This window comes from Rhodococcus sp. USK10, assembly GCF_019378875.1.
Taxonomy (GTDB): Bacteria; Actinomycetota; Actinomycetes; order Mycobacteriales; family Mycobacteriaceae; genus Rhodococcus_F; species Rhodococcus_F pseudokoreensis.
Genome location: NZ_CP076048.1, coordinates 57,672 through 115,342, shown reverse-complemented (window position 1 = coordinate 115,342; position 57,671 = coordinate 57,672). Strand labels below are relative to the sequence as shown.

The window sequence follows — 57,671 nt, the reverse complement described above, 5'->3', positions numbered from 1 at the left end:
CCCCGGCCTACAACATCGCGCTCGCGGTGCGGCTGACCGGCGATCTCGACGAGGATGCGATGCAGGACGCCGTCGCCGACGTGATGGACCGGCACGAGTCGCTGCGCACTCGGTTCCCGATGGTGGAGGGCGAGCCCCTCCAGGTGATCCTGCCGACCGAGGACGTGGTGCCGGATCTGTCGCCGATCGACTCGACGGAAGAGCAGCTGCCCGAGCATATTTCGCGGCTGGCGGGTGCCGGCTTCGACGTCACGGTGTCGGTGCCGGTGCGCGCCGCCCTGTTCCGCACGGATCCCGGCGAGCACGTTCTCGTCATCGTCGTCCACCACATCAGCGCCGACGGCTTTTCCATGGCCCCGCTCGCCCGGGACGTGATGACCGCCTACGCGGCCCGCACCGGGGGGCAGGCACCGGACTGGACGCCGCTGCCGGTGCAGTACGCCGACTTCGCGCTGTGGCAGCACCGGGTGCTCGGCAACGCCGACGACCCGGACAGCCTGCTCGCCGCCCAGCTCGATTACTGGACGCACACGCTCGCCGGGCTTCCGGAACTGCTCGCGCTGCCGACGGACCACCCGCGCCCGACGCAGCAGTCGATGCGCGGCGGCATCCACTCGTTCAGCATCGACGCGCAGATCCACAGCCGGCTGATCACGACCGCCCGCGAACACAATTCGAGTGTGTTCATGGCCGTGCACGCCGCGCTGGCCGTGCTGCTGGCCCGGTTGGGCGACACGGACGACGTGACGGTGGGCACCCCGATCGCCGGCCGCGGCGACGCCGCCCTGGACGACATGGTCGGCATGTTCGTCAACACCCTGGTACTGCGCACCCCGGTCGAACCGTCCGGCACGTTCACCGACCTGCTGTCCACGGTCCGCGACACCGACCTGAACGCGTTCCACCACGCGGATCTGCCGTTCGAGCGGCTCGTCGACGCGATCTCGCCGGAACGCGCGACGTCTCATTCGCCGCTGTTCCAGGTGGTGCTCGAGTTCCGCAACAACGAGCGCCCGCGGCTGGAGCTGCCCGGCTTGACCGTCACCGGCCTCGACCTGGCCACCGACATCTCCAACTTCGACCTGCAGCTCACGCTGACGGAGGAGTTCGGGGTGTCGGGGGAGCCCGCCGGGATCTCCGCGGCGTTCACGTACGCGGCGAGCCTGTTCGACGCGTCCACGATCGCCGGTTTCGCCGACTACCTGCAGCGGATCTTCGACGCGGTGACATCCGAGCCCGGCATGGCCGTCGGTGACGTCGAGCTGATGGTGGCGTCCGAACGTGCGGCGCTCACCCCGGTCATGGACGGGCCCGACGCCGAGCCGCGGACCCTGCCCGAACTGCTCGCGTCGGCGGCGTCCGTGGACCCGAAGGCCGCCGCGCTGTCCTACGAGGGCAGCGAGGTGACGTACCGGGAGCTCGACGAGCGGTCGAACCGGCTCGCCCGCCTGCTGATCGGGCGGGGCATCGGCCCGGAATCGGTGGTCGCGCTGGCGATGGCGCGGTCGCCCGAATCGGTGCTGTCGCTGTGGGCGGTCGCCAAGACCGGTGCCGCGTTCGTGCCGGTCGACCCGAACTACCCGACCGACCGGATCGTCCACATGCTCAGCGACTCCGGTGCGGCGCTCGCGCTCACCGTCGCCGAGTTCCGTCCCACCCTGCCGGACTGCACCTCCTACGTGGTGGTCGACGCACCCGGCTTCGACGACCAGGTGAGCGCGCACTCCGACGCCGTCGTGACCGACGCGGACCGGACACATTCGCTCGCGCTGGAGAACCCGGCCTACCTGATCTACACGTCCGGGTCCACCGGCACCCCGAAGGGCGTCGTCGTCACCCATCGCGGCCTGGCGAACTTCGCCACCGACGAACGCGTCCGCTTCGGGGTCACCCCGCGGTCGCGGACCCTGCACTTCTCGTCGCCGAGCTTCGACGCCTCGATCCTGGAACTGCTGCTGGCGGTCGGGTCCGGCGCGGCCATGGTGATCGCGCCGGCCTCGGTCATCGGCGGCACCGAACTCGCCGACGTGCTCCGCGAGGGCAGGGTCACGCACGCATTCATCACCCCGGCGGCCATGGCGTCGGTGGACCCCGCGGGTCTCGACCAGCTCGAGTGCGTCGCCACCGGCGGCGACGTGTGCCCGCCGGAGCTGGTGGCGCAGTGGGTGACCGGCGGCAGGCGGATGTTCAACGCCTACGGACCCACCGAGGCGACGGTCGTGTCCAGCGTGACCGGACCCATGCTGCCCGGCGAGGGCGTCACCATCGGCCGTCCGCCGATGGGTACCGGCGAGATGGTGCTCGATTCCCGCCTGCACCCCGTGCCCAACGGGGTGACCGGCGAACTGTACGTCACCGGTTCCGGTCTGGCCCGCGGCTACAAGGACCGGGCGGGCACCACGGCGGAGCGGTTCGTCGCCAACCCGTACGGCGGCCTCGGTGCCCGCATGTACCGGACCGGTGACCTGGCCCGCTGGAACACCGACGGCCAGCTCGAGTACCTGGGCCGCAGCGACTTCCAGGTGAAGATCCGCGGGTTCCGCATCGAACTCGGCGAAATCGAGAACGCCCTCACCCGCTACCCGGGGGTCGCCCGCTCGGTGGTGTCCGCGCACAAGGGCAGCACCGGCGCCAACCGGCTCGTCGGCTACCTCGTCCCCACGGCGGGCGCGGAACTCGACCCGGAGGCCGTCCTCGACTTCGTCGGCGGATTCCTCGCCCCGTACATGGTGCCGTCCGCGCTGATCGTTCTCGACGAGCTGCCGCTCACCCCGGCGGGCAAGCTGGATCGCCGCGCGCTGCCCGAACCCGACTTCGGGGCCCGGGTGTCCACCGGCCGGGCGCCGGTGTCGGAGATGGAACAGGTGCTCTCCGGACTGTTCGCCGAGGTGCTCGGTCTGGAATCCGCCGGTGTCGAGGACTCGTTCTTCGCGCTCGGCGGCGACAGCATCATGTCGATCCAGCTGGTCGCCCGCGCGAAGGCCGCGGGCGTGGTGCTCACCCCGCGGGACGTGTTCGAGGCCAAGACCGTCGCCGGTCTCGCCGCGGTGGCGTCGTGGGTGGGCGCCGCCGACGTCGTCGTTCTCGACGAACTGCCCGGCGGCGGTGTCGGCGACATGCCGACCACCCCGATCACGAAGTGGCTGCTCGAACGGGGCGGCGAATTCAACCGGATGTCGCAGTCCGCGCTGCTGACCGCGCCACCGAACCTGCGCGAACTCGAACCGCTGATCGGTACGTTCCAGGCCGTCCTCGACCGGCACGACATGCTGCGCGCACAGCTGATGGTCTCCGCCGACGACTCGCATCTCGCCGTCCGCCCGGTCGGTGCGGTGGACGCGCAGGACCTGATCCGCCGCGTCGCGGTGTCCGCGGCCCCGGGAACACCGGCATTCGCGGCCACCGTCATCGCGGAACTCGACGCCGCGCTGGACCGGCTCGATCCGGCGGCCGGCGTCATGATGCAGGTGGTGTGGTTCGACGCCGGGGAATCCGGCGGCCGCCTGCTCGTGGTCGCGCACCACCTCGTCGTCGACGGTGTGTCGTGGCGCATCCTCGTCCCCGACCTCGCGACCGCGTGGGCGCAGATCTCGGCGGGCCAGGAAGCGGCCCTCGAACAGGTCGGCACGTCCATGCGCCGGTGGGCGCACGGACTGGTCGACGAGGCGGCGAACCGGGCGGGCGAACTGGATCTGTGGCAGCGCATCCTCGACTGCGAGGACCCGCTCGTCGGCAGCCGTCCGCTCGACCCCGATGTCGACGTCAACGCGACCGTCGGCCGGGTCACGGTGCAGTTGCCCGCCGAGGTCAGCGAGGCCGTCCTCACGGCCCTTCCGGAGGCGATCCACGGCAGTGTCAACGACGGACTGCTCACCGCGCTGGCGATGGCGGTCACGCAGTGGCGGCGCACCCGCGGCCACACCCTGCACGGACGGTCCGTCGACGGAACCTTGGTGAGCCTCGAGGGTCACGGCCGCGAGGACCAGGTCGTTCCGGGCGCCGATCTGGGCCGCACCGTCGGCTGGTTCACGGCCATGTTCCCGGTGCGTCTCGACCTGTCGGGCATCGACCTCGACGACGCGTTCGACGGCGGCCGGGCCGCCGGGTCGGCGATCAAGGCGATCAAGGAACAGTTGCTGGCCATCCCGGACCACGGCATGGGTTACGGCATGCTGCGGTACCTCAACGCCGACACCGCACCGCTGCTCGCGGCTCGGTCGCTGCCGCAGATCAGCTTCAACTACCTGGGACGCTTCGCCGCCGACCTGTCCGAGGCGGCCACCCGCGCCGGCTGGACGCCGACCGGTGAAGTCGACATGGACCGGGCGCAGGACCTCGACACCCCGGTCACCTCGGCCATCGACGTCAACGCCGTCACCACCGAGGTGGACGACCGGCCCCAGCTGCGCGCCACCTGGGCGTACGCCGCCGGCGTCCTCACCGTCGCCGAGGTGCGGGAACTCGCCGAACTGTGGGTCCGGGCGCTGACCGCGCTCACGACGTACGCGGCCCGCCCCGACGCCGGCGGTGTGACCCCGTCCGACCTCGAACTGGTCAGCCTCGACCAGGACGCCATCGACCGCATCGAGTCGCGTTTCCCGGCGCTGTCCGACATCTGGTCGCTGTCGCCGCTGCAGTCCGGACTGCTGTTCCACGCGTTGCTGGCCGACGAGTCGATCGACTCCTACACGGTGCAGGTGACGCTCGAACTGAGCGGCGCCGTGGCGTCCCGCCTGCGGGTGGCAGGGCAGGCCCTGCTCGACCGGCACGCGAACCTGCGGGCGTCGTTCGTCTACGACGAGGGCGGCACCCCCGTCCAGGCGGTCCACGGATACGCGGAACTGCCGTGGACGGAGATCGATCTGTCCGCGCTCGACGAGGAGAGCCGCGAAGCCGAGGTGACGGAACTCCTCGACGCCGACCGGCGCCGCGGATTCGACATGGCCACGCCGCCGTTGCTGCGGTTCATGTTGATCCAGGTCGGTGCGGACGAGCAGCGCCTGATCATCACGAATCACCACATCCTGCTCGACGGCTGGTCGATGCCGCTGCTGATCCGCGACCTCCTCACCCTGTACGCCACGGAGGGGGACACCAGCGTGCTGCCGCGGGTGCACCCGTACCGCGACTACCTCGCGTGGATGTCGCACCGCAGCACCGAGGACTCCCTCGGGGTGTGGCAGCGCGCCCTCGCCGGGGTGGAGGACCCGACGCTCCTCGCGCCGGCCGACGCGTCGGCCCAGAGCGACACGCAGTCCAGTGAACTGGTCGTCGAACTCGACGTCGACCGCACCGATCAGCTCAGTGTGCTCGCACGCGAACACGGGCTGACCCTCAGCACCCTGATCCGCACCGCGTGGGGAATCGTGCTGGGCGGCCTGGTCGGCCGCTCCGACGTCGTCTTCGGCGGGACGGTGTCGGGTCGGCCCCCGCAGATCGCGGGCATCGAGTCGATGATCGGCCTGTTCATCAACACCCTGCCGGTGCGGGTCACCCTCGACCCGCGGGAAACGCTGGGGGAGTTGCTCGAACGCATCCAGGGCGAGCAGGCCGCGCTGCTCGACCACCACTACGTCGGCCTGACCGACATCCAGTCGGTGGCCGGTCCCGGCGCCGGATTCGACACGCTGACCGTGTTCGAGTCCTACCCCGTCGACCGGGAAGGGCTGACCGAGCAGACCGACATCGCCGGCATGCACGTCCTCGACGTGCACGACAGCGCGAACGCCGCGCACTACCCGCTCGCCCTGATCGCCTCGGCGCACGAGAACCTGCAACTGAAGCTCGAATACGTCGAGGATCTGTTCGACCGGGCCGCGGTCGAGCGGATCGGCGACCGGGTCGTCCGGGCACTGATCGCGCTCGCCGAGCACCCCGGGATGAAGCTCGCGCAGCTGCGCCTGCTCACCGACGTCGAGGAAGCGGAACTGGTTCCGGCCCGCGGCAGGCCCGGCCGGTCCGTGCGCACACTGCCGCAGATGTTCGCCGACACGGCCGCCGCGTCGGGCGACGCGACCGCACTCGTGTTCGGGGACCGCCGGATGTCCTACCGGGAACTCGACGAACGGTCCAACCAGCTCGCGCGCCTGCTCATCGGCCGTGGCGTCGGACCGGAAGACATCGTGGCCCTGGGTATCTCACGGTCCATCGAATCGGTGCTCGCCGTGTGGTCGATCACCAAGACCGGTGCCGCGTTCGTTCCGATCGACCCGACCTACCCGCGGGAACGGGTCGAACACATGGTCACCGACTCCGGGTGCACGTTCGGCCTGCGGGTGGCGGCCGGTCGCGACCGGCTGCCCGCCGGGGTCACCTGGCTGACCCTCGACGATGCCGAGACCGACGCCGCCGTCGCGGCGATGTCCGCCGACACCGTGACCGACGCCGAACGCGTGGTGCCGCTGCGCTTCGCGCACCCGGCGTACGTCATCTACACGTCCGGGTCCACCGGCAAGCCGAAGGGTGTGGTGGTCAGCCACCGCGGTCTCGACAACTTCGCCGAGGAGCAGCGCACCCGCTACGCGACGGATGCGGAGTCGCGGGCCCTGCACTTCTCCTCGCCGAGCTTCGACGCCTCGGTCCTCGAATACCTGCTGTCGTTCGCCGTCGGCGCGACCATGGTGATCGTGCCGCCATCCGTGTACGGCGGTGAGGAACTCGCGGAGCTGATCCGCGCCGAGGGTGTCACCCACGGGTTCGTCACCCCGGCGGCGCTGGCCTCCGTGGACCCCGAGGGTCTCGACGTGTTCCAGAACGTGGTGGCCGGCGGCGAGGCCGTCCCACCGGAACTGGTGAGCCGCTGGGCGCCGGGCCGCACCCTGTACAACGGCTACGGTCCCACCGAGACCACCATCATGAGCAACCTCAGCGACCACCTGCAGGTGGGGGAGACGGTCACCATCGGCGCTCCTGTCCGCGGCGTGTCCGAGGTGATCCTCGACTCGCGGCTGCAACCGGTCTCCGTCGGCGTCGCCGGCGAACTCTACATCTCCGGTGAGGGCCTGGCCCGCGGCTATCACGCCCGCGCGGGGCTGACCAGCGAGCGGTTCGTCGCCAACCCCTACGGCGAGCCGGGCGACCGGATGTACCGCACCGGCGACCTCGCACGGTGGCGGCCCGATCACACGGTCGAATACCTGGGCCGCACCGACTTCCAGGTCAAGATCCGCGGCTTCCGCATCGAACTCGGCGACATCGACAGCGCACTCGCCGGGCACCCGTCCGTCGCGTTCGCCGTCACCCTCGGGCGCCCCGGCCCCGCCGGCGACACCGTGCTCGTGTCCTATGTGCTGCCGGAGGCCGAGTCGGTGCTCGAACCGCCGGAGCTGAAGGAGTGGACGGCGAACCTGCTGCCCGCGCACATGGTCCCGTCGAGCATCATGATCCTCGACGAGATCCCGCTCACCCCCGTCGGCAAGCTGGATCGGGCGGGGCTGCCCGAACCGCAGTTCCTGCCCACCTCCGACGCCTTCCGGCCGCCGTCGACAGTCCTCGAACACACGATCGCCGACGTCATCACCACGGTCCTGGGCATCGAACGGGTCGGCATCGACGACAACTTCTTCGACATCGGCGGCAACTCGCTGATCGCGACCCGGGTCGCCGCACGCCTGACCGCGGAACTCGACACCGACATCGGGGTCCGCACCCTGTTCGAGGCGCCGACGATCCATCAGCTGGCCCGCCTGATCGAGTCGACGGCCTTCGCCCCGGCGCACGACGGCGACCACGTGCGGCTGCCGCTCGGACCGATGGCGCAGCCCGCGCACGTGCCGGTGTCGCTGGCGCAGAAGCGGATGTGGTTCCTCAACCAGTTCGACACGTCGTCGGCGGCCTACAACATCCCCCTGGCCGTGCGACTGACCGGTCACCTCGACGTCGAGTCGCTGCGCGCGGCGGTGACGGACGTCTTCGTCCGGCACGAGTCGTTGCGGACCGTCTTCCCGTCCCACGACGGTGAACCGACCCAGGTGGTGCTCTCGCCCGGCCAATGGACGCCGAACCTCGAGATCACCGAGGTGTCCGAGGCCGAACTCCGGGAGCACATCGCCGGTCTCGCGACCGCCGGTTTCGACGTCACGGCCGACGTGCCGATGCGGTCGGCGCTGTTCGCGCTCGCCCCCGACGATCACGTGCTCGTCATCGTGGTGCACCACATCTGCGCCGACGGGTTCTCGCTCACCCCACTCGCCCGGGACGTCATGACCGCGTACGCCGCCCGCATCGCGGGAAGCGCACCGCAGTGGAACCCGCTGTCGGTGCAGTACGCCGACTACACGCTGTGGCAGCTGCAACTGCTGGGCGACGAGAGCGACTCCGAGTCGCTCATCTCCCAGCAGCTCCGGTACTGGACGGATCAGCTGGCCGACCTGCCCGAACTCCTGCAGTTGCCGACCGACCGGGCGCGCCCGGTCCAGCAGTCGTTCCGGGGTGCGCAGGTCGACTTCACGATTCCGGCGGACGTGCACCGGGCGCTGTCCGCGCTGGCGCGCAAACACAACTCCACCATGTTCATGGCCGTGCACGCGGCCCTGTCGGTGCTGCTGTCCGCGCTGTCGTCCACTGAGGACATCGCCGTCGGCACCCCCATCGCGGGTCGCGGTGACGCCGCGCTCGACGACATGGTCGGCATGTTCGTCAACACCCTGGTGCTGCGCAGCGCCGTCGACCCGGCCACGGGTTTCGGCGCCCTGATCGATCAGGTGCGGGCCACCGACCTCGCCGCGTTCCACCACTCGGACCTGCCGTTCGAGCGGCTCGTCGACGTCCTCGCGCCGGAGCGTTCCACCGCGCACTCGCCGCTGTTCCAGGCGTTGCTCGAGTTCCGGAACAATGAGACACCGCGCCTCGAGCTGCCCGAACTCACCGCGGCCGCCGTCGATTTCGACCTCGAGGTCGCCAAGTTCGACCTGCAGCTCAGCGTCGAGGAGGGGTTCGACGCGGACGGGGTGGCGTCGGGGATCACCGCGTCGTTCATCTACGCCACCGATCTGTTCGACGCCGGCACGGTCCGCACGTTCGCGGACCGGTTCCTGCGAATCCTCGCCGCCGTCACCGCCGATCCGCAGGCCCCGGTCGGTGACATCGTGATCACCGACGCCGCCGAGCGGTTCGCGATGGCGACCGTGTGGAACACCGCCGGAGTCGAGGCGGGCACCGACACCCTCGCGGACCGGTTCGCGCAGAGCGTGGCCCGGTTCCCCGACGCCACCGCCGTGACGTCGGAGGACGTGGCGCTGACGTACGCGGAACTCGACGCCCGGTCGAATCGGCTGGCCCGGCTGCTCATCGCCCAGGGCGTAGGCCCGGAAACGCTGGTGGCCGTGGCACTGCCACGCACCTGCGATCTGATCATCGCCCTGCTGGCCGTGATCAAGTCCGGCGGCGGCTACCTGCCCGTCGACATCACCTATCCGGCCGACCGGCTGGCGTTCGTGTTCGAGGACGCCGCACCGAACTGCGTGATCACCACCACCGGCGACGTCTCGGCCCTGCCCGACTCGGAGACCCCAGCGATCCTGCTGGACGACCCCGAAACGACCGCGGACCTCGCACAGCAGTCACCGGCGACGATCACCGACGCCGACCGGGTGACCCCGCTCGACGCCGCGTCGGTGGCGTACGTCATCTACACTTCCGGGTCCACGGGCCGCCCCAAGGGCGTCGTCGTCTCGCACCGCAACGTGCTGACCCTGTTCGCGAACACCCAGCCGCTGTACGGGTTCGACGAGAACGACGTGTGGACGATGTTCCACTCGTACGCTTTCGACTTCTCGGTGTGGGAGCTGTGGGGTCCGCTGCTGCACGGCGGCCGGCTCGTCGTCGTCGACTACTACACGGCACGGTCGCCGGAGATGTTCCACGAACTGCTGCGCAACGAGCAGGTCACCGTCCTCAACCAGACCCCGACGGCGTTCTACCAGCTCGCCGAGACCGACCGCATCGTCTCGGAGATCGACGTGCACGCGGCGGCACTGGCGTTGCGGTACGTGATCTTCGGCGGTGAGGCTCTCGACCTCGGTCAGCTCGGCCGGTGGTACTCCCGGCACGACGATTCCGCCCCGACCCTGGTGAACATGTACGGCATCACCGAGACGACGGTCCACGTCAGCTACCTCGCACTGGACCGTGCGTTCGCGGAGTCGGCGTCGGCCAGCGTGATCGGCCGCGGCATCGCCGGGCTGCACGTGCACGTCCTGGACCGGCGCCTGCACCCGGTGCCCCCGGGCACCATCGGCGAGATGTACGTCTCGGGTGACCAGGTCACTCGCGGCTACCTGGGCCGGGCCGGGCTCAGCTCCACCCGGTTCGTGGCCGACCCGCTCCGTCCCGGGGCACGGATGTACCGCACCGGCGACCTGGCGCGGTGGAACACCGACGGCCAGCTCGAATACTTGGGCCGCAGCGACTTCCAGGTGAAGATCCGCGGATTCCGCATCGAGCTCGGCGAGATCGAATCCGCGCTGCTCCGGTACCGCGGGATCGCACAGGCCGTCGTCCTCACCCGCGACGACGGGCACGGTGGCCACCGGCTGATCGGCTACGTGGTGCCCGAATCCGGCGCCACCGTCGAGGTGTCCTCGGCGCTCGAGTTCGTGGGCACCCAGCTCACCTCGTACATGGTGCCCGCCACCCTCGTGGTGCTCGACACGCTGCCGTTGACGAGCAACGGCAAACTCGACCGCCGCGCGCTGCCGGAACCCGACTTCGGGGCCCGGGTGTCGGCGGGCCGCGCCCCGGCGACGGAGATGGAGACCGTCCTCGCGGGGCTGTTCGCCGAGGTGCTTGGTCTGGAATCGGTGGGCGTGGACGATTCGTTCTTCGCCCTCGGCGGCGACAGCATCATGTCGATCCAGCTGGTGGCGCGCGCGAAGGCCGCCGGTGTGGTCCTCACCCCGCGGGACGTGTTCGAGGCCAAGACCGTGGCCGCCCTCGCCGAGGCCGCGTCCTGGGCGGGCGCCGCCGACGTGGTGGTCCTCGACGAACTGCCCGGCGGTGGGATCGGCGAGATGCCGGTCACCCCGATCACCGCATGGCTGCTCGAACGCGGCGGCGACTTCCGCCGCTACACCCAGACCGCGCTGCTGTCCCTGCCCGCCGCCGCCGACGAGACGCTGCTGAAGCGCACGATCGCGGCCGTCGTCGATCACCACGACATGCTGCGGGCGCGTCTGCTCGGCGCCGCACCGCAGTGGCGGATCGAGGTGCAGGCGGTAGGCGCCGTCGACGTGGACGACGTGCTGCACCGGGTCGAGGTCCCGTCGGTGGTCGGGTCCGCGTTCGCGGAGATCGCGACCCACGAACTCGACACCGCCGCAGGGCGATTGGACCCCGAGGCCGGGGTCATGCTGCAGATGGTGTGGTTCGATGCCGGCGCCGAGGGGGGACGGCTGCTGGTCGTGGCCCACCACCTGGTGGTCGACGGCGTGTCGTGGCGGATCCTGGTGCCCGACCTGGCGACGGCGTGGGCGCAGGTCTCCGCGGGGCAGGAACCGGTACTCGAGCCGGTCGGAACGTCGATGCGGCGCTGGTCGCACGGGCTCGTCGACGCGACCCGCGAACGCGGCGCCGAGATCGAACAGTGGCGCCGGGTGCTCGAGGCCGACGACCCGCTGATCGGATCGCGTCCGCTCGACGCAGCGATCGACGTGGCGGGGACCGTCGAGAAGGTCACCGTGGAGGTGCCCGCCGACGTCACGGACGCTCTGCTGACCCGTGTTCCCGAGGCGTTCCACGGCGGCGTCAACGACGGGCTGCTGACCGCGCTGGCGCTGGCCCTGGCGCAGTGGCGGCGCACCCACGGCGACTTCACGCGTGAGTCGCTGGTGAGCCTCGAGGGTCACGGCCGCGAGGACCAGGTGCTGCCGGGCGCCGATCTGGGCCGGACCGTCGGCTGGTTCACGGCCATGTTCCCGGTGCGCCTGGACCTGTCGGGCATCGACCTGGACGACGCGTTCGCCGGTGGCAAGGCTGCCGGGTCGGCGATCAAGGCGATCAAGGAACAGCTGCTGGCCATCCCGGACCACGGCATCGGGTACGGCATGCTGCGCTACCTGGATCCGGACAGCGCCGACCAACTGCGGGCGCTCGCGAAGCCGCAGGTCACGTTCAACTACCTCGGCCGGCTGGGCGGCGCGACGTCCACCGACATCCACGGGCACGCCTGGGTTCCGGTGACGGACACCAAACTCGACGACATCCCCGCCTCCGACATCCCGGTGGCGTCGGCGCTCGACATCAACGCCGTCACCGGCACCGGGGCCGACGGCAACCGGCTGCGGGCCACGTGGGCGTTCCCGACCGGGGTCCTCACCCCGTCCGAGGTCCGCGCGCTCGCCGACCTGTGGGTGCAGGCGCTGACCGCGCTGACCGAGCACGTCGCGCGGCCCGACGCCGGCGGTGTCACTCCGTCCGATCTGGACCTGGTGACGCTCGACCAGGACGCCATCGACCGGCTCGAGTCCCGGTTCCCGGCGCTGTCGGACATCTGGTCGCTGTCACCGCTGCAGTCGGGACTGCTGTTCCACGCCCAGTTCTCGGACGCCTCGGTCGACCCGTACCTGGTGCAGTTGGCGTTGAAGCTGCGCGGCGAGGTGAACGCGGACCGGTTCCGCCGGGCCGGGCAGGCCCTGCTGGACCGGCACCCCAACCTGCGGGCCGCGTTCGTCCACGACAGTGCCGGCGCCTCCGCGCAGATCATCCAGCAGCACGTGGAACTGCCGTGGTCGGAGTTCGACCTGTCGGCGCTGGGTCCCGAGGAGACCACCCGCGAATACGAGCGGATCGTGGCACAGGACCGGTCGGTGAAGTTCGACATGGCGGACGCGCCGTTGCTGCGCCTCGCCCTGGTCCGGCTCACCGAGGACGAGTACCGGCTGATCCTGACCAACCATCACATCCTGCTCGACGGCTGGTCGACACCGCTGGTCATTCGTGACCTGCTGACGCTGTACGCCCTGGACGCCGACGGCAGCCTGCTGCCGCGGGTCCACTCCTACCGCGACTACCTGTCGTGGATGAAGCGACACGACACCACGGATTCCCTCGACGCCTGGCGCACCGCGCTCGACGGTGTCGAGGAGCCGACGCTGCTGGCCCCGCTGGAGCGGGGCGAGGCGCACTCCGCCGTCGCGGAGGAGACCGCGTTCACTCTGTCCGAGGAGCACACCACCCGGTTGCGGGACCTGAGCCGCGAACGTGGGCTCACCCTCAACACCGTCGTCCAGACGGCGTGGGGAATCGTGCTGGGCGGCCTGGTCGGCCGCTCCGACGTGGTGTTCGGCGGGACGGTGTCCGGCAGGCCGCCGCAGATCGCGGGCATCGAATCGATGGTGGGTCTGTTCATCAACACCCTCCCGGTGCGGGTCACCCTCGACCCGTGGGAGTCGCTGGGCGAGTTGCTCGAACGCGTGCAGCGCGAACAGGCCACGCTGCTCGACCACCACTACGTGGGACTGACCGACATCCAGTCGGCGGTCGGCGGCGGCGGCGCATTCGACACGCTGACCGTGTTCGAGTCGTACCCGGTGGACGAGGCCGGACTGACGGAACAGACCGACATCGCCGGGATGTTCGTCCTCGGCATCGACGGCAAGGACTCCGCGCACTACCCGCTCGCCGTCGTCGCCTCCGGTGACGCCCGGTTGAACTTCAAGTTCGAGTACCTCCCCGAGGTCCTCGAGGAAAGCGCGGTCGACGAGATCGCGGACCGGCTGCGGCGGGTGCTCGACGCCCTCGCCGACCGGCCCGAGATCCCGCTGGCCCACATGCAACTGCTCACCGAGGCCGAACTCGCCGAGTTCGCCCCGGTGCGTGGTCGCCCCGGGTTCTCCGTCCGGACGCTGCCGCAGATCTTCGAGGACGCGGCGGCGCTGGATCCGAACCGCACGGCGCTGACGTTCGAGGGCCGCAACGTCTCCTACCGCGAACTCAACGAGCGCTCCAACCAGCTCGCCCGGGTTCTCATCTCCCGCGGCGCGGGTCCGGAGACGTTCGTGGCGCTCGGCATTCCCCGGTCGATCGAGTCGGTTCTCGCGGTGTGGGCGGTCGCGAAGACGGGTGCCGCGTTCGTCCCGGTCGACCCGAACTACCCGATGGACCGCATCGAGCACATGCTCACCGATTCGGGCGCCACCATCGGGCTGACCATGGCCGCGTACGAGAAGTCGCTGCCCGACTCGGTGCCGTGGCTGCAGCTCGACTCGCCCAAGTTCGAGAAGGCGTGCCAGGCGAAACCGGCTCTGCCGGTGGCTGATTCGGACCGGCGGTCGCCGATAAGTCTCGACAACGCGGCATACATCGTCTACACCTCCGGTTCGACGGGCAAGCCGAAGGGCGTCGTCGTCACCCACGAGGGCCTCGACAACTTCGCCGAGGACCAGCGGCAGCGCTTCGCCGCCGCGCAGACGTCCCGCACACTGCACTTCTCGACACCGAGCTTCGACGGGTCGGTGTTCGAGTACCTGCAGGCGTTCGGTGTCGGCGCCACCATGGTCATCGCGCCGCCGACGGTGTACGGCGGAGCGGAACTGGCCGAACTGATCCGGTCCGAACACGTCACCCACGCCTTCGTCACCACCGCGGCGCTGTCCACGGTGGACCCGGAGGGGCTCGACGAGTTCCAGCACGTGGTGTTCGGCGGCGAGGCGTGCCCGCCCGAACTGGTGACCCGCTGGGCGCCCGGCAGGCAGTTGTCCAATGCGTACGGCCCCACCGAGACCACGGTGATGGCCAACATCAGCGATCCGATGACGGTGGGCGACCCGATCACCCTCGGCGGCCCGATCCGCGGCGTCGGCGAACTCGTGCTCGATTCGCGGCTCCAGCCGGTGCCCGTCGGCGTTCCCGGCGAGTTGTACATCACCGGCGCGGGTCTCGCCCGCGGCTACCACCGGCGCCCCGAACTGAGCAGCCAGCGGTTCGTCGCCAACCCGTTCGGGGAGGCGGGGGAGCGGATGTACCGCACCGGCGACATCGTCCGGTGGCGCGCCGATCACACCGTCGAATACGTGGGCCGCAGCGACTTCCAGGTGAAGATCCGCGGGTTCCGCATCGAACTCGGTGAGATCGACAACGAGATCGCCACATTCCCCGGGGTCAGCTTCGCCGCGACCCTCGGTGCCCCAGGCCCGTCCGGTGACACGGTGCTCGTGACCTATTTGCTGCCCGTCACGGAAGGGGGCGTCGATCCCGCCGAGCTGACCGCGCACCTGTCGACGCGGCTGCCCGCGCACATGGTGCCGACGAGCATCATGTTCCTCGACGAGATCCCGTTGACGCCGGTGGGCAAACTGGACCGGTCGGCGCTGCCCGCGCCGGAGTTCCACGTCACCACCACGGAGTTCCAGCCGCCGACCAACGACCTCGAACGCAAGATCGTGGACATCTTCACCGACGTCCTCGGTCTCGAACGGATCGGCATCGACGACAACTTCTTCGATCTCGGCGGCAACTCGCTGGTCGCGACGCGCGTCACCGCGCGGCTGCGGGACGCCCTGGACACCGACATCGGGGTGCGGGCGCTGTTCGAGGCCCCCGACGCCCGGTCGCTGGCCGAACGCGTCGCCGACAGCGTGAGCGGCGGCGCCCGCCCCGCGCTCGCCCCCGTCGAACGCCCCGACCGGATTCCGCTGTCGCTGGCGCAGAAGCGGATGTGGTTCCTCAACCAGTTCGACACGTCCTCACCCGCCTACAACATTCCGCTGGCGGTGCGGCTGACCGGAACCCTGGACGAGGACGCGCTGCGCCTGGCGATGGCGGATGTCCTCGAACGGCACGAGACGCTGCGCACCGTATTCCCGACGGTCGGCAACGAACCGACCCAGCGGATCCTGGCCGCCGTCGACGCGCAACCAGACGTCGCCACGGTCGAGGTGGACGCGGCGGACCTGCCGAGGCACATCATGGATCTGGTGTCCCGCGGATTCGACGTCAGCACCGACGTCCCGGTCCGGGCGGCCCTGTTCCGGTCGGCGCCCGACCATCACGTGCTGACGATCGTGGTGCACCACATCTGCGCGGACGGATTCTCCCTGGCGCCGCTCGCCCGCGACGTCATGGTGGCCTACACGTCGCGGCTCGAGGGCGCAGGCCCGCAGTGGGCTCCGCTGCACGTGCAGTACGCCGACTACACCCTGTGGCAGCATGCCGGACTCGGCTCGGAGAACGATCCCGAGTCGATGATCAACCGGCAGTTGCGGTTCTGGTCGGAGACGTTGGCCGGGTTGCCGGACGTCATCCAGTTGCCGACCGACCGGCCGCGCCCGATTCAGCAGACGTTCGAGGGTGATCGCGTCGAGTTCGCGATCGACGCCGGCCTCCATCAGCGGCTGACGGCCTTCGCGCGGGCCAACAACGCCACCATGTTCATGGCCGTCCACGCCGCGCTGGCCGTACTGCTGTCGCGGCTCGGCAGCACCGACGACGTGGTCATCGGCACCCCGGTCGCCGGGCGCGGTGAAGAGGCGCTCGACGAGATGGTCGGCATGTTCGTCAACACGTTGGTCCTGCGGAACCGGATCGATCCGTCCGCGACGTTCGCCGAACTGGTGCAGCAGATCCGGGAATCCGACCTGGCCGCGTTCCAGCACGCGGACCTGCCGTTCGAGCGGCTCGTCGAGGAACTCAACCCGACCCGGTCCACGTCGTACTCACCGCTGTTCCAGGTGGCCCTCGAGTTCCAGAACAACGAGAACCCGACGCTGGAACTTCCGGACCTGCGGGTCGAGAACGTGGACCTGGAGACCCGGGTGGTGAAGGAAGACCTCGAGGTGATCCTGGCCGAGCGGTTCGATCAGGACGGTGCGCCCGCGGGTGTCGCCGGCGGCCTCGACTTCGCCGTCTCCCTGTTCGACCCCGACACGGCGCGCTCGATCGCGGACCGGTTCGTGCGGGTCCTCGAGGCCGTCGTCGCCAACCCGGACCGGCCGATCGGCACCGTCCCGTTGCTCGACGAGGCGGAGATCGACGAGATGGTCCCGGCGCGCGGCAAGCCCGACGTGCGGCCCGAGGTGTGGCCGGACCTGCTGACGGCCGCCGCGGCCCTCGACCCCGACTCGGTGGCGTTGTCGTTCGAGGACCGGCAGGTCACGTACCGGGAACTCGACGAATGGTCCAACCGGCTGGCGCGGGTGCTGTGCGCGCAGGGTGTCGGACCGGAGACGTTCGTGGCCATCGGTATGCCGCGGTCGATCGAGGAAGTGGTGTCGATCTGGTCGGTGGCCAAGTCGGGTGCCGCGTTCGTGCCCGTCGATCCCACGTACCCGCGGGACCGCATCGACTACATGCTCACCGACTGCCGGGCCTCGGTCGGTCTGACCGTCGCCGGCAGGCGCGACAACCTGCCGGACACGGTGCCGTGGCTGGTGCTCGACGACGAGACGTTCGCCGAGCAGGTCGCAGGCGTGTCTTCGGCGCCGGTCACCGACGCCGACCGCACGATGCCGCTGCATCTGGCGCACCCGGCGTACCTGATCTACACGTCGGGGTCGACCGGAAAACCGAAGGGGGTCATCGTCACTCACCGCGGCATGGCCAACCTCACCGCGGAGGAACACGAACGGTTCCAGGTCACGCACGACTCCCGGGTCTCGCATCTGGCGTCCCCGAGTTTCGACGCGTCGATCTTCGAGCTGATGATGGCGTTCGGCGCCTCGGCCCGGGTCGTGATCGTGCCGCCCACCATTTTCGGTGGCGCCGAGTTGGCCGATCTGTTCCGGCGCAACGAGGTCACGCACGCGTTCATCACGCCGACCGCGCTGTCGTCCATCGAGGACGTGGGTCTCGAGTCGCTGCGGGTCCTCGCGGTGGCCGGCGAGGCCTGCCCGCCGGAACTGGTGGAGATCTGGGGCAAGCACCGCAACATGCACAACGGGTACGGGCCCACCGAGACGACCATCCAGGCGAGCGTCAGCGCCCCGATGCGTCCGGGCGGGGTCGTGAACATCGGCGCCCCCGCACTGGGCTTCGGTTCGCTGGTCCTCGACGAACGCCTGCAGCCCGTCCCGGCCGGCGTGCCCGGCGAGCTGTACATCACCGGACCCGGACTGGCACGCGGGTACCACAACCGGTCCGCGCTCACCTCGGAACGGTTCGTCGCCTGCCCGTACGGGGAGCCCGGCCGCCGGATGTACCGCACCGGTGACGTCGTGCGCTGGCGCGGCGACCACACCATCGAGTACATCGGCCGCACCGACTTCCAGGTGAAGGTCCGCGGCTTCCGCATCGAACTCGGTGAGATCGACGCAGTCCTCGCCCGCCACCCCGCGGTCGCGTTCGCGGCCACCATCGGTCACACCGGTCCGTCCGGCGACACGCTCCTCGCGTCGTACGTGCGGGCGGCCGAGGGGCACGACCTCGAGCCGGCGGAACTGCGGACCCACGCGTCCGACCGCCTGCCCGCGCACATGGTCCCGTCGGCCGTGGTGGTGCTCGACCAGATCCCGATGACCCCGGTCGGCAAACTCGACCGCAAGGCGCTGCCGGCGCCCGAGTTCGGCACCACCGGCGCGGCCTTCCGGGCCCCGACGACGGCGACCGAGCGGATCATCGTCGAGGCGTTCGCCGAGGTGCTGGGTGTGGACCGGGTCGGCACCGCCGACAGCTTCTTCGACCTCGGCGGCAACTCGATCGTCGCCACCCGGGTGATCACGGTGCTGCAGGACCGCCTCGGACGGCAGATCCCGTTGCAGTCCATGTTCCTGGACCCGACGCCCGCGGGGCTGGCGCTGAGGATCGACACCGAGAACGCCGCCGGGTCGCCGGTCGACGAGGCGCTCGGCGTCGTCATCCCGCTGCGCCCGACGGGGGAGAAGCCGCCGCTGTTCTGCATCCATCCCGGGATCGGTCTGTCCTGGGGGTATGCGGGACTGCTGCAGCACCTCTCGCAGGACCGTCCGGCGTTCGGCCTGCAGTTGCCGATCATCAGTGGCGGCCCGGCCGTCGACTCGATCGAGCAGCTGGCACACCAGTACGTGCTGGAGATGCGTAAGGTCCAGGCGCACGGGCCGTACCACCTGCTGGGCTGGTCGCTCGGCGGCGTCATCGCGCACGCCATGGCCGTCGAATTGCGGCGGGAGGGCGAGGCCGTCGACACCCTGGCCCTCATGGACAGTTACGTGGCGAACGGGGCCGATCAGGGCCCGGAGAGCCTCACCGTGTCCGAGTTGCTGCACGGTCTCGGACTGGACCTCGAGGCCGTCGCCGGGGAGGAGCTCACCTACGAGCGGGCCGTCGAGTTGCTGGACGACGCGTTCGGGCAGAAGACCGGACTGACCCCTCGGCACCTCGAGCGGATCAGCGCCGGGTTCACGAACTCCTCGCGGATCATGAACAACTTCCGGCCCCAGGTGTTCGACGGGGACCTGCTGTTCTTCACCGCCGCCGGATCGGCGTCGACTGGCGAGCATTCACCGGAGGAATGGCGCGATTCGGTCACCGGCGGCATCCGGGAAGTCAAGATCGAGTGCGAGCACAACCAGATGATCGAACCCGAGGTTCTGGCCGTGGTCGGGCCCGTCCTCGAGGACTATCTGGGCACGCACTGACCCGCTTTTTCCGCGAGCGGGCCCGCTCTCTATTGCAGTGCAGTAACGGGCGGGCCCGAATACCGATAACTCCTGCGAACTCGGTAACAATCGATCTCTACCCACAACAGGAGGCGACATGAAGCGCTCACGTATCACGAGCCTCACCGCGAGCGCTCTGTGTGCCGCATTCGTCGCCTGCACCGCGGTCGCGAACGCCGGAGTGGCCGCCGCACTGCCGATCTATCCCGCCTCCGACCCCGATCCCTTCTATGGGCAGCCGCAGGGTCTGGCGGAGGCCGCGGTCGGTGAGCCGCTCGCGGTTCGTCCGATGCCGCCGCTGCTGGCCTTCCCCGACACCGACGTGTGGCAGGTGAAGTACCGCACCACCAACTCGGAGGACCACCCGATCTCGTCGGTGACCACCGTGCTGGTACCCCGCAACCGGCCGGTGAACGGGCCGTTGCTGTCGTACCAGCACATCATCAACGCGCTCGGGCCCCGGTGCGCGCCGTCGCGGACGCTGTACTCGAACGACCCCGACCTCCAGATCAAGGAGGCACCGGCACTGAACCTGGCACTGCAGCGCGGCTGGACCGTCGCGCTGCCCGACCATCTCGGCCCGAACAGTGCCTACGGCGCCGCCCGGCTCGGCGGAACCATCACGCTCGACGGCATCCGCGCGGTACAGCGGGTCCCGGAACTGGCGGTGGCGGAGAGCCCGGTCGCGCTGGCCGGGTACTCCGGCGGCGGCATGGCCTCGGCGTGGGCCGCGGCACTCGCACCGACGTACGCCCCGGAACTGAACATCGTCGGCGTCGCTGAGGGCGGTGTGCCCATGAACATCGGCAAGATGGCCAACGGTCTCGGCATGCAACCGCATCCGGCGTTCGGCCTCGCGATGGCGGCGGCGCTCGGACTCGAGCGGGAATATCCGGACAAGCTTCCGATCAGCGAGCAGCTCAACGACCGCGGACTGGCGATGCGCGACGAGATGGTCAACGCGTGCACCAACGGTATTCTCGCGGCCGGCGCAGGCCGCAGCGCCACGGAGGTCGCCAAGACCACCGACCTGATGAGCAGTCCGCAGGCCTGGGAGGTGCTGAACGAGAACAGCGTCGAGTTGTACCCGGGCGTTCCGACCGCACCGATCTTCGAATGGCACAGCCCGACCGATGTGCTCATCCCGGTCGATTCGATCGAGGCGACCATCGCCCGGTACTGCGCCGCGGGCGCCAAGGTGCAGTCCGACCTGTTTCCGAGTCCCGATCACCTGACCACGGCCGTTCTGGGTCTGCCGACCGCCCTCGACTACCTCGACGCCCGATTCCGTGGCGACCCGGCGCCGTCCAACTGCTGACCCGGCAGGTGCCGATCGGCGGCGGGCCACCTGTGGCTCGTCGCCGGATTGTGTTCTGCCCGTGCGCAGTCCGAAATGTTGAGAGTTTGAGCAGATCTACCAGGGGGTATTCCGAAGCCATGCACCCCAGTACACGCACCGCAGTCGTGACGGGATCTGATTCGCCGACGGGCCGAGCCGTCGCATTGGCGCTCGCGGACGACGGTTTCGACGTCGGCCTCGCTTATGCTTCGGACCGGGACAGCGCCGAAGCCACGGCCGCCGACGTCGAATCCAGATCGGTGCGCGCGGCAGTGCAGCGCATGGATCTGGCCGACCTGCCCGGCTCCGCCGCCGCCGTCGACGAGTTCGCCCGGGACCTGGGTGGAATCGGCGTCCTCGTCAGCTGCCCGGGCAGCACCGCCGTCGAGTGCATCCAGCGCGCCGTGCGGTACATGATCGCCGGTGGCGGGGGCGGACGGATCGTCAACGTCACCACCTCCTCGTCCGGTCTCGGCGGGCTGACCGGTCTGCTCGCCGCCGAGTTGGCGCGGTACTCGATCACCGTCAATTCGGTGGTGGTACCCGCTGTCGAACCGGACTTCGCGGCGCCCGGCCCCGACGACGGGGAAGTCGCCGCGGTGGCGTCGTATCTGTGTGCGCCGGCCGGAATGTTCGTCACCGGCGCCGCATACGTGGTCGACGGCACGCGCATCGAGATGATCCCGCACAGCCTGACCGAGGCCGGCTCGCTGCGGCAGCCACGGCGCGCCGGCCGCATCCGGTCCTACACCGGCCGCTGGGCGCCCACCCGCTGGACGCGGTGATCTGGTTCGCGGGTCCGTCGAGACTCGCGGACGCGCAGCCGAAAGCGGCGTTGCCCCCGCGCACCGGGAGTACCGTGTGCGCAGGGGGCTGCGAGTCGAGAGTGACGGTGTGATGCCGGCGGCAGTGAAGGGCACAGTGGGAAATCTGCCCCACGAACTGACGAGTTTCGTCGGCCGTCGCCGTGAGGTGACCGAGGCGCGACGCCTGCTGTCCGTGTCCCGTCTGGTGACGCTCGCCGGGATCGGGGGTGTGGGGAAGACCCGGCTCGCGTTACGGGTGGCCGCCGATGCGAGCCGCGCCTTCGAGGACGGTGTGTGGCTGGTCGAGTTGGGAGAACTCGACGACGACACCACCCTCGTCGACGCGGTGTCGTCCGCGCTGCGACTGCGGGAGCAGCGCACCGGGAACCCGGAAGTACTGCTGACCGAGTACCTCGCCGACCGGCAACTGCTGCTGGTGCTCGACAACTGCGAGCACGTGGTCGCCGCGGCCGCGGCGCTGTCGGAGACGTTGCTACGGAGCTGTCCGGAACTGCGGATCCTCGCGACGACCCGCGAACCGCTGGCGATCGGCGGGGAGGCGGTGCTCCGGGTGCCGCCCCTGACGGTGCCGGAACCCGAACGCACCTCCCTGCAGGCCCTGCCGCAGTACGAGGCGGTGACGCTGTTCGTCGAGCGGGCGGCCACCGCGGTGCCGGAGTTCGAACTCACCGAGGAGAACCATGTGGCGGTGGCCCGGATCTGCCGCCAGCTGGACGGGTTGCCGCTCGCGATCGAGCTGGCGGCGGTGCGGCTGCGGGTGATGTCGGCGGAACAGATCCTGCAGCGCCTGACCGACCGCTACCGGTTGCTGACGGTCGGGTCGCGGGGCGCGCCGAGCCGCCAGCAGACTCTGCGGCTGTGCGTCGACTGGAGTCACGAATTGTGCACCGAGGAGGAACGCGAGCTGTGGGCGCGGCTGTCGGTGTTCGCGGGCGGCTTCGAACTGGACGCGGTGGAGGGAATCTGCGCCGGCGACCTGCCCGTCGAGAACGTCCTCGACGTGGTGGCGTCATTGATCGACAAGTCGATCCTGATCCGCGAAGAGGTCGGGCAGGCGGTGCGGTATCACCTGCTCGAGACCGTGCGCGACTACGGCAGGGAGAAACTGCAGGAGACCGGCGAGCTCGTATCGCTGCGGCGGCGGCACCGCGACTGGTACGAGCAGTTGGTGGTGCGGTGCGAGGCCGAGTGGATCGGACCCCGGCAGGTGATGTGGATCGGCCGGCTCGACGCGGAGAAGCTGAACGTGCGGGCAGCGCTGCATTTCTGCCTCACCGAACCGGGGGAGTCCGAACCGGGACTGCGGACCGCCGCCGCACTGTATCCGTACTGGCGTGCCCGGGGACAGCTCCGCGAGGGGCGCCGCTGGCTCGGGCAACTGCTGGGACGGCACCCGGGCGGCGCGAGCCGGGAACGGATCGAGGCGCTGTACGTCGACAGCGTGCTCGCGGGCATGCACGGCGATCGGGAGGCCGCGAAGGCATTGATCGACGAGGGGGCCGTCCTCGCCGAGCGGAACGGCGACACACTGCTCGGTGCCCTCGTGATGCATGCCGCCGGGTGTTGCGCCATGTTCGCCGGCGACCTGCCGCGGGCGCGGGCATGCTTCGAGGAGGCCCTGCCCGTGTTCCGCGACCGGGGCAGCCTGCTCCAACTGACGTGGGGACTCCTTGGGGTGGCGCTGGTCAGCGGCATGCAGGGCGACGGGGCGGTGGCGAAGATGTGCGGGTCCGAGATCTTCGCGCTCACCGAGGCCCACGGCGAATCCGTGTACCGCGGCTGGTCGCTGTGGGCGGCGGGCATGGCGGCATGGCAGCGCGGGCACCTCGCCCTCGCCGACGACTACGTCAAGCAGGGACTGCGGCTGTCACATCTGGTGGACGACCGGATCAGTGCGTGCGGGGCGCTCGAGGTGCTCGCGTGGGTGGCCGTCGGCTCCGGCCGGGCCCGGAACGCCGCCGAACTGATGGGTGCCGCGGAGGCCGTCGCGCGGGCCGTCGGCAACCCGAGCACCGTCTACCCGAACCTGCTCGTCCACCACGCGGAATGTGAGCAGCAGGCACGCGCGGTGATCGGGGACCGCGTGTTCGACGCGGCGTTCGACCACGGCATGCACACGTCTTTCGACGACGCGGTCGCGCTCGCGCTGGACGAGCGGCGACCCGACGCCGCGGCGTCGTCGAACGGGACGACGCACCTGACCCGACGCGAATCGCAGGTGGCCGAACTGGTCGCCGACGGGCTGACCAACAAGGCGATCGCGGCTCGGCTGGTGATCTCCCAGCGCACGGCGCAGGGGCACGTCGAGCACATTCTCGCGAAACTGGGTTTCACCTCACGCACCCAGATCGCGGCGTGGATCGTCGAACACGCGCAGGACCCGCACCCCTGACCAGGCACCCGCGCGGGGCGAAATAGGTATGTCTCCGGGTCGTTCAGCCGCTGTACTTCCGCGCTGCGGACGGGATGCTCATACACGTCCCCCACTCCGGCACCAGACCGAGGCCCCCGATGTCCACTGATCCCCGAATGCACCGAAAGCCCGACCCCCAACTTCCACTGCCCCCGACGCTCCGTCGGGTGCACACCGTCGACCGGTGTCTCGAGTGGACCGGGGGAAAACATGTGGCATACGACGCGGTGGGGCAGGATCTCGTGGGGGTGACGGCGTGACCACCGAAAATATGACCCGCTGGCAGGGAATCGCTCAGAAGTGCGAACTGATGATCCAGCGGTGTCTCAACTGCACGACCCTGCTCGCACCGTTGATGGCCACGTGCTCCGCCTGCCAGGGTTCGAACCTCGAGCGGGTCCCGTCCTGCGGAGTCGGGTCGATCGTGTCCTCGAAGGTGGTCGACCGCGGGCACAGCGGCGTCGACCGTGGCCGCGCCCCCTGCACGATCGCGATCGTCGAACTCGACGAGGGTCCGTGGGTGTACACCTGGATCGACGGCGACGTCCCGGCACCGTCCGACTGCCCGGTCCGGGTCGAGTTCCGTCCGGCATCGACGGCGGAACAACTGCCGGTGTTCGCCGTCCGCTCCGGTGATCCGCGATGACCGCCGTGGCGACCGAGACCTTCGGCGAACCGGAAGAAGCGTTCGGCACCGAATGGCTGCGCCTGGCGCTGCGCCGGTGCGATTTGCTCGCACAGATGCACTCGGTGAGCTCGGATGCGCGCTGGATGATCAGCTTCGCGATCCAGTGGGCGCCGTTCGGCGGTGCGAGCGCGGCGGAACTGCTGGAACGATTCGGCGTCAACCGCCGGCGGTTCATGGAACTGGTGCTCGACGGACTCGCGCCGAAGGCCACCGACATCCAGAAGATCCGCGCGATGAAAGGTCAGTTGCGTACTTCCCTCGCGCAGGCGTGGGGCGTGCAGTAGCCCGGCCGATCACCCCGGCAGCAGATCGTCCAGGTGGATCGGCACCTTCCGCACCCGGAGCCCGGTGGCGTGATGCACCGCGTTCGCCACCGCGGCCGCGGCCCCGACGATGCCGATCTCCCCGGCGCCCTTCGACCCCATCGGGCCGGCGTGCTCGTCGACGTCGTCGAGGCACACCGCGTCCAGATACCTGATGTCGGCGTGTGTGCTGACGTGATAGGAGGCCAGGTCCTGGGTCACGACGTGGCCGAACCGGGGGTCGTTCACGCTGCGCTCGTGCAGCGCCATCGACACCCCCATCGTCATGCCGCCGATGAGTTGCGACCGTACCGTCCGGGCGTTGACGACCCGGCCGATCGCGAACACGCCCAGCATGCGTTCGACGCGGATCTCGCAGGAGTCGCGGCGGACGTGCGCCTCCACGAAATGGGCGCCGAACGAATGGAGCGCGAACCTCTCGGCGTCGGGGTTGTCGAGGGTTCCCGCACTCGCCTCCGCACCCGGGACCGGGGTGGTGCCGTACTGATCCCTGAACGCGCGGGCCGCCGCGACGATCGCACTGCCCCAGGACGTGGTTCCCGTGGAGCCCCCGGCGACCGTCGCCGGCGGAAGGTTCGTGTCACCGATCTGCAGGACGATCGAGTCCAGCGGGCACCCCAGCGCATCGGCGGCGATCTGGGTGAGCGCCGTCCACGCCCCGGTGCCGATGTCGACCGAACCGATCTGCACGGTGTAGGTGCCGTCGGATTCGTACACGATCCGGGCCACCGATCCCGGCATGGTGTTCGCGGGGTACGTCGCGGAGGCCACGCCCAACCCCACCTGCCACTCCGAGTCCGACCGTGACCGCGCCGTCGCGTCACGGTCCGCCCACCCGAAACGCCGGGCGCCCTCCCGCAGACAGTCGGTGAGGCGCCGCCCCGACCACGGGCGGCCCGTACTCGGGTCGACGTCCGGTTCGTTGCGGATCCGCAGTTCGACCGGATCGAGTTCACAGGCCACGGCGAGTTCGTCCATCGCGACCTCGGCCGCGAACATGCCCGGCGTCTCGCCGGGCGCACGCATCCACGAGGGGGCAGGCACGTCGAGGGCCGCGAGACGGTGCGTGGTGTGCCGGTTCGGCGTGGAATACATCATCCGCGACGGGACCGCCGACTGTTCGGCGAACTCCTTGATCTTCGCGGACTGCTCGACCGCCTCGTGGGAGAGCGCGGTCAGCCGTCCGTCGGCGTCCGCGCCGAGCCGGATGTGCTGCACCGTCGCGGTGCGATACGCGGACAGGGCGAACATCTGCTGCCGGGTCAGCGCGAACTTCACCGGCCGTCCGGCCGTCCGCTGGGCCGCCAGCACCGCCAGCACGTTGTGCGCATGCGGCAGTCCCTTCGACCCGAACCCGCCGCCGACGTACGGGGCGATCACCCGCACCCGCTCGACTTCGAGCCCGAACAGCGGTGCCAGGGTCTGCCGCACGGAATGGACGCCCTGCGTCGAATCGTGCAGCGTCAGAACCGGTCCGCTGCCGCCCGGGGTCCACCGGGCGATGGTGGCGTGAGGTTCCATCGGATTGTTGTGTTCCATCGCGGTCGAGTACACCTGATCGACCGTGACCGCGGCGGCGGCGAGCGCAGCGGTCACGTCGCCGTCGTCGGTGTCGGTCGGGAACCCGGCGTTGACGTCGTCGGGGGCGTACAGGTCGTCCCGGCCGGAACGGAAGTCGGTGTCGTGGGGTGCCTCGTCGTAGTCGACGCGGACGAGGCCCGCACCGTGGCGGGCGACTTCCGGCGATTCGGCGACCACCGCGCCCACGAACTGACCGCGGAAGTGGACCTCGGGGTCCTGCAGGATTGAGAGTTCCCCGTCCGAGGTGTCCGCGAGACGGGGCGCATCGAACACCGTCAGGACCGCGAGTACACCGTGCAGGGCCTCCGCGTCCGCCGTGTGCATCGCGGTGACCCGGCCGCGGCCGATCGTCGACAGGATCGGGTACAGATATGCCGGGTCGTCCACCGGGTGCTCGAACGCATACGCCGCCGTCCCGGTCACCTTGTCGTGGGCGTCGAGGCGCTCGGCGGGAGTTCCGATCACCTTCGGCTCGACGAGTGTCATCGGCGCGCCTCCTCGGCGAGTGACCGGAGTACCGACACGAGTACCCGGCGGGTCAGCACGACCTTGAACTCGTTCCCCGGAAGCGGCTGTGCGGCGGCGAGTTCCGACTCGGCCGCCGCGGTGAACGCGTCCTCCGTGGGCGGCGACCCGAGCAGGACCTCCTCGGCGCGGGTGGCGCGCCACGGCCGGTGCGCGACCCCACCGAGCGCGACCCGCGCCGACGTGATCGACGCGTCCTCGATCGTGAGTTCGGCAGCCACCGACACCACGGCGAACGCGAACGACGCCCGGTCCCGCACCTTCCGGTACGCCGAGCGGTTCCCGGCGGGCGGCTGGGGCAACTCCACGGCGGTCACGAGGTCGCCGTGCCGGAGGACGGTGTCGCGGTCGGGCCGGTCGCCGGGCAGCCGGTAGAACTCGCGCAGCGGGATCCGCCGCTCCCCGTCGGTATCGCGCACCAGCACGACCGCGTCGAGAGCCGTCATCGCGACGGCCATGTCGGACGGATGCACGGCGACGCAGTGCTCCGATGCGCCGAGAATGGCGTGGTACCGGACGTAACCACCGAGCGCGGAACACCCGGTGCCGGGTTCCCGTTTGTTGCACGGCGTCGTGACGTCCTGGAAATACACGCAGCGGGTCCGCTGAAGCAGGTTCCCCGCGGTCGTCGCGAGGTTGCGCAGCTGTCCCGACGCACCGGACAGGAGCGCGCGCGACAACATCGGGTACCGGGCCCGCACCACGTCGTGCGCGGCGAGGTCGCTGTTGCGGACGGCGGCCCCGATCCGGAGCCCACCGCCGGGAGGCGTCTCGACGTCGTCGAGGGGGAGACGGCTCACATCGACGAGGAGATGCGGCTCCGCCACCCCGAGTTTCATGTGGTCGACGAGGTTGGTGCCACCGGCGAGGAACGCCGCCCGCGGATCGGCCGTGACGGTGGCGACGGCGCTGGCGACGTCGGTGGCCCGCTCGTAGTCGAAGGGAATCACGCCTCCGCCGCCTGCCGGATCGCCGCGAGGATGTTCGGGTAGGCGCCGCACCGGCAGAGGTTTCCGCTCATCCGTTCCCGGATCTCGTCGTCGGTGAGTTCGGGCGGAGCGGTCAGGTTCTCGGTGACGGCACTCGGCTGCAGGGCCAGGAACTCGTCTAACATCCCGATCGCCGAACAGATCTGACCGGGCGTGCAGTAGCCGCACTGCAGTCCGTCCTGCTCGACGAACGCCTGCTGAACGGAATGCAGCACGTCGCCGTCCGCCAGTCCGTGCGCGGTGACGACGCGGGCACCGTCGTGGGCGACGGCGAACGTCAGGCAGGACGTGGCGCGCCTGCCGTCGAGGAGGACGGTGCACGAACCGCACTGGCCGTGGTCGCAGCCCTTCTTCGGCGCGGTCACCCCCAGGTGGTCGCGGAGTGCGTCGAGCAGGGTGGTGCGGGTGTCCACATCGAGGGTCCGCTCCTCACCGTCGACGGTGAGCACGATCTTCCGGTAGCGGGGGCTGTCCGCGGCATTCATGGCGGGAGGTTACCCGCGGCGACCGCTCCCGAATCGGCGTCCGCGGTGGTTCCGCCGACGACGGACTGGGTACTTGCTGAACCCGGAAACAGTGGATGATCGGGAAGGGACGTCATGCGCGTCGAACACATCACGGTAGTCGTGCCCGCCCACGACGAGGAGGCGCTGCTGCCGCGCTGCCTCGACGGGGTACGGACCGCCGCGCAGGCTGTGCCGGTGCCGGTCACGATCGTCGCGGTGCTCGACGGGTGCACCGACGGCAGCGAGGCCGTCTCCCGTGCGGCGGACGTCGACGTCGTCGTGCTCGGTGCACGGAACGTCGGCGCCGCCCGGCGTGCGGGTTTCGACTCGGTCGCCCCTCGCCCGCACGAGTGGTTCGCCACGACGGACGCGGATTCGCTCGTCCCCGCGCACTGGCTGTCGTCCCACCTGCAGCACGCCAAGCGCGGCGCACAGTTGGTGGCGGGCACGGTGACGGTCACCGACTGGTCGGGGTGGCCCGACCACGTCCGGTCGCGGTACGGCAGCGCCTACCGCTCCGGCGCCGCCCACGGGCACGTGCACGGCGCGTCCCTCGGATTCTCCGCGGAGCTGTATCGGGCGGTGGGCGGGTTCGCCGCCCTGCCCGCGCACGAGGACGCGGACCTCGTGCAGCGGATGGTCGACCGCGGAGCGCACGTGGTGTGGAGCATCGACGCGCCGGTGGAGACGTCGGCGCGGGCCGACGCCCGCGCACCGCAGGGCTTCGCCACCTACCTGGAGGGACTGCAGGACCGATGAGCACCAACGTCAGCCACGACACCAGTCCCACCCACGCCGCCGTGCGGGCGATCATCCGCTCGGGCGACGCGGAACTGCCGCTGCCCGGCGGCGGGTCCACCGCAGCCCGGTGGGCGCAACTCACGGAATGGTGCCGCCGCGACGTCTCGGTCGGCCGGCTGCTCGAGGCACACGCCGACGCGGACGCGATCCTCGCCGAGATCGACGGCACCCGCGCAGGCCGGGACGAGTGGTGGGGAGTCTGGGCCAGCGAGCCACCGCACCCGATCCTGGACGCTGCCCACGACGCTAGCGGATGGCGACTTCGGGGAACGAAGGCGTGGTGCTCCGGAGCGTCGATGTGCACGCACGCCCTGGTCACGGCACGCGTCGACGGGCAACCCCGGCTGTTCGCCGTCGATCTGCGGGAACCCGGGGTCACGCCGGGCCGCGGGGGATGGCGCAGTCCGGGGATGGCGGCGACCGACACCGAGGCGGTGACGTTCGACGGCGTTCCCGCGCGAGTTGTCGGCGCCGCGGACCGGTACCTCGACCGAGCGGGGTTCTGGCACGGCGGCATCGGGGTGGCGGCGTGCTGGTTCGGTGGCGCGCTCGCCGTCGCGGAACCGCTGCGGGCACGCGCACGCGGCGGCCGGGCGGACAGTCACCAACTCGCGCACCTCGGTGCGATCGACGTCGCCGTCAGCGCGACTCGATGGGCACTCGCCTCCGCGGCCACGGAGGTGGACTCGGGTCCGCTCGATCGGAGGTCCGCCCAGGTGCGGGCGTTCCGGGTGAGGGGCCTCGTCGAGCGCACCGCGAGCGAGGTGATCGACCGCGTCGGCCGCGCGTTGGGTGCCGCGCCGCTCGCGAGCGACGCGGACCACGCCCGCAACGTCGCGGACCTGTTCGTCTACATCCGGCAGTCCCACGCCGAGCGCGATCTCGCGACGCTCGGCGAACTCGTCGCAGGGGAGGACTGACCGTGGACACCGCCACCAGATTCCGGGAGACACCCGTGGCGGCGCGGGGCACCCCGGAGGACGTGTGGCAGCCGTGGCTGGCCTCCGTCCGGTGTCCGCCCATACCGCTCGCGGAGTGCGACCGCATGGTCGTCGTCGCGCCGCATCCCGACGACGAGGTACTCGGCGTGGGCGCGCTGATGGCCACCGCGGCGACCGCCGGCGTTCCTGTCCAGGTCGTCGCGGTCACCGACGGCGCGGCGTCGCATCCGCAGTCGCCGACCCTGTCGCCCGACGCGCTGGCGGCCGCGCGGATCGCCGAATCGAAACGCGCGACAGCACTGTTGGGCGTCGGCGAGCCACTCCGCCTCGGATTGCCGGACGGCGGTGTGAGCGCGCACGAACGGGAACTCACCACCCGCCTCGTCGACGTTCTCACCGCGACCTCCCGGGCCGGGGAGCCGGTGTGGGTCCTCGCGACCTGGCGGGGCGACGGTCATCCTGATCACGAAGCCACCGGAAGGGCTGCGGCGCAGGCATGTTCGATCACCGGCCACGGTCTGGTGGAGTACCCCGTCTGGATGTGGCACTGGGCCCGGCCGGCCGATGCGTCGGTGCCGTGGAACCGGATGCGCGCACTGGCACCGACGCCCGACATATTGGCGCGGAAACGCCGGGCCGTCGACGAATTCCGCACCCAGATCCGCCCACTGTCCGAGGACCCGCGGGACGCCGCGATCCTCCCGCCGTGGGTGCTGGCGCGACTGATGCGGACGACGGAACGGGTGCTGTGGTGAGCGCGATGGATCCCGGCTACTTCGAGTCGATGTACGCGGAATCGGCGGACCCGTGGGGATTCGACGACCGGTGGTACGAGCGCCGCAAGTACGCGCTCACGCTCGCCGCGCTGCCCCGTCCGCACTATCGGCGGGCGTTCGAACCGGGATGCTCGATCGGGGTACTGACGGCGCAGTTGGCGGAGCGCTGCGACAGGGTCGTCGCGACGGACGTGGTGCCGCGTGCCCTGGCGAGCGCACGAGACCGCATGCAGCGTGAGGGACTGGCCGACCGCGTGGAGTTGGGACGGGCATCGCTCCTCGACCCGTGGCCGGCCGGCGCCTTCGACCTCGTCGTGCTCAGCGAGGTGCTGTACTACCTGACGCCGGCAGACCTGGGCACCGTACTGGCGCGGGCCGTCGACTCACTGGAGGAGGGCGGCAGCCTCGTGGCCGTGCACTGGCAGCATCCGGTGCCCGAATATCCGCAGACCGGCCGGGCGGTGCACGATTCGGTCGCGGCGCTCGATGGTCTCCAGCGCGTCGGGTCGTACCGCGATGCGGACTTCCACCTCGACGTCTACACACGGGGTGCGACGCCGTCGGTCGCCGCGGCGGAAGGGCTGAGCTGACCGGTCGGCGCGCTCACTGTTCGGGCAGACTGCCGGTCTCCAGGAAGATGACACGCCTGCCGATCTCCACCGTGTGGTCGCAGAACCGCTCGTAGAAGCGACCGAGCAGGGTGATGTCGACGGCCGACTGGACACCGTGCGGCCAGTCCTCCGCCTGGGTGATCGTGAACAGGCTGCGGTGCAGGTCGTCCATCGCCTCGTCCGCCGTCAGCAATCCGCGAGCGCGCTCGGGGTCGCGGTGCTGCAGCACCTGCTCGGTCTCCCTCGCCTGCGCGACGGCGACGGTGCCCATCTCAGTGAACACGTCCCGTACCTCGTCGGGGACGACGTGGTCGGGGTGCCGTCGGCGGGCGATCTTCGCGATGTGCACCGCGAGGCCGCCCATCCTGTGCAGATCCGCGGAGATGTGGAGACCGCCGACCATGAATCGGAGATCGTGGGCCACCGGCGCTTGCAGCGCCAGGAGCGCGAACGCACGTTTCTCCCAGTGCGCCGCGGCATCGTCGAGCTCGCCGCTCACGTCGATGACGTGCTCGGCGAGCTCGAGGTCTGCCTGCAGCAGTGCGTCGCTCGCCTCCGACATCGCGGCGACGGACAGTCGGCACATCGCGGCGAGATCGCCGGACAGACTGTCGAGATTCTCCGCGAATCGAGTACGCATCGGCTCAGCCTAGGGGTGTTCTGGGACAAGTGCCTCGCTCTACCGGGGGTCGGCGTGGGCCAGCTTCCGGTACCCCTGGGCACCCGCCCGGTCGACCGTCGCCTTGACCAGGCCGAAGACGATGCCCTGCACGGCGGCCGCGATCAGCACCTCGCGGGTGCTGCGGGACAGATCCTTGGGGTCGGGAGCCTCGGATTCGCCTGCGACACGCTTCCACACCTGACCGAACACGGCACTCGCCGCCAGCCCACCGGCGACACTCGCAGCAAGCGCCAACGGTTTGTACATCGCCTTCGATGCGGCGCTCATGTTCCCGCCCTTCGCATTCGATCCCGTCGATCGTCCTCCGCTGGTCGAGTACCCGGATTCGCGCGTCCTCACACCGCCGCGGTCGTGACCGGGGGATTGTTTCCTTCGACGCGTAGCTGGGGAAAGCGTTCCGTATGACCCACGAATCAGCTGGAGAGCCGACTCGCATCGTCGTCGTGGGCAGCGGCTTCGCCGGATTCGAATGCGCCCGCGCTCTGGCGCGGCGCCTCCGGGGGACCGACGCCCGCGTCATCATGATCTCGCCCCACGACTACATGCTCTACACACCGCTCCTGCCGGAGGTGGCGGGCGGAATCCTGGACGCCCGGTTCGTCACCGTGCCACTGTCCGACGCGCTCCCGGGCGTCGAACTGGTGACGGGCAGGGTCGACGCCGTCGACTTCGAGGCCCGCACCGTGCACGTCACCGACTGCGAGCAGGGTGTCGAGCAGGTGGCCTGGGACCGGGTGGTGCTCACCCCCGGATCGGTGACCCGGCTCTTCGACATTCCCGGACTCGCCGAGCACGCCAGGGGACTGAAGACGCCGGCCGAGGCACTGTACTTCCGCGACCAGTTGCTCACCCAGATCGAACTCGCCGAGCGGGACATCGACCCCCGGGTCGCCGACGCCCGCCGGACGGTCATCGTGGTCGGCGCGTCCTACGCGGGCACGGAACTCACGGCCCAACTCCGCGCCCTGGCCGACGAAGCAGCGTGCCGCCGCAACCTCGATCCCGCGAAGATCCGGTTCCTGCTGCTCGACGCCGCCGACAAGGTGATGCCCGAGGTGGGCGAGAAACTGGGCGACAAGGTGCTGGAGGTGCTGCGCTCCCGCGGCATCGACGTGCGACTCGGCACCACCCTGACGGAACTCGGACCCGAACACGTCACCCTCGACGACGGAACCGTGATTCCCACCCGCACGGTCGCCTGGGTGACGGGGGTGACCGCAAGCCCCCTCGTCGACACCCTCGAATTGCCCACCGAGAAGGGCAGATTGACGGTGCGCCCCGACCTCTCGGTCGACGGGCATCCCGACGTGTTCGCGGGCGGCGACGCCGCGGCCGTTGCCGATCCGAAGAACAGCGGATCGATCACCCCGCCCACCGCACAGCACGCCGTCCGGCAGGGGCAGGCCCTCGCCCGCAACGTGGCGGCGAGCCTCGGCGTCGGAGACGCGAAACCGTACACCCATCGCGACCTGGGTCCCGTCGTAGATCTGGGCCCGGGGTTCGCGGTCGCCAATCCCTTCGGTATCCGGCTGTCGGGGTTCCTCGCGAAGGTGGTCACCCGGGCATATCACCTCTATGCCATGCCGAACGCCGCCAATCGCTGGGCGGTCGCGCTCGCCTACCTCACCGACCTGATCTTCCCGCGCCCACTCGTGTCGATCGGGCTGGTCACCGATTCGGAATCACGATTCGAAGCCGGTGCGGAAATCGGAGCGCAGACCTGACCCGTCGGGAGGCGAGCGCGACGCGGCTCACGTTTTCGATGCGGTCGGGGAGGGTAAGCGCGGAGAGTCGTCAGGTACCGATTCGAGGGAGTGGTCGTCATCGAGGCACATCGCGACACGTCGGCTTCGGCTTCGGATGTGTGGTCCGTTCTCGCCAACGGGTGGCTGTACCCGTCGTGGGTGGTCGGGGCGTCACGGATGCGCGCCGTGTCCGCCGACTGGCCGGCGGTGGGAAGCCGTCTGCACCATTCCGTCGGCGCCTGGCCCGCACTCATCGACGATTCCACCGAAGTGCTTTTCTCCGAGGAGAACCGTGAACTCCGGCTGCTGGCTCAGGTGACCCCCACCAAAGCGATTGTGCGTCTTCGGCTGGAGCCGCGTGGATCCGGTTGCCACCTCCAGATGTCGGAGGTGGCGGCCTCCGCTCCGTTGACCTGGGTTCCGCGGATGGCACAGGATCTCGCGGTGCTCCCGCGCAATCTCGAATGCCTGCGCCGACTTTCGTTCCTCGCCGAGCGAAACACGAAACCCTGACATCGTGACCGTGCAGGCAGTCGACGCCGTCGTCATCGGGGCCGGGCCCAACGGGCTGGCCGCGACGGCCACCCTCGCCGCGGCCGGCTGGGACGTCGTGCTCCTCGAACAGCAACCCGAGCCGGGCGGCGCGGTGCGGTCGGCGGAACTCTTCCCGGGTTTCCGGACCGACCTGTTCAGCGCGTTCTATCCACTCGCGGCGGTGTCTCCCGCGATCCGGCACCTCGACCTCGGGGGAGTGGGACTGCGATGGAGTCAGGCCCCCGCCTCAGTCGGGCACCCCCGGCACCCGGACGACGACGACGCCCCGACGATCCGCCGGGATCCGGCCGACACCGCGGCCGACCTCGAGCGCAGGCAACCAGGGGACGGGCAGGCGTGGCTCCGGCTCTACGAGCAGTGGAAGGACGTCAAGGAGCCGTTCCTCGACACCTTGTTCCGTCCGCTCCCGCCCATTCGGGGACCACGACGCCTGCTGTCCCAGCTCGGCACCGCGGAGGCCCTGCGGTTCGTGCGCTTCCTCATGCTGCCTGCGCGCCGGATGACGCACGAGTTGTTCGACGGCGACGCCGCGCGAGTATTGTTGCTGGGTAACGCAATGCACGCCGACACCCCCGTCGATGCGCCGGGAAGCGGGGTCATGGGATATCTCCTGACCATGCTCGCGCAGGACGACGGGTACGTCGTCCCGGTCGGTGGCGCCGGCGCACTCTCGGCCGCGATGGCGGAGCGGGCGAGACGAGACGGCGCACAGGTCCGCTGCGGCGAAGAGGTGACCTCGATCGAGGTCAGTGGGGGAGCGGCCACCCACGTTCGGACGGCGGGCGGTGACCGCTACCTGGCCCGACGCGCCGTGCTCGCCGACGTGTCGGCGCCGGCACTGTTCGGACGGCTGCTGGATTCCTCGGTGGTCCCCGCAGGTGTGCGCGCCGACCTCGAGAAGTTCGAATGGGACACCCCCGTCGTGAAGGTGAACTACGCACTCGACCGCAAGATTCCGTGGCGGTCCCGGAACCTCGAATCCGCCGGAACTGTGCATCTGGGTGCCGACGACGACGGGCTGGTCCGCTGGATGGCCGACCTGACGACGGGGGTCGTCCCGGAACGCCCGTTCCTGCTGTTCGGCCAGATGACGACGTCCGACCCCAGCCGCTCCCCGGAAGGAACCGAAAGCGCCTGGGCCTACACACATCTGCCGCGGGGGATCACCGACGACGAATCTGCGGAGTTGCTGGCGCACCGAGTGGATGCGGTGCTCGAATCGCACGCGCCCGGCTTCGCGGAGCGCGTGGTCGGCCGCAACGTGCAGCGCCCCGGCGACCTCGAGGCGAGCAACGCGAACCTGCACGGCGGTGCCGTCAACGGCGGCACCGCCCAGTTGTATCAGCAGCTGGTCTTCCGTCCGACCCCGGGTTCGTCCGGGCCCTACACCTCGATCGACCGGCTGTACCTGGCCAGTTCCGCCACCCACCCGGGCGGTGGTGTCCACGGGATGTGCGGGTACAACGCAGCCCACGCCGCCCTGGCCGACCAAGGACGGTGGGGATGGGCGCGGAAGAAGGTCCGTGGTCGCATCCTCGACCTCGTGGCCACCCCCGACGCACAGCGATCGCCGCGACACCGCTGAGGGTCAGGAACGCGCGGCGTCGATGCGCGCAAAGAGCCACCGCGGACCGACCGTGACGGCCCCGAGCGCCTCGACCCGGGCCCGAAGCTCACGATCGGCCGTGACGACGGTGATCCGCCGGTCGCCATCCATCTCGGCGGCCACCACGTCGACGATCGCGTCGTCGCCCGAACCGTGTGCCGCCACCACCCGCAAACCGTCGAATTCCCGATCCGGCTCCCCGGTGACCGCGGCCTTCGCTGCACCCTCGATCACGACCACCACCTCGGTCGGCTGCTCCAGATGGTGTTCGAGGGCGCCCAGTTGGACGAGCAATCGGCGGGCCGCACCGGCCCGATCACGCCACCAGCCGTCGGGCCGCGAACCGACGACGTTCGCCGCATCCACCACGAGCAGCGCAGTCCCGTCGTCGGTCACCTCCACAGTTTCCCCTTTCCGGGCAGCTGTGGGTGCTATGACAGTGGTGACGGCGCGTCATGGCGAGGAGGCCGAAATGGACGTCCGCTTCATCTCCGACGACGGTGTGCGTTCTTGTGCGGCGACCGAATTGACAGAGTTGCTCGACCGGCCCGACGGATTGGTCTGGGTGGACATCCCGACCTGGGACGATCAGGCACACGAGACGTTGACGACCGTTTTCGGTTTTCATCCCCTCGCCGTCGGGGATTCGATGAACCGCAATCAGGTGCCGAAGGTGCACCGGTATGTGGACCACTTCTTCGTGGTTCTGCACGCGCCGCAGTCGGGAGCCCACGGGCACGTGCACTACGTCGAACTGGACCAGTTCATCGGTGCCCGCTACCTGGTGACAGTGCACGGCCCCGTGAATCCGGCGATCGATCCCTCGACGGCGATGGTCGAGGTGAAGGTGGTGCTCGGCAGGCTGGAGTCGGGCAAGTTACGGCCCGGCACGGCGTTCGAGTTGTCGTTCGCGCTCCTCGCCGCGTTGACGGCACGGATGCGGGCTTACACCGCCGAATTGACCAAGGATGTGTGGAAGCTCGAGCAGCAGGTCACCGGCGGGCACCTCGGTGATCCGGAGACCTTTCTCGACGAGATGTTCCGGGTCCGGCACGGTCTGCTCACGGTCGGCACCATGGCCGCGTTGAGCGGGGAGGTGTACGGCAGGATGGTCACCATCGAGGCATTCGGTACCGGTAAGGGCCGGGACCTCCTGTTGGATGTGGTCGATCAGTTCCAGCATCTGACCGTGATGGCCAGGGGACAGAAGGATTACCTGCAGGGCACGATCGAGTTCTATCAGGCGCGCACCAACACCAAGATGACCGTCGCCGCCGAGCGACTCGCCGTCATCGCGGCCGTCACGCTACCGATCACCGCCCTGTCGTCGATCATCGGGATGAACGTGATCGTGAACGAACGGACGCAGTGGCTCTCCGTCGCCGTGATCGTGCTCGTCATGCTCGCAATGTCCGGGGCACTCCTCGTCTGGGCGAAGCGCAAAGGCTGGTTCTGACGCGAAGTGTGATCCGCTTTCCTCGCTCGTGTGGACCGCAATCATGTCGTCACCGAAGCGTCGTGGCAGGCTTGGGCTGGGGGAGTACCGATTCGCTCGACCATCCTCGGCCCGGCCATTCGGCGTGACGCGCACATACGAAAGGGGACGCCGCTGATGACCGTCCGAACCGTGAACACCGAGGCAGGGCGACTCTCCGGTGACCACACCGACGGGGTCGCCCGCTTCCTGGGAATCCCGTACGCGGCAGCGCCGGCGGGCGAACGCCGATTCGCACCCCCGGGCTCTCCCGAACGATGGGCAGGAACCAGGGACGCCACCGGTTACGGCGCGACCGCACCACAGCCGCCGTTGCATCCCACTCAGGCGTGTCTGGCGCCGCTGGTCGGGCCCGGATGGGTAACCGGCGACGGCAATTACCTCAATCTCAACGTCTGGACACCCGATCCCGGCACGAGTGGGCTTCCGGTGATGGTCTACCTCCACGGCGGCGGGTTCATGATCGGCTCGGGTGCGGCCCCGGCCTTCGACGGCACGTCGTTCGCGCGCGACGGCGTCGTCCTGGTCACCGTCAACTACCGACTCGGGGCGGAGGGCTTCCTCGCGCTGCCCGGGGAGGTCACGAACATCGGATTGCGCGACCAGATCGCAGCATTGCACTGGGTTCGCGACAACATCGGAGGATTCGGTGGGAACCCGGACAACGTCACCGTCTTCGGCGAATCGGCCGGCGGCACCTCGGTCGCGTTCCTGCTGCATTCCCCGCCGGCCGCCGGACTGTTCCGGCGAGCGATCGTCCAGAGCGGCCATGACGAGATGGCCCGCCCACTCGAGCTCGCCGAAGAACTCACGAAAGCACTCGCCGCCCGGCTCGGAACCTCCCCGGCAATCGGAGCGTTCCGAGCATGCTCCGCCGTCGATCTGCTGCGCGCGCAGGGTGCCCTGCTCAGAAACGCACCCCGGCCAGATTTGCGCGACGACAACGGTTTCGACCCGGGCCACGGTCGTGCGCTGTTCCTCCCCACCACGGGTGACGACGTCCTCCCCGACCCGGTCGGAGTTCCGAGCACCCACTCGCGCGGCGTCGACCTGTTGATCGGCACGACGCTCGAAGAAGCCAACCTCGGTTTCGGTGCCGACGAGTTCGCCGCCTTCGACGCGCACGACGCCGTAGCCGAGCTGGCCGCCACCTACCCCGGTGCCGAAGCGCTCCTCGAACGACACCGCCTGCACGACCCGGCCGTCACCCCCGCGCAAGCACTCACAGCCGCCTATACGGACCTGATGTTCCGATCACCGAGCCGCCGCACCGCGCGCCGTCACCCAGGCCCTGCCTACGTCTACGAATTCGGATGGCGATCACCACTGCACGGTGCCGCACACGGCCTCGACGTCCCCTTCGTCTTCGACACCACAGATGCATGCCGCGGCCTCATCGGCGACGACGCACCCGACGCCCTCACCCACGCGATGCATCGAACCTGGCTCGACTTCGCGACCCATGGAGATCCCGGCTGGCCCACCTACGGCGACGCCGGAAAAGCGATGACATTCGATGCCGACCCCCACCTCTGCGAGGACACGGTTCCCGACGACATCGGCGCTTGACAGGGTAGGACCGTTGCACGAGGTCCACATCATCACCTCCAGATCCAGCCACTGGACACGGGCGGGAGCGCACATCTCAGGTGGCTGTCCGTTTCAATCGCGCCTGAATCGACGTCTCGTCGCGCGTATCGGTTGCGTGGCCGGAAGGGGGGCGCCGGCGACCGGGAAGGTGTCCTCCAGGCGATTGGGACGGCAGCCACTGGCGCGAGGGGCATGTTGTGATGTACAACGTACTCGTAAGTTTGTGACTCAGGTCACTCAGTCGCTATCACGGGGTACGCCAGCACATGACCCACACCACGGTGGAACAGCACGATCAGCGCACGACTCCGCCGTCCTGCGCCGAAGAGCCGGCACCCCGGCATACGCTGCGTCCGACCGTGTACATCGCTTCCGTCTCGGCCGCGACCGCGACCGCGCCCGCCATCGTCGTCACGGGGTCCGTTCTCGTCGCGGTGGCCACTTCCGTGTCAGTGCTCGCTGCCGTTGCACTTGCCGCGCTCTTGATCTGACCGTCGTCCGTATTGCGGACGCTCCCCTCGACCACCCCGCGGCTCTCGCCGACGCGGAAGACAGAAAGCACTGGCAATGAACACCTTCACTCCCGTCTCCGCTCGCAATCGTGGTTTCGCCCCTTCCCGTGGCTCGATGAGTACGGTGGAGATCAAGAACCGCATCGAAGCGATGTTCCGCGAGGACGACGAGCGCGAATCGATTGCAGTTCGGCCAGAGTAGGGCCGACGTCGGTTCTTACGAACTTTCGCCAGGCACACGCGAGCCAACGGCGGAAAGGTCGCCGCCGCACTCCTCGCCGACTCCGATCAGCTGTGCGCGATCTTCTCCACCCTGTCGAATGCGTCGTGAACCGTGCTGCAGGTCGGAATCGTCGCGCTCAGTCCGATGGCCTCGATGGGGCGCAATACCGCACGATTACCCGCGAGAGCCCACGTAATATGTTGCCGCCTAGCCGATTCCGCGAACTCGGAGAGAATCGACAATCCCGACGTCCCGACGAAGTCGACTGCCGTCATGTCGACGATGACACGTGATAAGGAGCCCCCGTCGGTCAGATGTGCAAGCGCAAGCGCGAAGGACGGTGCAGCGAGTACATCGATGTCGCCCGAGATCCGCCCCACGGTGGCGTCGGCGAACGGTGCGAATTCGACGGTCATGCGCAGGCCGCGGTCGTGGAGTGTGTCCCGTGTGCAGTGGGCGGCAGGTGACACGGTTGGGGGAGCACGGTGGAACGACCTGCGTAATAACTTCATGACCCCTCCGATCGCTGCAACCTGTCGGTCTCGGTGCACTATCGGCGGAAAGAGCGCACCGGCAGGAGGGTCACAGCGGCATGGAAGTGCGCGCAAATCCGTCCACCGCGCACTGCTGCGGCCTCCAAACAAACTGCGGCTGTGTTCTCAACCACGCGCGATCAACACTACGTCGCCACCAGGTGCGCATCAACCGATTGTCCAGACCGCCCGACCTCAGTCGAACTTCGAGTTGTGATGCGCGATGACTTCCCGCGCGACGCCGGTGAGCTTGATGTTCATATCCTGCGACGTCTTACGCAACAGGTCGAAAGCCCTGTCCTCGGAGATGTCGTGGAAGGCCATCATCAGTCCGATGGCTTTCCCGATCTCGCGGTTGCTCGCCAGGCCTTCACGTAGCGTCTGTGCTTCCTCGTGTTCGTGGAGCGCTGTCAGCGTCACCGCCGCGAACGCCGTGATCAGAATCGCCTGATCAATCGACTCGTCGGTGAACTCTCCGGGGTTGTCCGCGAACAAATTGAGTGCGCCTACCTTGCGTCCGCGGATCATGAGCCGGAACCCTGCGGCGCCTCGGACGGGCGTCTCGGCAACTGTGCGCCGAGCGAGCCGCGGCCACTGCGTCGAACGAACGAGTTCGGTCTCTACTTGCGGAGCGTCGTTTTCGATCGCGTCGAGGCATGGGCCTTCCTGCTCGGCTCGCTCGAGTGCATCGACGTGCGCTGCGACCTCGTCGCTCGCCGCCACGGTGATATGGCGATCATTCTGCTTCAGCATGAGGCTGGCATGCGCACACCCGGGAACCAGGGTCGCCGCGGCATCGCAGATGGCCTGGTAGACGTGATCGAAGTCGTCGCCGTTGTACACCATCTCGGCCAGCTTCGCGAAGACGGCACTGGGACTGTTGCCCCCCACACGTCCCGTCTCCGAGGGTTCATTCGGCATGACTCGCCTCCCGAGGTGCGACAACGCGGCGTGAACCGGGCGCCGCAGTTCTAGCGACGTCCGCCCAATTCTGCCAGAACGGCGACAACCGCCGGTGGATCGAGCAGACGGTCATCGACCGGAGGCCGACCGGGTTCGACTGATGCCGCGACTGCGGCCGATCGGTACCATCGAACATGGTTTCGAACATTTCGAGGAAGTGCTGGTCGTGGGTGAAGTGGTGGCGCCGGATCTGGCGCCGACCGTCATCGCGCATTTCCGGGCATCCTGAAGCGGCGTCTGCCGGGCACCGTGTAACACCGCTGCGGCGTTGCGCGACTTGTCTGTTAACGCGTTGACACCTACTCGGGTGTTCGGCACGCGCCACGAATGGATGGGGTAGACCATGAAACGTCGCGTTTCAGCACGCAAGGTCGCGCATCGACGGAGGATCGCAGGCAGTCTGGTCGCCCCTGGCGCCCTGGGACTGGCGGCGCTGCTCGCGACACCGTGGTCGAACCCGGGCTCACCTGCCACGACGGCGACAGCCTTGACCGCCGCGGCGTCGAACGCGTGCTACGACATGGTCAGCATCGCTGTGGCCGGCCGCGGTGACAGCCCGAGGCCGGGGACCCACCAGATGCTCGTGGCACCCGACGGCACGCCGCTTCCCGCGTCGTACTCCAGCAACTACGCCAGTCCTTGGATCGACGAGGTGGTGAACGCGCCGCAGCAGTCCGTCGGCGGAGGGTCCTACGCCGCGGTGTACGTCGAGTACCCGGCGAACATGAACTCGTACGAGGACGCCGTGAACGCGGGCGTCGACAACGCCGAAACCGTCATGCGTTCCATTCATGCGTCGTGCCCGGACACGAAGTTCTCGATCGTCGGCTACAGCGAAGGCGCCGACGTAGCGCGTCGGGTTGCGATGGAAGTCGGGAACCAGGACGGTCAGGACGGTTCGTACGAAATCATCGATCCCGCTTCCGTTGTCGGTGTCGTCATCCTGGCGGACGCCGGCCGCAATCTCGGCGAAGGAGCATTTCCGGGCGCCGAGAACGAATTCCGCAATCCCGACGGTTTCGATCTCGCCTACCAGTCGGGTCAGATCGGCACCGCCGGACGCGGTGCCCTGCCCGGGACGTCCGGCAGTTTCGGCGCGTTGGACGGGAAGGTGGCATCGTTCTGCTCGGAAGGCGATCTGACCTGCTCCGCACCCGAGAACATTGCGCTGCTGCAACTCGCCATCAACGCGGGACGGCAGTTGAACGTCGACGCGCTGCAGAAGGAGGGTCTGACCCCGGCGACGGGACAGGATCTCGCGGTGGTACTCGGGCAGATCGCCCTCGCCGCGTTCGCGGACATCCAGTCGCAGGACAATTGGATGCAGTCCGACGAGACGTTCCTCGACGTGTTGGTCAAGGTGTCGGATCCGGCATACAAGCCCGCCGATTCCGCTGCGACGCAATCGAACACGCAGGCCGGTCCGATCTCGTCCAATCAGGCGGTAGACCTCGTCTACCTGCCAGCGAAGGTGCGGAACGAGATCATCGGGTTCATCGCGGACAACCAGAACACGATCCAGGTGGCGATGAGCGATCCGTACCAGCAGACGCTGGGGGAGGGGACCGGCCACCACTTCGACTACTGGCGGGATGCAAACGCAGGGAACGGGAAACCGTTGACGTCTGCGCAGTACGCGGCGGCCTGGCTGACGCACCTCGCGCAGGAAGCGGAGAAGGGCGAGGTGCGCACGGCGGCGACGGAGCAGCCGACTGCGAAACTCGCCGCCGCCTCGACGAAGGACGCGGAAGCAGCGCAGGTCGCACCCACCACCACCGCCGACGCGAAGAAGCCCGAGTTGGCGAGCAATCCGGTCAGCAAGTCGGTCAGCGCAACCACGACGACAACCAGTACACCGGCACCCACGACGGTCGCATCCACGACGTCGCCGGAACCCACGACAGCCGTGGAGGTGGCCGCCGCAACCACGACGTCGCCGTCTGCACCGCAGGCCGTTTCGGAACCCTCCGCGGTGGCCGCCACCACGGCGGAACCCACGACGACCACGGCAGCGGAGTCGGTGACGACGACCACGGTGGTCGTCACCACGACGATTGTGCAACCGGCGGCCGGGTGAACGCGATCAGCCCTGGCCGGCTTTCCGCGCCATCCGTTCGAGGCGGGCCCGGTAGTTCTCCCACCACGTGCGATCTGCTGTAGGCAAGTTGTCGTTGTCCGCTCTCAGTCCGACAGTCCCGTCGACGAGTTCCCGGACGATGTCGGCGTGCCCCGCGTGCCGGTGAGTTTCGGCGATCACGTGCACGAGAATCCGATGGAGCGTGACGTCGCGGCGGTCTTCCGGCCAGTGCGGTATCCGGCCGGGCGCGTCGAGTGGCAGCGCCCGGATGGTGGCGTCCGTGTGCGTGCCGGTCGCGGTCATCGGCCGGCGGATGTCATACTCGGACAACCCGTCCAGCTTCCAGAGCAGGGCATCCCGTGCGGCCTGGAGATAGTCGTGGAGGTCCGCCTTCGGATCGGTCAATGCCCTTCCTGGTCCGTCAGTGTCCCGCCTTCCAGTGCTTTGACGCGCCGCCGTTCGAGGAGAACGAGGACGGTGCCGATTACGAGGCACAGGACGCAGGCGATTCCGCCGATCAGCGCCCAGCCTTCGAACCCGTAGCCTGCCGCGACCAGGGTCAACCCGAGCACGGCGATTCCGGCGGCGATGAGAATGTACCCGGGCCAGTTCCGGCCGTCGGTGATCGCTTCACCGACGTGGTTGCGCATGGTGTGGGCATCGTCCTGCGGACCGATCTCGGAATTCAATTCACGGCTGGGACCGTTGCCCGGCTGATACGTCACAACATTCCTCCTGTGCTCGAGCGACGATTCGGGTTTGTCAGTCGTTCTCGGCGTCGGCGGAGTCCTCCGTCAACTCGGGCGCGTTCTCTCTGGTGGCCATGCCGCCGTCTTTGCCGTGATCAGCTGGGCCCGGGCGGCCGCCTTTCGGTTCGTCCTTGTCGTCGTGCGTGCTCTCAGACACGATCACCGTTTCCTTCCGTTGCCCCGGCTTCGCCTACCCGGAAGCCGTGAGACCAAAACGCGGGCTCACCGATGCCGCGACTGCAGGATCCCGCCCGCCTGGCGGAAGGTGTGGATATGCCCGCACGCGAACGGTCATATTCAGGCGGTCGGTGTGGATGCCGCGGGACGCCGCCAGTACCTGTACCACGAACGGTGGCGGCAGGAACGCGACGAGGAGAAATACGACCGGGTGCTGTCGCTCGCCGCGCGCCTGCCGGAATGGCGGGAGCACGTGGGGGAAGCGCTGCGGCGCCGAGGCAGAGGGAGGTACCGCGTCGAGGCGGTCGCGCTGCGGATGCTCGATCGCGGTGTCCTGCGGATCGGCGGCGAGGAGTACGCCGAGGAGCACGGTTCACGGGGTGTCGCGACACTGCTGCGCGAACACGTCACCGTGCGGGCCGACGAAGTGCAACTCGACTTCCCGGCCAAGAGCGGGGTTCAGCGGACCCTGGCGTTCGAAGACGCCGCCCTCGCGACCGCCCTGCGTTCGCTGTTGCGTGCGGACGCGCCGCCGAGCGATCGGCTTCTCGTCTATCGCAGGGGTGGCGAGTGTTTCGAGGTACATGCCGACGACGTCAATGCCCGGTTCAAGGACGTGGCGGGGGACGAGTACACGGTCAAGGATCTTCGGACCTGGCACGCGACCGTGATCGCCGCGGTGGCGTTCGCGGACATCGGTGCGGCCTCGTCGAAGCGGGCCCGCAGTTCCGCGGAAACCGAGGTGATGCGCGAGGTCGCGGGCGTGTTGGGCAATACCCCGCGGGTCGCGCGGACGTCCTACGTCGATCCGCGGGTGATCACCGCGTTCGACTCGGGGCACACCATCGCGTCGTCGTTGCGACGAGCCCGGCGGGCGTCGTCGGAGGACGCCGAGCGGGAAGTGGTGGAGAGGGCGGTGATCCGGTTGCTGGGGCGATGACCGGGCCGGATGACGAACAAACCGAGCCTGCCCATCGTGTGATGGGCAGGCTCGGTTTCGGAAGGCAAACGTCTAACGTCGCCCGGTCACGAGCTTGACCAAGAACAGGAGTATCACCGCGCCGAGGAGGCAGGTGAAGAAGCTGAACCAGAGACCGCCGCCTTCGACGTCTCGACCGAGAAGGCTGAGGATGAAGCCGCCGAGGAGTCCGCCGACGATTCCGACGACGATGTTGAGGATGATCCCCATCTGGGCGTCGGTCTTCATGATCTTGCTGCCGATCCATCCGGCGAGACCGCCGATGATGATCCAGCCCAGAATTCCCAGTCCTAGCACGTATCAGTCCTTTCAGGGGAGAGTGAGATCCGGCGTTGGCCGGTGTCACTCGGAGGAGAGGCGCTCACTGCGGACCGGAGGGGTTCCGGCCCGCAGCGTGTCACTGTTCGGCGCGCTGGCGTGCTTCGTGTGCCTCGGCCTTGCCGCGGGCCTTCTCCGCTTCGGCTTCCTTCGTGGCGGCCTCGCGCTGGGCGGCGGCTTTGTCCTGCTGCGCTTTGCCCTCACGGGTGAGGTCGTCCTGACCGGTCACCGCGCCCGCGGCTTCCTTCGCTTTGCCCTTCACGTCTTCGACGACGCCCTTGACGGCCTCTGCCGGTCCGCTGTTGTTCTCGGCCATGTTCGTCACCTTTCGGTAGTGGGGGAAGGTCGATCCGTGCTCAGCGCGCTTGCGAGGCGGCCTGCTTCTCGGAGTGCGCGCCATTGGTGGAGAGGCTGCCGCCGGAGTTCTCGAGGTGGGCGCGCACGAACCACTGGAACTTCTCGAGTTCGCCGGTCTGGCCGATGAGGAGGTCCTCGGTGATCGGGTCGAGGTCGCCGGTTTCGGCGATCGCCTTGCGGTTGTCCTCGACGACGCCGCTGTACACGAGGTCGAGGGCACCGAGGTGCGCCTGCGCCGTGTCGCGGTGCACCGAGTAGTCGTCCCACGTGCGGTCGCGGGTGATGGCGGCCGGTGTGCCGTCGGGCGACTTCCCGAGGGCCGCGATGCGTTCGGCGACCGCGTCTGCGTAGCCGCGCACCAATTCGACCTGCGGGTCGATCATCTCGTGCACGCCGATGAAGTTCGGACCCACCACATTCCAGTGAATGTGCTTGAGCGTCAGATGAAGATCGTTGTACGCGCTGAGCCGCTTCTGCAGGATGTCGGCGACTTGCGCTCCCTGATCGTCGGAAAGACCTGGCACGGTGAACTTCGACATTCTCGGTCCTCTCTTTCGCTTACTGACTGCCTGCGGAACCCCGGGGTGGATGCCCCGTTCGGTCGCCTGCGTGTCGGGGCGGCGCCTGGCGAACTCACCGCGTACCCGTGACGGAAGGTCTCGAATCACGGGCCACGACCTCGCCGGCGACTTCTGTTCGTGTCGCCACGCGTTCTCGACTCGATCGCTGAAGTTCCGACGCTTCGACCGTACTACAAAATCTATGCCTAGCAAATCAGATCTTCTGTGGCGCCCGACGTGGATGCGCTGTGTGCGCCAGATCTCGATTGTGCAAATGCTCGGCCCGAACCGCCCCGTAGTCGAAAGAGACCCACTATTTTCGGGTTGATTCGGTTAGGGGGTCGAAGTGCGCATGCCGAGGAGGAGCAATGCTCAACGTGGCTCTGCTTGTGGTTCTACTCGTTGCGAGCCTGGGGGGCGGCGCCGCGCTCCGCGGCCTGGCCGATCGGAGGGCGGCACGATGAGCGCCGGCGACACACTGCCTGCCCGCCCGTCGACGGACCTGCAGACCGGCACGGTGCGATGGTTCAACGCCGAACAGGGTTTCGGGTTCCTCGCCCCGGCCGACGGATCCGACGACGTCTTCGTCCACGTCTCCGAAATCGCCGGAGACGGTCACCGCATCCTCGTGGACGGGCAGCGCGTCAGCTTCACCGTCTGCCGCACCGACACCGGCAACCAGGCACGCGACGTCCGCATCGCCTGAGACCCACCGAATCGGGTTCGTCGAACCACACGTCAGGGACACATTCGGGACACGTTCGCACTTTCGTTCGCCGGCGGGTTGAGGGCCGCGGCAGCTGGGTACGCTGCCGAGAGTCGCAGAAACCGACGACACAGACGTGGAGTGCAGATGGCCGAGGTCGGCGAGGTTAGACGAATGAAAACGAGATCCGGTGTGCCCGTGGAACTTCGTGTGGCGGCGGAGTTCGAACAATTGCCTGTGGTGCGCGCCGTGGCGGAAACGCTCGCCGTTCTGGGAGACTTCACGCTCGACGACGTCGCCGATATCAAACTCGCCGTGGACGAGGTGTGTTCGGAACTGATCGCGGCGACGCCGGGAGGTGCCGAACTGACGTGCTCCTTCGCGGTGACGGAAACCGGGTTGCACGTGACGATCAGTGCACCTCTCAGCCGACGCGGGGTGCCCAACCGGGAGAGTTTCGGTTGGCACGTGCTCGAGACGTTGATGAATGCGGTGTCGGTGTCGGAGGGACCCGTCGGTAACGGGTCCGTGGAGCGGACCGTGGCGGTGGAACTGGTCAAATACCGGGGCACCAACTAGTGTCACCGGTTTCGGAACGCAGCGAACAGCGCCGTCCCGGCAGAGACGACTACAAGGACGTGGCGCCCGCGGTGGCGCGCCTGCGAACCCTGGAGGAGTCGTCGGGGGAGGCGTCCGCGCTGCGCGACGAGATCATCACACGTTGCCTTCCGTTGGCCGATCACATCGCCCGCCGGTTCGGCGGTCGCGGCGAGGCGCACGAGGACCTGCTGCAGGTCGCCCGGCTCGGGCTGGTGAAGGCGGTCGACCGCTTCGATCCGGACCGCGGCTTCGACTTCGTGTCCTACGCGGTGCCCACGATCATGGGTGAGGTTCGCCGGTACTTCCGCGACACCGGCTGGTCGATGCGGGTGCCCCGTCGCATGCAAGAACTTCACGCGTTGATCGCCAAGGCCGTCGACGAGCTGTCGCAGGAACTGGGGCGGTCGCCGTCGGCGAGTGAGATCGCCGCCGAACTCGAACTCGACGTCCGGGAAGTCTCCGAGGGCCTGCTCGCGAAGAATGCCTACCAAACCTTGTCGATGGATGCGGCCATGGGAGATGACCCCGACGACCTTCCCCTCGCCGAGACACTCGGCGAGGAGGACCCGGAGCTCGCGAACGTGGAGAGTCACGCCTCGGTGCGGCCGGCGCTGGAGAAACTTCCGCCGCTCGAACGCCGAGTGCTGATGTTGCGTTTCTTCGGATCGATGACCCAGACGGAAATTGCGCAGCGCGTGGGCGTCTCGCAGATGCAGGTCTCGCGGATCCTGGCACGCACGCTGTCGGGGCTGCGGGAGCAATTGGGTGGCGGCTGAGCGGACCGGATCGGCTCGTTCGAACCGCGTCCGGTGAACCGGTCGCGCCCGGCGACGGGATCGGTGGACGAAGTCGGCTCCCGGGTCGAGTAAAGTCTTCTCGACGGTAGAGACAACTGCTGCGTTCGTTCAGTGGGTGTCCTGTCGGTTACACCCGGAATCCGAGGTGTATCCGAGAATGGCCGAGACTGCGGGTGAGCGCCCTGAGTCGATGTTCCCCGATCTGGACGGGGCAACGATCGCTGCCCAATTGGGCTCCTTGGCAACCGCGTTGGACGAGTTCAATAGGAAATCCGGTTCACAGGTGGAGATGGGTCTGCTGCTGCAACGGGTCTGCGAGCAGGTGGTGGAGGCCATCGCCGGCGCCGACATGGCCGGAATTTCCTTGCTGCGCGATGGACGCGTCGAAACCGTCGCCTTCACGGACGAGGCGGTCCGGCAGATCGACATCGAGAACTTCCAGGCCATAGACGGCGACTACTTCGGTGTCGCGGGCACACGGAAGGTCGTCAAGGCAAGACTCGGGGAGGCCGCGACGCGGTGGCCGTCCCTCGCCGACAACCTGGACCAGGCGGGCATGCGCAGTTTCCTGTCTGCGCCGCTGGCCGTCGACGAGGCCCTCGCCGGGACCCTCAATATCTACGGGCAGGGTGATCACGGTTTCAGTGAACTCGACGCCGTGGTGCTCCTCGTCTACACCACAGCGATCGAGGGGTTGCTCAGGAGCGCGCGCAATGTGGAGTTGGCCAGGAACGAGGTGACGGGCCTCACGCGGGCCATGAAGAGCCGCGCGGTCATCGAGCAGGCCAAGGGGATCGTGATGGCACTGCGGGGTGTGTCCGCGGATCGGGCGTTCGAGATACTCGTCGCGCAGTCGCAGCAGGAGCACGTCAAGTTGGCGGAGGTGGCGCGCCGCATCGTCGAATCGGTGACGACGAATCAGGAGTGAGGCCCGTCCGGGGCGGTGATCAGTCGGTGGTGACCGGGGCCAGTGCGCCGAGGAAGGACCGCGCCCACCGGTGCACGTCGTGGTCGAGCACCTGCCGGTGCAGCCGCGACATGCGGCGCCGTCCCTGTTCCCGCTCCTGGTCGAGTGCGGCGATGATCGTGTTCTTCACGCCGTCGAGGTCGTGCGGGTTCACCAGGTAGGCGCCCCGGAGCTCGGCGGCGGCCCCCGCGAATTCGCTGAGGACCAGCGCACCGCCCAGGTCGGCCCGGCAGGCGACGTATTCCTTCGCCACGAGATTCATTCCGTCGCGCATCGGTGTGACGAGCATGACGTCGGCGGCGAGGAACAGTGCGATCAGCTCGCTGCGATCGACCGGCTGGTAGAGGTAGTGCACCACCGGACGGCCGATCTGCCCGTGATCGCCGTTGATGCGGCTGACCTGCTCCTCGATGGAACTGCGCATCTTCATGTAGTGCTCGACGCGTTCACGGCTCGGGGTGGCGAGTTGCACCATCACTGTGTCGGACGGGTCGAGACGCCCCTCGTCGAGCAGTTCGCCGAGCGCCGACAGCCGCAGGTCGATGCCCTTCGTGTAGTCGAGCCGGTCGACGCCGAGGAGGATCTTCCGGGGGTTCCCGAGCTCCCGGCGGATCTCCGCGGCCCGTTCGACGACGGCGGGGCCGGTGGCCTGGTCGACGAGTTGCCGGGAGTCGACGGAGATGGGGAACGCACCGACCTGGACGACACGGTCGTCGAGCGTCACCCGGCCGAGCGCACCGCGCACCCCGACGCCTGCCGAGGTGGCGTCGAGTCCCAGCAGCCTGCGGGCCAGGAACAGGAAGTTGTGGGCGCCCCCGGGCAGATGGAAGCCGATGAGGTCGGCCCCGAGAAGCCCCTCCACGACCTCCTTCCGCCACGGCAGCTGCATGAACAGCTCGACCGGCGGGAACGGGATGTGCAGAAAGAATCCGATGGTCAGATCGGGGCGCATCTCCCGGAGCAGGCGCGGCGCCAGCTGGAGTTGATAGTCCTGCACCCACACGGTGGCGCCCTCGGCCGCGGTGCGCGCGGTCTCCTCGGCGAAGTGGCGATTCACCTCCAGGTAGGTGTGCCACCAATCCCGGTCGAAGACCGGGGCCACCAGCACGTCGTGGTACAGCGGCCACAGTGTCGCGTTCGAGAAGCCCTCGTAGTACCGCGACACCTCGTCCGAACTCAACTCCACCGGGTACAGATCGATCCCACCGGAGACGATCGGTTCGACCTTCGTGTCGGGCACCCCCGGCCAGCCCACCCAGGAACCGCGCTCCCGGTCGAGCAGGATCGGCTCCAGGGCGGTGACGAGACCTCCGGGGCTGCGCTTCCAGCGTGTCGTTCCGTCGTCGAGCGTCTCCATGTCCACCGGCAGCCGGTTGGCGACCACCACGAAGTCGGACGTGCCGTGCGGAGCGGAATCGGTCACGCCGAGCGCCCACCCCGCTCCATTCCACCGGCGACCAGCCGGAACGCGTCCTCGAGCTCGGCGCAGAACGGGATGACCGCCGCCATGTTCATCGCCGTCAACGGCCTGCGGAGAGCGTTGTTCCCGGTGACCGCCCACGGCACGGTGAGCCGGTGCGCGCGGGCGGACATGATCTCCAGAATCGGCAGCGCCGACGCACACAGAAACTGGACATCGGAGAGATCGAGCACGAACGGCAGCCGCTCGTCGATCGCTTCCTCGAGATGAGTCCCGAACGACGGGAGAGTGGTGACGTCGATGTCGCCGGAGATCCGGACGACCAGGATCCCGCCGGCGCCCGGCGTGCTGTCGACGGCGAGCCGCCCGTGTTCCGGCTCGGCCGCCCAGCTGAACAGCGGCGTATTCGCGGCGGGGTCGTGGGGCGTCGGAGGCGCACTGAGAACGGATTTCATGTCGTTTCCTCACGGTCGAGCGACGAAGGAGACAGGCACGACAAGAGGCGCGGGAACCGTGCCCGTCCATTGCGGCTGGGGGCTCAACCGTGCAGGTCTCCGACGTTACCTCATTCTGCCGACGGCGGCAGGACGCTTTTCGGCATCAGATCGCCGCCGCACTCCGCCGTTTCTGTTTTCGACTGCACCACAGCATTTCTCGTCAGACAGCGGCGGCTCTATGGGCGGTGCCGACGCTTCTTGTGCGAACTGTCGCAGAACGGAGCAATGCTCGTCCGCCCGCACCGGCACAGCGCCACGGTGGCCCGATCGCCGCCGATCTGGTTACCTTCGGTGTCGAGGATCCGCGCCGCACCACGCACCAGGAGCGGGCCGTCAGGGCAGACAGTGATGGTCACGTCGGATTCGCCGGCCCCGGATGTGAGAATGGAGTTCATATGACCACCTTGCACTCTCGGACGGCGTCGGGCACAGTGCCGCAACTGGGAACGTCCATGCCCTGTCCGCAGCCGCGCGGTCCCGTCAGCGGCCTCCTGTTCCCCATTCTGCGTGGAGACGCCGCCGATACCGAACCGTTCGTGGTGGCGGCGCGCGCTCTCGCCGCGACGGAACGGAGCGACCCGCGTGCGTTCCTGTTCGACGAGGACGCGCAGATCTGCCTGACCGCCCTGTACGAACTGCACCTGCAGGGGATCGCCGGGGTCGACGACCGGTGGGAGTGGGACAGCGACCTGATCGCCGCCCGGTCGGCGCTGGAGGTGCCGTTCGACGCCGCGATCGGCGCGCTCGCGGATCCGCCGACGGGCGTCGACGACGTGGTGGCGGCGCTGTGGGAGATGACCGCCCCCAGCACGGCGCCCGGACTGTCCGGGCACATGGCCCACGACGCGGATCTCACCCAGTTCCGGGAACTGCTGATCCACCGCTCCCTCAACCAGTTGCGCGAGGCGGACGTGCACACACTCGGCATTCCGCGGCTCGCGGGCGCACCGAAGGCGGCGCTGGTGGAGGTGCAGTCCGACGAATACGGTGGCGGGCGACCCGAGCGCATGCACTCGGCCTTGTTCGCGACGACGATGCGTGAACTCGGACTCTCCGACGCGTACGCGTACTACGTCGATGCGGTGCCCGCCGTGACGCTGGCATCCCTGAACGCGCTGTCCCTGTTCGGCCTCCATCGCAGTCGTGTCGGCGCTCTGGTGGGGCACCTGTGCGCGGTGGAGACCACGTCTGCGTTGCCGAGTAAGAAGTACGCCGCCGGTCTACGTCGGCTCGGGTTCGGGAAGGCGGCCACTCTGTTCTTCGACGAGCACGTGGAGGCCGATTCCGTGCACGAGCAGATCGTGTGCCGGGACCTCGCCGGCGGACTGGTCGCCGCACGGCCCGCGGTCGGCGACGACGTGCTGCTGGGCGCTGCGGCATGTCTGGCGTTCGACGACCTGGTCGGCGACCACGTCACCCGGTGCTGGGACCTCGATCGCACGTCCCTGCGGCAACCGGCCGGGTAGCGGTCAGGTACCGGACGCGGCGACCGCGTTCTCGAGTTCGGTCAGCGACGTCTCCAGATGCGTGATGATCCGCTGGAGGTGCGGAACGGCGTTCCGATCGCCGACGACCCCGACGTCGAGCTGACCGGACCGGCTGGTGAGGGTGATGCTCAGCGCCTGACCGCCGAGGACCGTCGGCGCCGGGTACACCGCGTCCAGGCGGGCGCCGTTCCAGTACCGGGGCCGCGACGGGCCCGGCATGTACGAGATCATGACGTTGAACGGCGGGGGAGTGTCGTCGACGAACCGGCGGACCGGTTCGAGCAGGATCGGGCTGATCGCCAGTGCGCTCATCACCTGGAACTGGGTGTGGCTCAGCGCCCCGAACACACGATTGGTGTGCTCGACCGATTCGCTGATGCGGGCGAGGCGGGCGGCCGGGTCCGCTTCGTCGGTGGCCAGCCCGACGACCATCGCGCCGACCCCGTGGTCGCGGCCGCGCGGTCCGATCATGGTGCCGCCGAGGTCGAGCGGGACCGGCAGCATCGCCGTCAACGGCGCTTCGGGCAGTGCGTACTGCTCGACGAGATAGTGACGCAGTGCCCCCGAGCACATCGCGAGCACCACCGCGTTGATCGTGGTGCGGGCGGCGGCGGCCACCGACACCAGACGCCGGATCGGCCACGACCGCGCCGCGAGTTTCCGGGCCCGGCCGACGGGGACGTTGAGCATCGTGGGCGGTGACTGCAGGGGAAGCGTCAGATGCTGGTCGCGGACACCGTCGTACGCGACTTTCGCGAGCGCGGGCAGCACCCCGACGATGCTGGTGGCGGCCCGCACCCCGGCCCGGACCGCGGCGACGGGCAGCGCGGATTCGCGCCGCGACGTGCCGGACACCCCGGGCGTCCACGGTGCGGGGCAGTCGCGGGCGTCGGGGTCGGTCGACAGGGCGTGGTGGAGGAGCCGCAGCCCCGCCGGTCCGTCCATCAGCGACAGGTGGATCTTCGAGAACACGGCTGTCCGTCCGTCCGCGAGCCCCTCGATGACGTGGATCTCCCACATCGGGTGTTGCGGATCGAGCGGCATGCCGTGCATCTGGGACACCAGCGACAGCAGGTCCTCCATGCGGCCCCGCCCCGGCACTGCTGTGTGCCGCACGTGGTAGCCGAGGTCGATGCGATCGTCGAACGACCACCACGGGTAACTGGCGCCGCGCAGCGGGCGGACAGCGCGCCGGCGGAACGTGTCGGACGCACCTTCCTGCGAGATCAGCGCCTCATACATGACCCGGGCGTGATCGGGGCCCGAGTCGCGCGGCGGTTCGAACAGTTCGAGCGCACCCATGTGCATGGGATGCGAGGGTGTTTCGAACAGCACGAACATCGCCTCGGTGGGACTCATCACCGACATGCAGCGCCTCTTTCTCATGCTCGGGACACGACCCCGAGCATGCCCCGGCGCATCCCACGTCTCCAGGGTAAGCAGAACATGGAAACTTCTTCCACAGGGCCGTTTTCGCGGCTCGCCTGCTCAGCGCCGGTCGAGCTGCGGAAACACCGTCTCGCGGGCGAGGAGCAGGACGGCGGCGGCGACCGGAATCGCGAGCAGCGCCCCGACGATCCCCAGCAGGGCTCCGCCGATGAGGACGGCGACGACGGTGACCATCGGGGGCACCTTGACGGTTCTGCCGATGATGCGGGGAACGAGGAGATAGTCCTCGAACAGGCGGAGGGCGATGAAGAAGACGATGGTCGCCAGGGACACCGGCAGCGACACGGTCAGGGCTACGAGGGCCACCACGACACCGGCGAGGGTGGAACCGACCACCGGAATCAGATCCAGGACGGCGACGAGGACGGCCAGCAGCAGCGGGTAGGGGACGTCGAAGGCGACCAGCCACACGAACGTGAGGACGGCGGTGATCAGCGAGATCAGGAGATTCCCGAGCACGTAGCCGCCGACCTTCGCGAAGATCTCGTCACCGATCAGAATGGTTCGCGGTCGACGCGAGTTCGGGGCCAGGCGGTACAGGGAGGATCGGATGTGCCCGAAATCGGCCAGGAAGTACGCGGTGAGCACGACCACGATCACCGTGCCGCTGATGGCGCTGAACACGAACTTGCCCGCGCCGACGATCCCGCCGAGCACCACCGGCACATTGCCCGCATCGAGCGCCCGGCGCAGTTCGTCCTGCAGATGGAAGCGGGTGCTCAGTTCCTGCAGCACGGGGTAGCGCTGCTCGAGGTGGCCCAGGTAATCGGGGGCGTTGTGGACGAGAGCGCTGCCCTGCGTCACCATCGGCGGGATCGCCGCGGCGAGGAATCCGGCCAGTATCGCGAACGCGATGACGAAAACCGTTGTGACGGCCGCCCATCGGGGAAACCCGTGCCGCACCAGCCAGGACACGGCCGGTTCGAGACCGATCGCGAGGAAGGCGGCGACGGCGATGAGGACCAGCACCCCGCGGGCGGCGAGAACGACCTCGATCAGCGCGTACGTGACGGCGACGCCGGCGGCCCCGGCCATGCCGATGAAGAACGGGGACCGGCGGTCGAACCGCGGACCCGGCTTGCCGAGCGGATGCGCCGCCGTGCTGATGCGCGCCGCGCCCTGCTCCGCGGCGAGGATCGGCTGCTCCTGCGCGGAGGAATGCGGTTGGGCCACATTGTCGTCGTGGCCTCCGGCGCCACCGGTCACGGTCGTTTGACGACTCTGTCCCGCCGGCCCCCACCCGCGGCGGCGTTGCCGATGCGGGGACAGCGATCCGCGGCGGCCGGCGCGGCGGGGCCGGGACCGTGCGCGGCAGGCATTGCCGGTGTGGACCGGCAGTAGTCGTCGATCAACTCCACCGCACGTTCCGCGCACACGGCGGGCGACGGCGTCCGGCCGAGGCCGAGGCCGTCGATCACGACGACGCTGCGGCGGCCCAGTCCTTCGACGCCGAGCGACCAGCCGAAGGTCCGGTTCCAGGCCAGCACCGCGTTGCGACCGGGCAGGTAGTGCAACCGGAACGGCAGCACGAGGACGGCGTCGAATCCGTCGCAGTCCCACCAGTCGATGGAATCGGCGTGAACGCTCCTGGCCACCGTGTGGATGTAGTCCCGAACGGTGCGGGTGTCGGCAATGCCTGTTCCGCTCTTCATGGTCCACCCCTCAGCTGTTTGACGATCGACATACCCGGCCCCGCGACAGTTGAAACTTCACCCACCGGGAGTGCTCGAGGGGCGCAGCCCGCCGGTCTGCGGGTAGCCTCGCCGCATGCCGTACTTGGAACGCTCGGGTGATGTGTTCGTCCTGTATTTCGGTGAGGAGGGGGAACGGGACAGCGAGAACGCCTTCCACCCGGATTGGATCGCGAGTGTCGACGATCTCCTCGATCGTGTCGAGCAGCACAACGGCCCCGCCGCGCTGGTGACCACCGCGGTCGGTAAGTTCTACTCCACCGGTCTCGACACCGCCTGGGTCCTCGCCAACACCGACAAGCTGAACTCCTACATCGACCGTGTGCAGGCCCTGTTCGCGCGTATTCTCACCTTCCCGCTGCCCACCGTGGCCGCGCTGACCGGGCACACGTTCGGCGGCGGCGCCATCCTCGCGGCCGCCCACGACCACCGGGTGATGCGGGAGGACCGCGGCTACTTCTGCCTGCCGGGCATCACCATCGGGGCGAGTTACGCGCCCGGCAGCATCGCGCTGCTCGCGGCCCGCCTGCCCGCGAGGGCGGTGCACACCGCTCTGGTGACCGGCCGGCGGTACGGCGGCACCGCGGCGAAGGAACTCGGATTCGTCGACGAGGTCGCTCCCGAGCAGCAGGTGCTCGCCGACGCCGTCGCACACGCGCAGGGACTCGTCGCGACGCGTGGCCGCACGCTCGGCGAGATCAAGTCCTCCCTCTACGCCGACGCCGTCGCCTCGCTCCGCACCCCGGTCGCGAACCTCGAAACGCAGGAGGCGTTGAACGGCGGCTGACGCGTCGCCACGCACACCGAGGGGTGTCTTCCGGGAAAACGGGTACTACTCCCGCGAGGAGCGGGGCGTCGGGCATCCGCTCCCACCGGCACCCCGGAGGCGACCATCATGAAACGCGTACTGACACTTGTCCTGCCGATCCTGCTGGCCGCCTTCGCGCTGGTTGCGTGCGGTAACGGCAGCGACGACTCGTCCGCTTCCTCCGAATCGGAGCACGGCGGGGACCATATGATGACCGACATGCCGTCGATGTCGATGCCGATG

Annotated in this window: 47 protein-coding genes (2 of these 47 cut by a window edge); 26 read left to right on the top strand and 21 right to left on the bottom strand. The window is 69.0% G+C overall.

Annotation, left to right across the window (positions count from 1 at the left end):
• The 6 genes from I1A62_RS07455 to I1A62_RS07430 all read left to right on the top strand — a co-directional run.
• Positions 1-19,544, top strand: the 3' portion of a protein-coding gene (locus tag I1A62_RS07455) for a non-ribosomal peptide synthase/polyketide synthase (protein WP_219458382.1). It extends 7,246 nt beyond the left edge of the window; the window shows 19,544 of its 26,790 coding nt (coding positions 7,247-26,790); the start codon falls outside the window, past its left edge; the stop codon is at positions 19,542-19,544.
• 118 nt (positions 19,545-19,662) lie between these two features.
• Positions 19,663-20,883, top strand: coding sequence for a lipase family protein (locus tag I1A62_RS07450; RefSeq protein ID WP_072946212.1), 1,221 nt, complete (start codon positions 19,663-19,665; stop codon positions 20,881-20,883).
• 146 nt (positions 20,884-21,029) lie between these two features.
• Complete coding sequence (locus I1A62_RS07445) at positions 21,030-21,689, top strand: SDR family NAD(P)-dependent oxidoreductase (RefSeq protein WP_257890714.1); 660 nt, start codon at positions 21,030-21,032, stop codon at positions 21,687-21,689.
• 76 nt (positions 21,690-21,765) lie between these two features.
• Positions 21,766-24,123, top strand: coding sequence for a LuxR C-terminal-related transcriptional regulator (locus tag I1A62_RS07440; RefSeq protein WP_219458380.1), 2,358 nt, complete (start codon positions 21,766-21,768; stop codon positions 24,121-24,123).
• Between the two features lie 277 nt (positions 24,124-24,400).
• Positions 24,401-24,790, top strand: coding sequence for a Zn-ribbon domain-containing OB-fold protein (locus I1A62_RS07435; RefSeq protein ID WP_206011445.1), 390 nt, complete (start codon positions 24,401-24,403; stop codon positions 24,788-24,790).
• On the top strand, positions 24,787-25,116 hold the full coding sequence (locus I1A62_RS07430) for a hypothetical protein (protein WP_219458379.1): 330 nt from the start codon (positions 24,787-24,789) through the stop codon (positions 25,114-25,116). The genes I1A62_RS07435 and I1A62_RS07430 overlap by 4 nt, the downstream gene beginning before the upstream one ends.
• Before the next feature lie 9 nt (positions 25,117-25,125).
• On the opposite strand, the gene I1A62_RS07425 is transcribed toward I1A62_RS07430, so the two are convergent.
• The 3 genes from I1A62_RS07425 to I1A62_RS07415 are packed head-to-tail and all read right to left on the bottom strand — an operon-like array spanning position 25,126 to position 28,735.
• Positions 25,126-27,222 carry a xanthine dehydrogenase family protein molybdopterin-binding subunit gene (locus I1A62_RS07425; RefSeq protein ID WP_219458378.1) on the bottom strand — a complete coding sequence of 699 codons (2,097 nt, stop codon included), beginning with the start codon at positions 27,220-27,222 and terminating at the stop codon, positions 25,126-25,128.
• The gene (locus I1A62_RS07420; protein ID WP_219458377.1) at positions 27,219-28,211 is read right to left on the bottom strand and encodes a xanthine dehydrogenase family protein subunit M; all 993 of its coding nucleotides are present in this window, start codon (positions 28,209-28,211) and stop codon (positions 27,219-27,221) included. The genes I1A62_RS07425 and I1A62_RS07420 overlap by 4 nt, the downstream gene beginning before the upstream one ends.
• Entirely contained in the window at positions 28,208-28,735 is a 528-nt protein-coding gene (locus I1A62_RS07415) for a 2Fe-2S iron-sulfur cluster-binding protein (protein WP_087557427.1), read from the bottom strand. Before I1A62_RS07415 ends, I1A62_RS07420 begins: the two co-directional genes overlap by 4 nt.
• 114 nt (positions 28,736-28,849) lie before the next feature.
• On the opposite strand from I1A62_RS07415, the gene I1A62_RS07410 reads away from it, so the two are divergent.
• The 4 genes from I1A62_RS07410 to I1A62_RS07395 are packed head-to-tail and all read left to right on the top strand — an operon-like array spanning position 28,850 to position 31,864.
• Positions 28,850-29,515, top strand: coding sequence for a glycosyltransferase family 2 protein (locus I1A62_RS07410; protein WP_124393453.1), 666 nt, complete (start codon positions 28,850-28,852; stop codon positions 29,513-29,515).
• Entirely contained in the window at positions 29,512-30,477 is a 966-nt protein-coding gene (locus I1A62_RS07405) for an acyl-CoA dehydrogenase family protein (RefSeq protein ID WP_219458376.1), read from the top strand. Before I1A62_RS07410 ends, I1A62_RS07405 begins: the two co-directional genes overlap by 4 nt.
• A 2-nt stretch (positions 30,478-30,479) precedes the next feature.
• Positions 30,480-31,253 carry a PIG-L deacetylase family protein gene (locus I1A62_RS07400; RefSeq protein ID WP_219458375.1) on the top strand — a complete coding sequence of 258 codons (774 nt, stop codon included), beginning with the start codon at positions 30,480-30,482 and terminating at the stop codon, positions 31,251-31,253.
• Complete coding sequence (locus tag I1A62_RS07395) at positions 31,247-31,864, top strand: class I SAM-dependent methyltransferase (RefSeq protein ID WP_124393488.1); 618 nt, start codon at positions 31,247-31,249, stop codon at positions 31,862-31,864. The genes I1A62_RS07400 and I1A62_RS07395 overlap by 7 nt, the downstream gene beginning before the upstream one ends.
• Positions 31,865-31,877: 13 nt before the next feature.
• Here the strand turns inward: I1A62_RS07395 and phoU are convergent, their stop codons facing one another.
• On the bottom strand, positions 31,878-32,525 hold the full coding sequence (gene phoU / locus I1A62_RS07390; RefSeq protein ID WP_124393450.1) for a phosphate signaling complex protein PhoU: 648 nt from the start codon (positions 32,523-32,525) through the stop codon (positions 31,878-31,880).
• A 39-nt stretch (positions 32,526-32,564) separates the two neighbouring features.
• Positions 32,565-32,834 carry a DUF4235 domain-containing protein gene (locus I1A62_RS07385; protein ID WP_124393449.1) on the bottom strand — a complete coding sequence of 90 codons (270 nt, stop codon included), beginning with the start codon at positions 32,832-32,834 and terminating at the stop codon, positions 32,565-32,567.
• 134 nt (positions 32,835-32,968) lie between these two features.
• Between I1A62_RS07385 and I1A62_RS07380 the strand changes: the two genes are divergently transcribed.
• From I1A62_RS07380 to I1A62_RS07370, 3 genes are all read left to right on the top strand, one after another.
• Positions 32,969-34,291, top strand: coding sequence for an NAD(P)/FAD-dependent oxidoreductase (locus tag I1A62_RS07380; RefSeq protein WP_219458374.1), 1,323 nt, complete (start codon positions 32,969-32,971; stop codon positions 34,289-34,291).
• 90 nt (positions 34,292-34,381) lie between these two features.
• On the top strand, positions 34,382-34,825 hold the full coding sequence (locus I1A62_RS07375) for an SRPBCC family protein (RefSeq protein WP_206011457.1): 444 nt from the start codon (positions 34,382-34,384) through the stop codon (positions 34,823-34,825).
• Positions 34,826-34,829: 4 nt separating this feature from the next.
• Positions 34,830-36,452, top strand: a complete 1,623-nt coding sequence (locus tag I1A62_RS07370) for an NAD(P)/FAD-dependent oxidoreductase (protein WP_219458373.1) — start codon at positions 34,830-34,832, stop codon at positions 36,450-36,452.
• A 3-nt stretch (positions 36,453-36,455) separates the two neighbouring features.
• Here the strand turns inward: I1A62_RS07370 and I1A62_RS07365 are convergent, their stop codons facing one another.
• Entirely contained in the window at positions 36,456-36,869 is a 414-nt protein-coding gene (locus tag I1A62_RS07365) for an NYN domain-containing protein (RefSeq protein WP_124393446.1), read from the bottom strand.
• A gap of 76 nt (positions 36,870-36,945) precedes the next feature.
• Here I1A62_RS07365 and I1A62_RS07360 point away from each other — a divergent pair, with 76 nt between their 5' ends.
• Positions 36,946-37,929: a magnesium transporter CorA family protein gene (locus tag I1A62_RS07360; protein WP_219458372.1), complete on the top strand. Its 984-nt coding sequence runs from the start codon at positions 36,946-36,948 to the stop codon at positions 37,927-37,929.
• Positions 37,930-38,085: 156 nt separating this feature from the next.
• Positions 38,086-39,537 carry a carboxylesterase/lipase family protein gene (locus tag I1A62_RS07355; protein WP_219458371.1) on the top strand — a complete coding sequence of 484 codons (1,452 nt, stop codon included), beginning with the start codon at positions 38,086-38,088 and terminating at the stop codon, positions 39,535-39,537.
• A gap of 316 nt (positions 39,538-39,853) precedes the next feature.
• Here I1A62_RS07355 and I1A62_RS07350 read toward each other — a convergent pair whose 3' ends face one another.
• Positions 39,854-40,120 (bottom strand): hypothetical protein, encoded by a 267-nt coding sequence (locus I1A62_RS07350; RefSeq protein ID WP_219458370.1) that lies wholly within the window; start codon positions 40,118-40,120, stop codon positions 39,854-39,856.
• 5 nt (positions 40,121-40,125) lie between these two features.
• Between I1A62_RS07350 and I1A62_RS07345 the strand changes: the two genes are divergently transcribed.
• Positions 40,126-40,272 carry a hypothetical protein gene (locus I1A62_RS07345; protein ID WP_192581940.1) on the top strand — a complete coding sequence of 49 codons (147 nt, stop codon included), beginning with the start codon at positions 40,126-40,128 and terminating at the stop codon, positions 40,270-40,272.
• 86 nt (positions 40,273-40,358) lie between these two features.
• On the opposite strand, the gene I1A62_RS07340 is transcribed toward I1A62_RS07345, so the two are convergent.
• Together I1A62_RS07340 and I1A62_RS07335 are read right to left on the bottom strand one after the other, a co-directional pair.
• Entirely contained in the window at positions 40,359-40,709 is a 351-nt protein-coding gene (locus I1A62_RS07340; RefSeq protein ID WP_124393442.1) for an STAS domain-containing protein, read from the bottom strand.
• Between the two features lie 312 nt (positions 40,710-41,021).
• Positions 41,022-41,747 carry a GAF and ANTAR domain-containing protein gene (locus tag I1A62_RS07335; protein ID WP_124393441.1) on the bottom strand — a complete coding sequence of 242 codons (726 nt, stop codon included), beginning with the start codon at positions 41,745-41,747 and terminating at the stop codon, positions 41,022-41,024.
• A gap of 142 nt (positions 41,748-41,889) precedes the next feature.
• On the opposite strand from I1A62_RS07335, the gene I1A62_RS46180 reads away from it, so the two are divergent.
• Together I1A62_RS46180 and I1A62_RS07330 are read left to right on the top strand one after the other, a co-directional pair.
• On the top strand, positions 41,890-42,018 hold the full coding sequence (locus I1A62_RS46180) for a hypothetical protein (protein ID WP_257890713.1): 129 nt from the start codon (positions 41,890-41,892) through the stop codon (positions 42,016-42,018).
• Between the two features lie 114 nt (positions 42,019-42,132).
• Positions 42,133-43,866 carry a cutinase family protein gene (locus tag I1A62_RS07330; protein WP_219458369.1) on the top strand — a complete coding sequence of 578 codons (1,734 nt, stop codon included), beginning with the start codon at positions 42,133-42,135 and terminating at the stop codon, positions 43,864-43,866.
• Positions 43,867-43,872: 6 nt separating this feature from the next.
• On the opposite strand, the gene I1A62_RS07325 is transcribed toward I1A62_RS07330, so the two are convergent.
• From I1A62_RS07325 to I1A62_RS07315, 3 genes are read right to left on the bottom strand one after another with little or no spacing between them, the layout of a single operon-like run.
• The gene (locus I1A62_RS07325) at positions 43,873-44,271 is read right to left on the bottom strand and encodes a DUF664 domain-containing protein (RefSeq protein ID WP_219458368.1); all 399 of its coding nucleotides are present in this window, start codon (positions 44,269-44,271) and stop codon (positions 43,873-43,875) included.
• Positions 44,268-44,591, bottom strand: a complete 324-nt coding sequence (locus tag I1A62_RS07320; protein WP_124393439.1) for a hypothetical protein — start codon at positions 44,589-44,591, stop codon at positions 44,268-44,270. The genes I1A62_RS07325 and I1A62_RS07320 overlap by 4 nt, the downstream gene beginning before the upstream one ends.
• A gap of 37 nt (positions 44,592-44,628) precedes the next feature.
• Positions 44,629-44,772 (bottom strand): hypothetical protein, encoded by a 144-nt coding sequence (locus I1A62_RS07315; protein ID WP_192581945.1) that lies wholly within the window; start codon positions 44,770-44,772, stop codon positions 44,629-44,631.
• Between I1A62_RS07315 and I1A62_RS07310 the strand changes: the two genes are divergently transcribed.
• Positions 44,707-45,732, top strand: coding sequence for a DNA topoisomerase IB (locus I1A62_RS07310; protein ID WP_374710740.1), 1,026 nt, complete (start codon positions 44,707-44,709; stop codon positions 45,730-45,732). The two genes, I1A62_RS07315 and I1A62_RS07310, sit on opposite strands and share 66 nt — an antisense overlap.
• A 72-nt stretch (positions 45,733-45,804) precedes the next feature.
• Here the strand turns inward: I1A62_RS07310 and I1A62_RS07305 are convergent, their stop codons facing one another.
• The 3 genes from I1A62_RS07305 to I1A62_RS07295 form a co-directional block, all read right to left on the bottom strand.
• Entirely contained in the window at positions 45,805-46,068 is a 264-nt protein-coding gene (locus I1A62_RS07305) for a GlsB/YeaQ/YmgE family stress response membrane protein (protein ID WP_219458367.1), read from the bottom strand.
• Between the two features lie 100 nt (positions 46,069-46,168).
• Positions 46,169-46,405 carry a CsbD family protein gene (locus I1A62_RS07300; RefSeq protein ID WP_219458366.1) on the bottom strand — a complete coding sequence of 79 codons (237 nt, stop codon included), beginning with the start codon at positions 46,403-46,405 and terminating at the stop codon, positions 46,169-46,171.
• Positions 46,406-46,445: 40 nt separating this feature from the next.
• Positions 46,446-46,985, bottom strand: a complete 540-nt coding sequence (locus tag I1A62_RS07295) for a Dps family protein (RefSeq protein WP_219458365.1) — start codon at positions 46,983-46,985, stop codon at positions 46,446-46,448.
• 481 nt (positions 46,986-47,466) lie between these two features.
• On the opposite strand from I1A62_RS07295, the gene I1A62_RS07290 reads away from it, so the two are divergent.
• The 4 genes from I1A62_RS07290 to I1A62_RS07275 all read left to right on the top strand — a co-directional run bounded on the left by I1A62_RS07290 (position 47,467) and on the right by I1A62_RS07275 (position 50,037).
• A complete protein-coding gene (locus I1A62_RS07290) occupies positions 47,467-47,712 on the top strand; it encodes a cold shock domain-containing protein (protein ID WP_072946233.1) in 246 nt (81 codons plus the stop codon).
• Between the two features lie 147 nt (positions 47,713-47,859).
• Positions 47,860-48,291, top strand: coding sequence for an ATP-binding protein (locus I1A62_RS07285; protein WP_124393434.1), 432 nt, complete (start codon positions 47,860-47,862; stop codon positions 48,289-48,291).
• Positions 48,291-49,088, top strand: coding sequence for a SigB/SigF/SigG family RNA polymerase sigma factor (locus I1A62_RS07280; RefSeq protein WP_219458364.1), 798 nt, complete (start codon positions 48,291-48,293; stop codon positions 49,086-49,088). Before I1A62_RS07285 ends, I1A62_RS07280 begins: the two co-directional genes overlap by 1 nt.
• Before the next feature lie 178 nt (positions 49,089-49,266).
• Positions 49,267-50,037 (top strand): GAF and ANTAR domain-containing protein, encoded by a 771-nt coding sequence (locus I1A62_RS07275; protein ID WP_219458363.1) that lies wholly within the window; start codon positions 49,267-49,269, stop codon positions 50,035-50,037.
• A 19-nt stretch (positions 50,038-50,056) separates the two neighbouring features.
• Here the strand turns inward: I1A62_RS07275 and I1A62_RS07270 are convergent, their stop codons facing one another.
• The 3 genes from I1A62_RS07270 to I1A62_RS07260 all read right to left on the bottom strand — a co-directional run bounded on the left by I1A62_RS07270 (position 50,057) and on the right by I1A62_RS07260 (position 52,388).
• Positions 50,057-51,499 carry a trehalose-6-phosphate synthase gene (locus I1A62_RS07270; protein WP_219458362.1) on the bottom strand — a complete coding sequence of 481 codons (1,443 nt, stop codon included), beginning with the start codon at positions 51,497-51,499 and terminating at the stop codon, positions 50,057-50,059.
• Positions 51,496-51,951: an STAS domain-containing protein gene (locus I1A62_RS07265; protein ID WP_219458361.1), complete on the bottom strand. Its 456-nt coding sequence runs from the start codon at positions 51,949-51,951 to the stop codon at positions 51,496-51,498. The genes I1A62_RS07270 and I1A62_RS07265 overlap by 4 nt, the downstream gene beginning before the upstream one ends.
• Positions 51,952-52,169: 218 nt before the next feature.
• Positions 52,170-52,388, bottom strand: a complete 219-nt coding sequence (locus tag I1A62_RS07260; protein WP_124393429.1) for a CDGSH iron-sulfur domain-containing protein — start codon at positions 52,386-52,388, stop codon at positions 52,170-52,172.
• Between I1A62_RS07260 and I1A62_RS07255 the strand changes: the two genes are divergently transcribed.
• Positions 52,389-53,459, top strand: coding sequence for an iron-containing redox enzyme family protein (locus I1A62_RS07255; protein ID WP_219458360.1), 1,071 nt, complete (start codon positions 52,389-52,391; stop codon positions 53,457-53,459).
• A 3-nt stretch (positions 53,460-53,462) separates the two neighbouring features.
• On the opposite strand, the gene I1A62_RS07250 is transcribed toward I1A62_RS07255, so the two are convergent.
• From I1A62_RS07250 to I1A62_RS07240, 3 genes are all read right to left on the bottom strand, one after another.
• Complete coding sequence (locus I1A62_RS07250) at positions 53,463-54,848, bottom strand: wax ester/triacylglycerol synthase family O-acyltransferase (protein ID WP_124393427.1); 1,386 nt, start codon at positions 54,846-54,848, stop codon at positions 53,463-53,465.
• A gap of 120 nt (positions 54,849-54,968) precedes the next feature.
• Positions 54,969-56,135, bottom strand: a complete 1,167-nt coding sequence (locus I1A62_RS07245; RefSeq protein ID WP_124393426.1) for an AI-2E family transporter — start codon at positions 56,133-56,135, stop codon at positions 54,969-54,971.
• Positions 56,132-56,581, bottom strand: coding sequence for a DUF6292 family protein (locus I1A62_RS07240; RefSeq protein WP_206011479.1), 450 nt, complete (start codon positions 56,579-56,581; stop codon positions 56,132-56,134). The genes I1A62_RS07245 and I1A62_RS07240 overlap by 4 nt, the downstream gene beginning before the upstream one ends.
• Before the next feature lie 115 nt (positions 56,582-56,696).
• Here I1A62_RS07240 and I1A62_RS07235 point away from each other — a divergent pair, with 115 nt between their 5' ends.
• Complete coding sequence (locus tag I1A62_RS07235) at positions 56,697-57,407, top strand: enoyl-CoA hydratase/isomerase family protein (RefSeq protein ID WP_219458359.1); 711 nt, start codon at positions 56,697-56,699, stop codon at positions 57,405-57,407.
• Between the two features lie 108 nt (positions 57,408-57,515).
• Positions 57,516-57,671 carry the start of a cupredoxin domain-containing protein gene (locus I1A62_RS07230; protein ID WP_219458358.1) on the top strand. It continues 261 nt past the right edge of the window, so the window shows 156 of its 417 coding nt (coding positions 1-156); its start codon is at positions 57,516-57,518; the stop codon falls past the right edge of the window.

Coding starts and splice junctions, on each gene's coding strand:
- I1A62_RS07450 (WP_072946212.1), top strand. CDS start 19,663: ATGAAGCGCTCACGTATCACGAGCCTCACCGCGAGCGCTCTGTGTGCC.
- I1A62_RS07430 (WP_219458379.1), top strand. CDS start 24,787: ATGACCGCCGTGGCGACCGAGACCTTCGGCGAACCGGAAGAAGCGTTC.
- I1A62_RS07425 (WP_219458378.1), bottom strand. CDS start 27,222: ATGACACTCGTCGAGCCGAAGGTGATCGGAACTCCCGCCGAGCGCCTC.
- I1A62_RS07415 (WP_087557427.1), bottom strand. CDS start 28,735: ATGAATGCCGCGGACAGCCCCCGCTACCGGAAGATCGTGCTCACCGTC.
- I1A62_RS07410 (WP_124393453.1), top strand. CDS start 28,850: ATGCGCGTCGAACACATCACGGTAGTCGTGCCCGCCCACGACGAGGAG.
- I1A62_RS07405 (WP_219458376.1), top strand. CDS start 29,512: ATGAGCACCAACGTCAGCCACGACACCAGTCCCACCCACGCCGCCGTG.
- phoU (WP_124393450.1), bottom strand. CDS start 32,525: ATGCGTACTCGATTCGCGGAGAATCTCGACAGTCTGTCCGGCGATCTC.
- I1A62_RS07385 (WP_124393449.1), bottom strand. CDS start 32,834: ATGAGCGCCGCATCGAAGGCGATGTACAAACCGTTGGCGCTTGCTGCG.
- I1A62_RS07380 (WP_219458374.1), top strand. CDS start 32,969: ATGACCCACGAATCAGCTGGAGAGCCGACTCGCATCGTCGTCGTGGGC.
- I1A62_RS07360 (WP_219458372.1), top strand. CDS start 36,946: ATGGACGTCCGCTTCATCTCCGACGACGGTGTGCGTTCTTGTGCGGCG.
- I1A62_RS07355 (WP_219458371.1), top strand. CDS start 38,086: ATGACCGTCCGAACCGTGAACACCGAGGCAGGGCGACTCTCCGGTGAC.
- I1A62_RS07345 (WP_192581940.1), top strand. CDS start 40,126: ATGAACACCTTCACTCCCGTCTCCGCTCGCAATCGTGGTTTCGCCCCT.
- I1A62_RS07340 (WP_124393442.1), bottom strand. CDS start 40,709: ATGACCGTCGAATTCGCACCGTTCGCCGACGCCACCGTGGGGCGGATC.
- I1A62_RS07335 (WP_124393441.1), bottom strand. CDS start 41,747: ATGCCGAATGAACCCTCGGAGACGGGACGTGTGGGGGGCAACAGTCCC.
- I1A62_RS46180 (WP_257890713.1), top strand. CDS start 41,890: ATGCCGCGACTGCGGCCGATCGGTACCATCGAACATGGTTTCGAACAT.
- I1A62_RS07330 (WP_219458369.1), top strand. CDS start 42,133: ATGAAACGTCGCGTTTCAGCACGCAAGGTCGCGCATCGACGGAGGATC.
- I1A62_RS07300 (WP_219458366.1), bottom strand. CDS start 46,405: ATGGCCGAGAACAACAGCGGACCGGCAGAGGCCGTCAAGGGCGTCGTC.
- I1A62_RS07295 (WP_219458365.1), bottom strand. CDS start 46,985: ATGTCGAAGTTCACCGTGCCAGGTCTTTCCGACGATCAGGGAGCGCAA.
- I1A62_RS07290 (WP_072946233.1), top strand. CDS start 47,467: ATGAGCGCCGGCGACACACTGCCTGCCCGCCCGTCGACGGACCTGCAG.
- I1A62_RS07285 (WP_124393434.1), top strand. CDS start 47,860: ATGGCCGAGGTCGGCGAGGTTAGACGAATGAAAACGAGATCCGGTGTG.
- I1A62_RS07275 (WP_219458363.1), top strand. CDS start 49,267: ATGGCCGAGACTGCGGGTGAGCGCCCTGAGTCGATGTTCCCCGATCTG.
- I1A62_RS07265 (WP_219458361.1), bottom strand. CDS start 51,951: ATGAAATCCGTTCTCAGTGCGCCTCCGACGCCCCACGACCCCGCCGCG.
- I1A62_RS07260 (WP_124393429.1), bottom strand. CDS start 52,388: ATGAACTCCATTCTCACATCCGGGGCCGGCGAATCCGACGTGACCATC.
- I1A62_RS07255 (WP_219458360.1), top strand. CDS start 52,389: ATGACCACCTTGCACTCTCGGACGGCGTCGGGCACAGTGCCGCAACTG.
- I1A62_RS07250 (WP_124393427.1), bottom strand. CDS start 54,848: ATGTCGGTGATGAGTCCCACCGAGGCGATGTTCGTGCTGTTCGAAACA.
- I1A62_RS07240 (WP_206011479.1), bottom strand. CDS start 56,581: ATGAAGAGCGGAACAGGCATTGCCGACACCCGCACCGTTCGGGACTAC.
- I1A62_RS07235 (WP_219458359.1), top strand. CDS start 56,697: ATGCCGTACTTGGAACGCTCGGGTGATGTGTTCGTCCTGTATTTCGGT.